Annotated in this window: 55 protein-coding genes (2 of these 55 cut by a window edge); 38 read left to right on the forward strand and 17 right to left on the reverse strand. The window is 70.4% G+C overall.

Going from position 1 to position 56,584, the window contains the following annotated elements; all coding sequences use genetic code 11:
- The 5 genes from B1729_RS08205 to B1729_RS08225 form a co-directional block, all read left to right on the forward strand.
- A protein-coding gene (locus B1729_RS08205) for a YchJ family metal-binding protein (protein WP_345770806.1) crosses the window boundary here: on the forward strand, window positions 1-140 show its end. The gene continues 250 nt to the left of window position 1, outside the view; only the last 140 of its 390 coding nucleotides appear in the window; its start codon lies beyond the left edge, outside the window; its stop codon occupies window positions 138-140.
- 39 nt (window positions 141-179) lie between these two features.
- On the forward strand, window positions 180-956 hold the full coding sequence (locus tag B1729_RS08210) for an isocitrate lyase/phosphoenolpyruvate mutase family protein (RefSeq protein ID WP_163631921.1): 777 nt from the start codon (window positions 180-182) through the stop codon (window positions 954-956).
- A 69-nt stretch (window positions 957-1,025) separates the two neighbouring features.
- Entirely contained in the window at window positions 1,026-2,120 is a 1,095-nt protein-coding gene (locus tag B1729_RS08215) for an NAD(P)-binding domain-containing protein (RefSeq protein ID WP_163631924.1), read from the forward strand.
- A gap of 177 nt (window positions 2,121-2,297) precedes the next feature.
- Window positions 2,298-3,737, forward strand: a complete 1,440-nt coding sequence (locus B1729_RS08220) for an amino acid permease (protein WP_345770805.1) — start codon at window positions 2,298-2,300, stop codon at window positions 3,735-3,737.
- A 48-nt stretch (window positions 3,738-3,785) separates the two neighbouring features.
- Window positions 3,786-4,430, forward strand: coding sequence for an SDR family oxidoreductase (locus B1729_RS08225; protein WP_163619403.1), 645 nt, complete (start codon window positions 3,786-3,788; stop codon window positions 4,428-4,430).
- Window positions 4,431-4,432: 2 nt separating this feature from the next.
- On the opposite strand, the gene B1729_RS08230 is transcribed toward B1729_RS08225, so the two are convergent.
- Window positions 4,433-4,726 (reverse strand): DUF503 domain-containing protein, encoded by a 294-nt coding sequence (locus tag B1729_RS08230; protein ID WP_163619405.1) that lies wholly within the window; start codon window positions 4,724-4,726, stop codon window positions 4,433-4,435.
- A gap of 51 nt (window positions 4,727-4,777) precedes the next feature.
- On the opposite strand from B1729_RS08230, the gene B1729_RS08235 reads away from it, so the two are divergent.
- From B1729_RS08235 to B1729_RS08265, 8 genes are all read left to right on the forward strand, one after another.
- Window positions 4,778-5,827, forward strand: a complete 1,050-nt coding sequence (locus B1729_RS08235) for a zinc-dependent alcohol dehydrogenase family protein (protein WP_163631929.1) — start codon at window positions 4,778-4,780, stop codon at window positions 5,825-5,827.
- 114 nt (window positions 5,828-5,941) lie between these two features.
- A complete protein-coding gene (locus tag B1729_RS20590; RefSeq protein WP_204260153.1) occupies window positions 5,942-6,109 on the forward strand; it encodes a hypothetical protein in 168 nt (55 codons plus the stop codon).
- Between the two features lie 2 nt (window positions 6,110-6,111).
- Complete coding sequence (locus B1729_RS08240; protein ID WP_204318886.1) at window positions 6,112-6,885, forward strand: PH domain-containing protein; 774 nt, start codon at window positions 6,112-6,114, stop codon at window positions 6,883-6,885.
- Between the two features lie 347 nt (window positions 6,886-7,232).
- A complete protein-coding gene (gene rpsA / locus B1729_RS08245) occupies window positions 7,233-8,681 on the forward strand; it encodes a 30S ribosomal protein S1 (protein ID WP_163619409.1) in 1,449 nt (482 codons plus the stop codon).
- A 131-nt stretch (window positions 8,682-8,812) separates the two neighbouring features.
- Window positions 8,813-9,382 carry a GIY-YIG nuclease family protein gene (locus tag B1729_RS08250; RefSeq protein WP_163631932.1) on the forward strand — a complete coding sequence of 190 codons (570 nt, stop codon included), beginning with the start codon at window positions 8,813-8,815 and terminating at the stop codon, window positions 9,380-9,382.
- A 102-nt stretch (window positions 9,383-9,484) separates the two neighbouring features.
- On the forward strand, window positions 9,485-10,162 hold the full coding sequence (locus B1729_RS08255) for a hypothetical protein (protein ID WP_163631935.1): 678 nt from the start codon (window positions 9,485-9,487) through the stop codon (window positions 10,160-10,162).
- Window positions 10,163-10,258: 96 nt separating this feature from the next.
- Window positions 10,259-11,932 (forward strand): PAS domain-containing sensor histidine kinase, encoded by a 1,674-nt coding sequence (locus B1729_RS08260; protein ID WP_163631938.1) that lies wholly within the window; start codon window positions 10,259-10,261, stop codon window positions 11,930-11,932.
- Window positions 11,929-13,095 (forward strand): hypothetical protein, encoded by a 1,167-nt coding sequence (locus B1729_RS08265; RefSeq protein ID WP_163631941.1) that lies wholly within the window; start codon window positions 11,929-11,931, stop codon window positions 13,093-13,095. Before B1729_RS08260 ends, B1729_RS08265 begins: the two co-directional genes overlap by 4 nt.
- Window positions 13,096-13,200: 105 nt before the next feature.
- On the opposite strand, the gene B1729_RS08270 is transcribed toward B1729_RS08265, so the two are convergent.
- Window positions 13,201-13,995, reverse strand: coding sequence for a response regulator transcription factor (locus B1729_RS08270; RefSeq protein WP_163631944.1), 795 nt, complete (start codon window positions 13,993-13,995; stop codon window positions 13,201-13,203).
- A 472-nt stretch (window positions 13,996-14,467) separates the two neighbouring features.
- Here B1729_RS08270 and coaE point away from each other — a divergent pair, with 472 nt between their 5' ends.
- The 3 genes from coaE (at window position 14,468) to uvrB (ending at window position 17,997) form a co-directional block, all read left to right on the forward strand.
- On the forward strand, window positions 14,468-15,091 hold the full coding sequence (coaE, locus tag B1729_RS08275; protein ID WP_163619421.1) for a dephospho-CoA kinase: 624 nt from the start codon (window positions 14,468-14,470) through the stop codon (window positions 15,089-15,091).
- A 71-nt stretch (window positions 15,092-15,162) separates the two neighbouring features.
- Window positions 15,163-15,834, forward strand: a complete 672-nt coding sequence (locus B1729_RS08280; protein WP_163619422.1) for a hypothetical protein — start codon at window positions 15,163-15,165, stop codon at window positions 15,832-15,834.
- A gap of 81 nt (window positions 15,835-15,915) precedes the next feature.
- The gene (uvrB, locus tag B1729_RS08285; RefSeq protein WP_163619424.1) at window positions 15,916-17,997 is read left to right on the forward strand and encodes an excinuclease ABC subunit UvrB; all 2,082 of its coding nucleotides are present in this window, start codon (window positions 15,916-15,918) and stop codon (window positions 17,995-17,997) included.
- A gap of 71 nt (window positions 17,998-18,068) precedes the next feature.
- Here uvrB and B1729_RS08290 read toward each other — a convergent pair whose 3' ends face one another.
- Complete coding sequence (locus tag B1729_RS08290) at window positions 18,069-18,323, reverse strand: hypothetical protein (protein WP_163631947.1); 255 nt, start codon at window positions 18,321-18,323, stop codon at window positions 18,069-18,071.
- A 130-nt stretch (window positions 18,324-18,453) separates the two neighbouring features.
- On the opposite strand from B1729_RS08290, the gene B1729_RS08295 reads away from it, so the two are divergent.
- The 11 genes from B1729_RS08295 to B1729_RS08345 all read left to right on the forward strand — a co-directional run bounded on the left by B1729_RS08295 (window position 18,454) and on the right by B1729_RS08345 (window position 30,465).
- The gene (locus tag B1729_RS08295; protein ID WP_163632076.1) at window positions 18,454-18,867 is read left to right on the forward strand and encodes a MarR family transcriptional regulator; all 414 of its coding nucleotides are present in this window, start codon (window positions 18,454-18,456) and stop codon (window positions 18,865-18,867) included.
- A 177-nt stretch (window positions 18,868-19,044) separates the two neighbouring features.
- Window positions 19,045-21,951, forward strand: coding sequence for an excinuclease ABC subunit UvrA (gene uvrA / locus B1729_RS08300; RefSeq protein WP_163632079.1), 2,907 nt, complete (start codon window positions 19,045-19,047; stop codon window positions 21,949-21,951).
- A 5-nt stretch (window positions 21,952-21,956) separates the two neighbouring features.
- Window positions 21,957-23,885, forward strand: a complete 1,929-nt coding sequence (uvrC, locus tag B1729_RS08305) for an excinuclease ABC subunit UvrC (RefSeq protein ID WP_163619428.1) — start codon at window positions 21,957-21,959, stop codon at window positions 23,883-23,885.
- Between the two features lie 21 nt (window positions 23,886-23,906).
- Complete coding sequence (rapZ, locus tag B1729_RS08310) at window positions 23,907-24,788, forward strand: RNase adapter RapZ (protein WP_163619430.1); 882 nt, start codon at window positions 23,907-23,909, stop codon at window positions 24,786-24,788.
- A gap of 67 nt (window positions 24,789-24,855) precedes the next feature.
- Window positions 24,856-25,833: a DNA-binding protein WhiA gene (gene whiA, locus B1729_RS08315; RefSeq protein WP_163631950.1), complete on the forward strand. Its 978-nt coding sequence runs from the start codon at window positions 24,856-24,858 to the stop codon at window positions 25,831-25,833.
- A gap of 142 nt (window positions 25,834-25,975) precedes the next feature.
- A complete protein-coding gene (locus B1729_RS08320) occupies window positions 25,976-26,602 on the forward strand; it encodes a Fe-Mn family superoxide dismutase (RefSeq protein WP_163619433.1) in 627 nt (208 codons plus the stop codon).
- Between the two features lie 103 nt (window positions 26,603-26,705).
- The gene (gene gap, locus B1729_RS08325) at window positions 26,706-27,716 is read left to right on the forward strand and encodes a type I glyceraldehyde-3-phosphate dehydrogenase (RefSeq protein ID WP_163619434.1); all 1,011 of its coding nucleotides are present in this window, start codon (window positions 26,706-26,708) and stop codon (window positions 27,714-27,716) included.
- 10 nt (window positions 27,717-27,726) lie between these two features.
- Window positions 27,727-28,941, forward strand: coding sequence for a phosphoglycerate kinase (locus B1729_RS08330; RefSeq protein ID WP_163619436.1), 1,215 nt, complete (start codon window positions 27,727-27,729; stop codon window positions 28,939-28,941).
- The gene (gene tpiA, locus B1729_RS08335) at window positions 28,932-29,753 is read left to right on the forward strand and encodes a triose-phosphate isomerase (RefSeq protein ID WP_163631954.1); all 822 of its coding nucleotides are present in this window, start codon (window positions 28,932-28,934) and stop codon (window positions 29,751-29,753) included. The genes B1729_RS08330 and tpiA overlap by 10 nt, the downstream gene beginning before the upstream one ends.
- Before the next feature lie 107 nt (window positions 29,754-29,860).
- The gene (gene secG, locus B1729_RS08340; RefSeq protein ID WP_163619440.1) at window positions 29,861-30,109 is read left to right on the forward strand and encodes a preprotein translocase subunit SecG; all 249 of its coding nucleotides are present in this window, start codon (window positions 29,861-29,863) and stop codon (window positions 30,107-30,109) included.
- Window positions 30,109-30,465 carry an RNA polymerase-binding protein RbpA gene (locus B1729_RS08345; RefSeq protein WP_163619442.1) on the forward strand — a complete coding sequence of 119 codons (357 nt, stop codon included), beginning with the start codon at window positions 30,109-30,111 and terminating at the stop codon, window positions 30,463-30,465. Before secG ends, B1729_RS08345 begins: the two co-directional genes overlap by 1 nt.
- A gap of 91 nt (window positions 30,466-30,556) precedes the next feature.
- Here B1729_RS08345 and pgl read toward each other — a convergent pair whose 3' ends face one another.
- From pgl to tkt, 6 genes are read right to left on the reverse strand one after another with little or no spacing between them, the layout of a single operon-like run.
- Entirely contained in the window at window positions 30,557-31,336 is a 780-nt protein-coding gene (gene pgl / locus B1729_RS08350) for a 6-phosphogluconolactonase (RefSeq protein ID WP_163631957.1), read from the reverse strand.
- 36 nt (window positions 31,337-31,372) lie between these two features.
- Window positions 31,373-32,329 (reverse strand): glucose-6-phosphate dehydrogenase assembly protein OpcA, encoded by a 957-nt coding sequence (locus B1729_RS08355; protein ID WP_163619446.1) that lies wholly within the window; start codon window positions 32,327-32,329, stop codon window positions 31,373-31,375.
- Window positions 32,326-33,876: a glucose-6-phosphate dehydrogenase gene (gene zwf / locus B1729_RS08360; RefSeq protein ID WP_163631960.1), complete on the reverse strand. Its 1,551-nt coding sequence runs from the start codon at window positions 33,874-33,876 to the stop codon at window positions 32,326-32,328. The genes B1729_RS08355 and zwf overlap by 4 nt, the downstream gene beginning before the upstream one ends.
- Window positions 33,877-33,891: 15 nt before the next feature.
- Complete coding sequence (locus B1729_RS08365) at window positions 33,892-35,514, reverse strand: glucose-6-phosphate isomerase (protein ID WP_163631963.1); 1,623 nt, start codon at window positions 35,512-35,514, stop codon at window positions 33,892-33,894.
- Window positions 35,511-36,632: a transaldolase gene (gene tal, locus B1729_RS08370; RefSeq protein ID WP_163631966.1), complete on the reverse strand. Its 1,122-nt coding sequence runs from the start codon at window positions 36,630-36,632 to the stop codon at window positions 35,511-35,513. Before tal ends, B1729_RS08365 begins: the two co-directional genes overlap by 4 nt.
- A gap of 18 nt (window positions 36,633-36,650) precedes the next feature.
- Window positions 36,651-38,756, reverse strand: a complete 2,106-nt coding sequence (gene tkt, locus B1729_RS08375) for a transketolase (protein ID WP_163631969.1) — start codon at window positions 38,754-38,756, stop codon at window positions 36,651-36,653.
- Between the two features lie 335 nt (window positions 38,757-39,091).
- Here tkt and B1729_RS08380 point away from each other — a divergent pair, with 335 nt between their 5' ends.
- The 3 genes from B1729_RS08380 to B1729_RS08390 all read left to right on the forward strand — a co-directional run bounded on the left by B1729_RS08380 (window position 39,092) and on the right by B1729_RS08390 (window position 41,790).
- Window positions 39,092-40,051 carry a heme o synthase gene (locus B1729_RS08380; protein ID WP_163619456.1) on the forward strand — a complete coding sequence of 320 codons (960 nt, stop codon included), beginning with the start codon at window positions 39,092-39,094 and terminating at the stop codon, window positions 40,049-40,051.
- A gap of 68 nt (window positions 40,052-40,119) precedes the next feature.
- Window positions 40,120-40,491 carry a YciI family protein gene (locus tag B1729_RS08385; RefSeq protein ID WP_239539553.1) on the forward strand — a complete coding sequence of 124 codons (372 nt, stop codon included), beginning with the start codon at window positions 40,120-40,122 and terminating at the stop codon, window positions 40,489-40,491.
- Between the two features lie 93 nt (window positions 40,492-40,584).
- A complete protein-coding gene (locus B1729_RS08390; RefSeq protein WP_239539555.1) occupies window positions 40,585-41,790 on the forward strand; it encodes a DUF6596 domain-containing protein in 1,206 nt (401 codons plus the stop codon).
- A 71-nt stretch (window positions 41,791-41,861) separates the two neighbouring features.
- Here B1729_RS08390 and B1729_RS08395 read toward each other — a convergent pair whose 3' ends face one another.
- Window positions 41,862-42,296: a dinucleotide-utilizing enzyme gene (locus B1729_RS08395; protein WP_163619461.1), complete on the reverse strand. Its 435-nt coding sequence runs from the start codon at window positions 42,294-42,296 to the stop codon at window positions 41,862-41,864.
- A gap of 94 nt (window positions 42,297-42,390) precedes the next feature.
- Window positions 42,391-43,347: a COX15/CtaA family protein gene (locus B1729_RS08400; RefSeq protein WP_163631975.1), complete on the reverse strand. Its 957-nt coding sequence runs from the start codon at window positions 43,345-43,347 to the stop codon at window positions 42,391-42,393.
- 258 nt (window positions 43,348-43,605) lie between these two features.
- On the opposite strand from B1729_RS08400, the gene sufB reads away from it, so the two are divergent.
- The 5 genes from sufB to B1729_RS08425 are packed head-to-tail and all read left to right on the forward strand — an operon-like array spanning window position 43,606 to window position 47,687.
- Window positions 43,606-45,024, forward strand: coding sequence for a Fe-S cluster assembly protein SufB (gene sufB, locus B1729_RS08405; RefSeq protein ID WP_163619536.1), 1,419 nt, complete (start codon window positions 43,606-43,608; stop codon window positions 45,022-45,024).
- Window positions 45,025-46,212 carry a Fe-S cluster assembly protein SufD gene (sufD, locus tag B1729_RS08410; RefSeq protein WP_163619465.1) on the forward strand — a complete coding sequence of 396 codons (1,188 nt, stop codon included), beginning with the start codon at window positions 45,025-45,027 and terminating at the stop codon, window positions 46,210-46,212.
- Window positions 46,209-46,538: a non-heme iron oxygenase ferredoxin subunit gene (locus B1729_RS08415; protein ID WP_163619466.1), complete on the forward strand. Its 330-nt coding sequence runs from the start codon at window positions 46,209-46,211 to the stop codon at window positions 46,536-46,538. Before sufD ends, B1729_RS08415 begins: the two co-directional genes overlap by 4 nt.
- A 15-nt stretch (window positions 46,539-46,553) precedes the next feature.
- Window positions 46,554-47,348 (forward strand): Fe-S cluster assembly ATPase SufC, encoded by a 795-nt coding sequence (sufC, locus tag B1729_RS08420; RefSeq protein WP_163619468.1) that lies wholly within the window; start codon window positions 46,554-46,556, stop codon window positions 47,346-47,348.
- Window positions 47,349-47,357: 9 nt separating this feature from the next.
- Window positions 47,358-47,687 carry a metal-sulfur cluster assembly factor gene (locus B1729_RS08425; RefSeq protein ID WP_163619470.1) on the forward strand — a complete coding sequence of 110 codons (330 nt, stop codon included), beginning with the start codon at window positions 47,358-47,360 and terminating at the stop codon, window positions 47,685-47,687.
- A 13-nt stretch (window positions 47,688-47,700) separates the two neighbouring features.
- Here B1729_RS08425 and B1729_RS08430 read toward each other — a convergent pair whose 3' ends face one another.
- Entirely contained in the window at window positions 47,701-48,651 is a 951-nt protein-coding gene (locus B1729_RS08430) for an SDR family NAD(P)-dependent oxidoreductase (protein WP_163631978.1), read from the reverse strand.
- 66 nt (window positions 48,652-48,717) lie between these two features.
- Between B1729_RS08430 and B1729_RS08435 the strand changes: the two genes are divergently transcribed.
- The 3 genes from B1729_RS08435 (at window position 48,718) to B1729_RS08445 (ending at window position 51,685) form a co-directional block, all read left to right on the forward strand.
- A complete protein-coding gene (locus B1729_RS08435; RefSeq protein ID WP_163619474.1) occupies window positions 48,718-49,062 on the forward strand; it encodes a MerR family transcriptional regulator in 345 nt (114 codons plus the stop codon).
- Between the two features lie 95 nt (window positions 49,063-49,157).
- Entirely contained in the window at window positions 49,158-50,318 is a 1,161-nt protein-coding gene (locus B1729_RS08440) for an aminotransferase class I/II-fold pyridoxal phosphate-dependent enzyme (protein ID WP_163631981.1), read from the forward strand.
- Window positions 50,315-51,685: an MFS transporter gene (locus B1729_RS08445; protein WP_163631983.1), complete on the forward strand. Its 1,371-nt coding sequence runs from the start codon at window positions 50,315-50,317 to the stop codon at window positions 51,683-51,685. The genes B1729_RS08440 and B1729_RS08445 overlap by 4 nt, the downstream gene beginning before the upstream one ends.
- Before the next feature lie 15 nt (window positions 51,686-51,700).
- Here B1729_RS08445 and B1729_RS08450 read toward each other — a convergent pair whose 3' ends face one another.
- The 5 genes in view from B1729_RS08450 to B1729_RS08470 are tightly spaced (at most 50 nt apart) and all read right to left on the reverse strand, a layout consistent with a single transcriptional unit that may run on beyond the window.
- Complete coding sequence (locus B1729_RS08450) at window positions 51,701-52,612, reverse strand: siderophore-interacting protein (protein ID WP_163619480.1); 912 nt, start codon at window positions 52,610-52,612, stop codon at window positions 51,701-51,703.
- Window positions 52,613-52,624: 12 nt separating this feature from the next.
- On the reverse strand, window positions 52,625-53,467 hold the full coding sequence (locus B1729_RS08455; protein WP_163619482.1) for an ABC transporter ATP-binding protein: 843 nt from the start codon (window positions 53,465-53,467) through the stop codon (window positions 52,625-52,627).
- Window positions 53,464-54,489, reverse strand: a complete 1,026-nt coding sequence (locus B1729_RS08460) for an iron chelate uptake ABC transporter family permease subunit (protein ID WP_239526111.1) — start codon at window positions 54,487-54,489, stop codon at window positions 53,464-53,466. The genes B1729_RS08455 and B1729_RS08460 overlap by 4 nt, the downstream gene beginning before the upstream one ends.
- A 50-nt stretch (window positions 54,490-54,539) precedes the next feature.
- Entirely contained in the window at window positions 54,540-55,586 is a 1,047-nt protein-coding gene (locus B1729_RS08465) for an iron ABC transporter permease (RefSeq protein WP_163631986.1), read from the reverse strand.
- A gap of 20 nt (window positions 55,587-55,606) precedes the next feature.
- On the reverse strand, window positions 55,607-56,584 hold the 3' portion of the coding sequence (locus tag B1729_RS08470; RefSeq protein ID WP_163631989.1) for an iron-siderophore ABC transporter substrate-binding protein. 51 nt of this gene lie beyond the right edge of the window; 978 of the gene's 1,029 nt are visible here — the last part of the coding sequence; its start codon lies beyond the right edge, outside the window; the stop codon is at window positions 55,607-55,609.

A 56,584-nucleotide genomic window follows, 5' to 3' on the forward strand; every position in this document is an offset into this window, starting at 1 on the left:
AGGACGACGCGCGCGGGGTCGTGGAGTTCCACGCGGCCTGGCGCCACGGACGCGACCAAGGCGTGCTGCACGAGCGAAGCCGGTTCCTCCGCCGCAGCGGGCGCTGGTGGTACGTGGATGGCGAGATCCGGCCGTCTTGACCGGCCCCGAAGGGTCCTGGCGCCGATAGCGTGACAGGCATGACCACTCAGGCTGAGAAAGCACAGACCCTCGCGCGGCTGCACGCCGCGCCCGAGATCCTGCGCGTCGTGAACGTGTGGGACGCCGTGTCCGCCCGCACCGTCGCCGCCCTTCCCGAGACGCGCGCCGTCGCGACCGCCGGCCACGCGATCGCCGCGACGTTCGGCTACCCCGACGGCGAGATCCCGCTCGACATCACCCTCGACATGGTCGGCCGCATCGTCGAGGCCGTGGGCGACCTGCCGGTCACGACCGACCTCGACGACGGCTACGGCGATGCGGGCGAGACCACGCGCCGTGTGATCGGCACGGGCGTCGTGGGCGCCAACGTCGAAGACCGCCTGCGCCCGCTCGAGGAGTCCGTCGCGAACGTCGAGGCGATCGTCGCGGCCGGCGCCGCCGAGGGCGTGCCGTTCGTGCTCAACGCGCGCACCGACGCGTTCGTGCGGGCGGGCAAGCGCCCGCTCGAGGAGTCGATCGCGGACGCGATCGAGCGTGGCCGCGCGTACCTCGCGGCAGGAGCCGACCTCGTGTTCGTGCCGGGCATCCTGAACGCCGACATCACGCGGCGCCTGGTGGAGGGCATCGGCGAGCGCAAGGTCAGCGTCATCGGCCTGCCGGGCACGCTGACGGCGGGGGAGTACGAGGCGCTGGGCGTCGCCCGCATCTCGTATGGACCGATGCCGCAGCGGGTCGCGCTGACCGCGCTGCAGGATGTCGCCACCGACCTCTACCGCGACGGCGTGATCCCCGCCTCCACGCGCGCCCTCAACTGAGGTCGCTCCGCCCCATCGATCCGTCCGGCCCGCGGGAATCCCCGCGGGCCGGATGCTGTTGAGCCCGGCATGGAGCCCGCAGCCGTCGACGTCGTCGTGATCGGCGCGGGACAGGCCGGGCTCTCCGCGGCCTATCATCTGCAGCGCCGCGGCTTCGCACCGGCGCAGCGCTCGACCGGGGCAGCGCCGACGTTCCTCGTGCTCGACGCCAACCCCGGCCCCGGAGGCGCGTGGCAGCACCGCTGGCCGTCGCTGCGGATGGCGACGGTCAACGGCATCCACGAGCTGCCGGGGTTCGCGGTCCCGCCGGCCGACCCCGTCGCCGCGAGCCGCGACATCCTTCCGGCGTACTTCGCCGACTACGAGGAGCGGTTCGCCCTCGAAGTCCTGCGGCCCGTGAACGTGAAGGGAGTGCGCCGCGTCGACGACGACCCGCGCGGGCGACTCCTGGTCGAGACCGACGGCGGAGCCTGGACGGCACAGTACGTCATCAACGCGACCGGCACGTGGACCCGACCGTTCCGGCCGCACTACCCCGGGCAGGAGCGCTTCCGCGGCCGCCAGCTGCACGTCGCGGACTACGTCTCGGCGGAGGAGTTCCGCGCACAGCGCGTCGTCGTCGTCGGCGCCGGCGTCTCGGCGGTGCAGCTGCTGGACGAGATCTCGCACGTGGCCGACACGTTCTGGGTGACGCGCCGCGAGCCCGACTGGGTCGAGGCCGACTTCGACATCCCGGCGCGTGTCGCCGCGATCGCGGGCGTCGAGGACCGCGTGCGCCGGGGCCTCCCGCCCGGGAGCGTGATCTCGGTCACCGGCATGCACTGGACCCCGTGGGCGCGGGCGGCCGAGGCACGCGGCGTGCTGGTGCGGCATCCGATGTTCGCCTCGATCGAGGAGGACGGCGTGCGGATGCCGGACGGCTCGTTCGAGCCGGCCGACGTGATCCTCTGGGCCACGGGTTTCCGCCCCGCGCTCGACCACCTGTCTCCGCTGCGCCTGCGCACCCCGGAGGGCGGCTTCCGCGTCGAGAACGGGCGCTCGATCGACGAGCCGCGGCTCTTCCTCATCGGGTACGGGCCGTCGCAGTCGACCGTCGGAGCCAACCGCGCCGGCCGCGACGCCGTCCGCGCGATCATGGCCGACCGCGTCGCCCTCGCGGCCTGAGACCGCCAGCCGGTCGCCAGACTCACCGACTCACAGGCCCCCGCGGGATCGCCCTGGAACCGCCGCGGCGCAAGGGAGCACGCTCGCCCCCTCCGGTTCTAGACTCGCGTGCAATCCCGGTCGCCGACGAGAGCGGACGAAATGAGCCTGGCCCGAGAACTGTTCCGGCGGAAACCCGTGGCGCCGCCCGCGCCGTCGCCCGGCGGGCTGACCCGCGGCATCGGCACCTTCCAGCTCGCGATGCTCGGCGTCGGAGCCACGGTCGGCACCGGCGTCTTCTTCGTGATGCACGAGGCCGTGCCGCTCGCCGGACCCGCAGTGATCCTGGCGTTCCTCGTCGCGGCGATCGCCGCCGGGCTGTCGGCCGTCTGCTACGCCGAGATGGCCTCCGCGGTGCCGGTGTCGGGCTCGACCTACTCGTACGCCTACGTGACGCTCGGCGAGATCGTCGCCATGGGCGTCGCCGCGTGCCTCATGCTCGAGTACGGCGTCTCGACCGCCGCGGTCGCATCCGGGTGGAGCGGCTACCTCGACCGCCTCCTCGGCGACCTGTTCGGCTGGGACATCCCCGCCGCGCTGTCGGCCGGCCCGCTCGAGGGTGGCGTCGTGAACCTGCCGGCCGTGATCCTCGTCGGCCTGTGCGCGCTCCTCCTCATCCGCGGGACACGTGAGTCGGCGGCGGTGAACACCGTCATGGTGATCATCAAGCTCGGCGTACTCCTCATGTTCGCCGCGATCGCCGTCACCGCGTTCCAGACAGACAACTTCGCCGACTTCGCTCCCCACGGCGCGGCGGGGGTCACGGCGGCCGCAGGCACGATCTTCTTCACGTTCATCGGCCTCGACGCCGTCTCGACCGCGGGCGACGAGGTGCGTGACCCGCAGCGCTCGCTGCCCCGGGCGATCCTCATCGCGCTCGCGACGGTCGTCGCCGTCTACCTCTTCGTCGCGATCGCGGCCGTCGGCGCGCAGCCATGGACCGACTTCGAGGACCCCGGCCAGCAGAGCGCCGGTCTCGCCGTCATCCTCGGCGACGTGCTCGGCGCCGGATGGCCCGCCACCGTGCTCGCGGCGGGCGCGGTGATCTCGATCTTCTCGGTCACGCTCGTGACGCTCTTCGGCCAGACCCGCATCCTGTACTCGATCGGCCGGGACGGGCTCATCCCGCAGGCGTTCGCCCGCGTCGACCCGCGCACCCATACGCCGGTGTTCTCGACGGTCGTCGTCGCGGTCGCCGTCGCGCTCCTGGCGGGCTTCATCCCGCTGTCGAGCCTCTGGGACCTCGTGTCGATGGGAACGCTCGTCGCCTTCATCGTGGTCTCCATCGGCGTCATGGTGCTGCGACGCACGCGCCCCGACCTGCCCCGCGCGTTCCGCGTGCCGGGCTATCCGGTGACCCCGGTGCTGTCGATCCTCGCCTGCCTGTACCTCATCACCGGCCTCGGCTGGTCGACCTACGCGTGGTTCGCGGTGTGGGTCGCGGTCGTGCTCGCCTTCTACCTGCTGTGGGGCCGCCGGCACAGTCTGCTCGCGCGGGCGGAGCACGAGACGGATGCCGCCGCCGGTGGACCGCCACCCGCCGGCGTCGACCCGGGCACAGGCGGCTCCGCCACCTAGCCCCGAAGCGGCGCGGGCGTATCGTGGCAGACGACAGAGGGAGACCCCATGGCACGCGTCCTGATCTTCGGCGGACACGGCAAGGTCGCCCTGCTGCTCGAGCCGATGCTCGTGGCGCAGGGGCACACCGTGACCGCCGTCATCCGTGACTCCGCCCAGGAGGCGGAGGTGGCCGCGACCGGCGCGCAGCCGGTCGTCGCCGATGTCGAGATCCTCGATCTCGATCAGCTGACGAACCTCGTCGCCGGCAACGACGTCGTCGTGTGGTCGGCGGGTGCGGGCGGCGGCAGCCCGACGCGCACGTACGCGGTGGACCGCGACGCGGCGGTGCGCTCGATGGACGCCGCGGCGGCGGCCGGTGTGCTCCGCTACGTCATGGTGTCGTGGATCGGGTCTCGCGCCGACCACGGAGTCGCCCGGGAATCTTCGTTCTTCGCCTACGCCGACGCCAAGTGGGCCGCGGACGCCCACCTCGCGCAGAGCGCGCTGGACTGGACGATCCTGGCGCCGGGTACGCTCACGCTCGATCCGCCCACCGGGCGCATCGCCCTCGACCCGGAGGGCGCAGGTGCGGTGCCGCGGGCGGACGTCGCCGCGGCGATCGCCGCGACGATCGCAGACGACCGCACCATCGGACGCACCATCCGGTTCGGCGGCGGCGGCGAGCCCATCGGGCACGCGATCGCCGGCTGACCTCAGTCCTCGCTCGAGTGCAGCCCGCGCCGCACCGACAGCAGGGTGAGCTCGGGGCGGTCGGCGACCAGCCGTTCGGCGCGGTCGAGCACGTCCCGCACGTGCGACGAGTCCGCCGCGACGACCGACACGCCGATGCCGGCCCGCCGGTGGAGGTCGTGCTCGCCGACCTCGGCGGCCGCTGCCTCGGTGCGGCGGCTGAGCTCCGCGATGAGCGGCCGCAGCACGCTGCGCTTCTCCTTCAGCGAGCGGATGTCGCCGAGGAGCAGGTCGAACTCGATCCAGCCGATCCACATGCGTCCATGGTGCCAGCAGCCGCGCGCGGGGCGCGGCCGTAGGCTCGATCCATGCTCGCCACCGTCATCCACGCCGCCCGCGACATCCGCGTCGAGAACGTGCCCGACCCCGTGCTGTCCACCGGCGCCGACGCGATCGTCCGCGTCGTCGCGGCCTGCGTGTGCGGCTCCGACCTCTGGCCGTACCGCGGCGTGACACCCACGAACGAACCGCACCGCATCGGGCACGAGTTCGTCGGCATCGTCGAGGAGGTCGGCGCGGACGTCCGTGTCGTCCGGCCCGGCGACTTCGTGATCGCCCCGTTCTACGTCTGCGACGGCACGTGCGCGAACTGCCGGAACGGGGTCAGCACATCGTGCCTGCACGGCGGCTGGTGGGGGAGCGACGACCGTTTCGGCGGATTCGCCGACGGTGGCCAGGGGGAGCGGGTGCGCGTCCCGCTCGCCGACGGCACTCTCGCCGTCGTGCCGGGACCGGTGGGCGGCGACGAGGTCCCCGGCCTGCTGACGCTCAGCGACGTCATGGGCACCGGCCACCACGCCGCGGTATCGGCGGGTGTCGGCCCCGGTGATGCTGTGGCCGTCGTGGGCGACGGCGCGGTGGGTCTGTGCGCCGTCATCGCCGCCAAACGGCTCGGCGCAACGACGATCATCGCGATGTCGCGGCATCCGCAGCGCCAGGCGCTCGCCCGCGAGTTCGGCGCCACCCACATCGTCGAGGAGCGAGGGGATGCCGGCATCGAGGCGGTGCGCGCACTCACCGGCGGCATCGGCGCAGACCGGGTGCTCGAGTGCGTCGGCACGAAGGAGTCCATGGACCAGGCCCTGCGGTCCACGCGCCCCGGCGGCATGGTCGGCTACGTCGGCGTGCCCAACGGCGGCCCCGAGCTGCCGGTGCGGCAGATGTTCAACCGCAACGTCGGTGTCAACGGCGGCGTCGCGCCCGTCCGGGGCTACATCGAGGAGCTGCTGCCCGACGTCCGCTCCGGCGCGATCCGGCCCGGGCTGGTGTTCGACCTCGAGCTGCCGCTCGCGGAGGCCGCCGAGGCCTACGCCGCGATGGACGAGCGCCGCGCCACGAAGGTGCTGCTGCGGCCCTGACGCCCGGGCGCGCGGGCAAATCCATCCCCGCGCGATCCGCGACGCGCCCGCGCGCCTGCGCACGCAACGCCTGCCGTACGGTAGAACAGCAGAAGTCGAAGGGAACCCCGGACCGTGAAGCTCGTCAAGCGCATCGTCGTGGTGCTCGTCATCGCGTTCGCGGCGTTCTACCTCATCACCCGCCCGCAGGATGCGGCGAACGCGGTGCAGGGCGCGATCGGCGCCGTCTGGGGCGCCGGTGCCGCCGTGGTCGACTTCTTCATGGCTCTCGCTGCGGGCTGACCGTGTTCGATCCGCGGATCGAGAAGCACCTGATCACAGATCAGGGCGAACGCATCGTCGACGAGGTCCGCAAGCACTGGGCGGCCACCGTCTCGGCTGTCCTCGAGCTGTTCGGCGGGATCGTCGTGCTCCTCCTCACGTTCTTCGTGCCGGCTCAGGCCTGGTGGGTGCCCGCGCTCCTGGGCGCCGCGGTGACCGGTCACGCGGTCTGGCGGTACTTCGAGCAGCACACCGACCGCTTCGTCATCACCAACATGCGCGTGTTCCGCGTGCACGGCATCCTGTCGCGGCGGATCGCCACGATGCCGCTCGCGCGCATCCTCGACATCTCGGTCTACAAGCCGGTCGTCGGAAGAGTCTTCGGCTACGGACACTTCGTCTTCGAGTCGGCGGCGCAGGAGCAGGGACTCCGCGAGATCCGCTTCGTCGGCGACCCCGACGAACGCGGCCTGACGATCCAGCGGGTCATCCAGCAGGCGGGCCTTCGCGGTGCCGCCGGACGCGGTGATCAGTTCGGCGGCGCGCACATCGCGCCGCCGATGCCGGTCGAGCCCGCGGCATCCGTCACGACGACCGAGGCGCGCCGCGACGACAACCCCACCGCCCCGGTGCCCGAGGTGCGTCCCGCCGCGAACCCGTCGGGATGGGACTGGCTCGCCGACGCGCAGCGGCGCGAGGATGAGCGGCTCGCGCAGCTGCGAGGGGATCCCTCGTCGGCGCCGACCCCGTTCGATCCCGACCGCACCAACACCGCCCCGATCCAGCTCCCGCGCTGATCGGGCGCCGCAGAAGACGGTCCCCGCGCCCCCTCGCCGCTCCGTCGGCGGCTCGCGCGGAGCCTCCGGGCCACGGCCTTCCCGCGGCCCGCGGCGGACCCGATTTCGGCCCGCAAGGGAACATCGCGGTCGACCCGGCCGTTCTGTTACCCTGGAGTGTCACTCGTGTGGCTGTTTCGCCACGCTCGGGTAACCGGTTTGCACCGGCTTTCCGCATCCCGCAAGGGTCCGGGTGACATCGCTGGAAAATCCGCTTCGCCTCGGCTCGAGGCATCCGTTCGCCCTTGCGCGACGATGTCACTGAAAGCCGGAGCCCGACACCAAACCCAACAAGGACAACCCACTACATGACTACCGCAACGACCGCCCCGGCCACCAAGCAGGTCGCGATCAACGACATCGGATCTGCCGAGGACTTCCTGGCCGCGGTCGAGAAGACCCTGAAGTTCTTCAACGACGGCGACCTCATCGAGGGCACCGTCGTGAAGATCGACCGCGACGAGGTGCTCCTCGACGTCGGTTACAAGACCGAGGGCGTCATCCCCTCGCGCGAACTCTCCATCAAGCACGACGTCGACCCCAACGAGGTCGTCAAGGTCGGCGACGAGGTCGAAGCCCTCGTTCTCCAGAAGGAGGACAAGGAAGGCCGCCTCATCCTGTCCAAGAAGCGCGCGCAGTACGAGCGTGCCTGGGGCGACGTCGAGAAGATCAAGGAGAACGACGGTGTGGTCACCGGCTCCGTGATCGAGGTCGTCAAGGGTGGTCTGATCGTCGACATCGGCCTGCGCGGCTTCCTGCCCGCTTCGCTGATCGAGCTCCGCCGCGTCCGCGACCTCACGCCGTACCTCGGCCAGGAGATCGAGGCGAAGATCCTCGAGCTCGACAAGAACCGCAACAACGTCGTGCTCTCGCGCCGCGCCCTGCTCGAGCAGACGCAGTCCGAGTCGCGCACCACGTTCCTCAACAACCTGCACAAGGGCCAGGTCCGCAAGGGCACGGTCTCGTCGATCGTCAACTTCGGTGCGTTCGTCGACCTGGGCGGCGTGGACGGCCTCGTGCACGTCTCCGAGCTGTCGTGGAAGCACATCGAGCACGCGTCCGAGGTCGTCGAGGTGGGCCAGGAGGTCACCGTCGAGATCCTCGAGGTCGACCTGGACCGCGAGCGCGTGTCGCTCTCGCTCAAGGCGACGCAGGAGGACCCGTGGCAGGTCTTCGCCCGCACGCACGCGATCGGCCAGGTCGCGCCGGGCAAGGTCACCAAGCTCGTTCCGTTCGGTGCTTTCGTGCGCGTCGCGGACGGCATCGAGGGCCTCGTGCACATCTCGGAGCTGTCGGGCAAGCACGTCGAGCTCGCCGAGCAGGTCGTGTCGGTCGGCGAAGAGGTCTTCGTCAAGATCATCGACATCGACCTCGAGCGTCGCCGCATCTCGCTCTCGCTGAAGCAGGCGAACGAGTCGGTCGACCCCAACGGCACCGAGTTCGACCCGGCCCTCTACGGCATGGTCACGGAGTACGACGAGAACGGGGAGTACAAGTACCCCGAGGGCTTCGACCCCGAGACCAACGCGTGGCTCGAAGGCTTCGACGAGCAGCGCGAGAAGTGGGAGCAGGAGTACGCCGCTGCCCACGCTCGCTGGGAGGCCCACAAGGCCGCCGTCACGAAGGCTCTCGAGGCCGAGGCTGCCGCCCCGGTCGAGACCGGCTCGTCCTCGTACTCGTCCGACACCGGCTCCGGTGGGACGCTCGCGGACGACGAGGCCCTCGCCGCTCTGCGCGAGAAGCTCTCGGGTCGCTGATCCTGAGTTGACCCGCCTGGTTCACTGAACCCGGCTGCAGAAGGGCCGTCACCAACGACCGCGAGGTCGGGGGTGGCGGCCCTTTCGCGTCCCCCGACCACGGCGTCGGTGGTCGCGGGTACTGTCGCCGTGTGTCCTCGAAGCTCCCGTCCGCGCGCTGCCTGGTGGACGATGACGGATGCCGCGGCCCGGTTCCCGTGGACAGCCCCGTCGCCCTCTGCGAGCGACACCTCGCCGCGGCGACCGAGTGGGGCGACTCCCAGTACGGCGTCACGGACGCACTGCCGTCGCCGTGCGGCGTCTGCGGCTCGCGGCTCGGCGTGCGCTATCCGTCGGCGTGGCTGTGCGCGGTGTGCGAATGGCGCCACGGCGAGATCCCCGACGCCGAGTTCGCGCCGCCGCGCGTCGACGTCGTGTACTACCTGGGTTACGCCGACCGCGTGAAGATCGGCACGAGCTCGAACCCGCGGCAGCGCCTCGCCGCCCTCTGGCACGATGAACTGCTGGCGTTCGAGCGCGGCGGTCGTGCCCTCGAGCAGCGGCGGCATATGCAGTTCGCCGACGACCGCTACCCGCGTACCGAGTGGTTCCGCCGCTCCGAGGCCCTCATGGCGCACATCGGCGTGCTGGCCGCGGGGATCGAAGATCCGTGGGCTCTCCACACCAGGTGGCTCAGCGAGGCGCTGGCAGCCCGAGGATGACGGCCATACGCTCTCGGAGAACGCCTGCGATCCTCCAGGAGGCTCGGAGGATCGGTCCCTAGCCTCGGAGTCCACCGGCACCCACCCACGATGGAGCAGACCATGGGAATCTTCGATCGACTCTTCGGAGGCTCGGACGACAGGCGCCAGACGCCGCCTGTGCCGCAGAACACCTACGGCGCACGGCCGGGACCACAGGCGCCGGGGATGCAGCCGCCGGGGATGCAGCCGCCGCGCAGCGAGGACGAGATCGCCATCGAGCGCTACCGGTACCTGCTTCGGACCGCGCCGCCCGAGACGATCGAGCAGGTGCACGCCGAGGCGTTCGGCAGGCTCACCGAGCCGCAGCGTCAGCAGGTGCTCGCGGAGCTTTCCGCAGGGCTTCCTTCCGCCGAGCAGCCCCGCTCGAGCGACCCGCAGACGATGGCCCGTGCCGCGACGCGCGCCGAGTACCTCAACCCCGGTTTCATGGAGCGCACGCTCGGGCCGCAGCGCCAGGGGCCGTCGTTCGGCTCGATGCTGGGTTCGTCGATCCTCGGCACCGTGGTCGGCTACGTCATCGGCTCGGCGCTGGTGAGCTCGTTCCTTGCTCCGACCTTCGCCGACGACCCGGGCAACCAGGACGGGTCGTCCGGGGAGGGCGCGGATGCCGGTGGCGAGACCGGCGGTGACACCGGGGCGGCCGACGCCGGCTGGGGCGACAGCGGGTCCGGCTGGGGCGGCGACGCGGCCGGCTCCGACGCCGGTGGTTTCGGCGACTTCGGCGACTTCGGGTTCTGACACCCCGGTCGCGGAGGCCGGCGATCCGGCGCCCGGAACGGGAAGCTGAGCGCGCCCCTCCCAGCGGCGGGGCGCGGCATCCGTTACCGTCGCGGTATGACCGCCGCGATGCCGGGCGACCCGGGCGCGCCCGCGGTGCGCTCCCGCCCCGGTGTGACCGCACCTGAGGCCGCCGATCGCACCCGGGGCCGCCACGCGATGCTCAACCAGCTGCTCCTCGCGGCCGTGGTGTTCGTGCTGGGCGTCCTGGTGGCCGTCGGACCGTTCGGCGGGGAGCCGGTGCTCTTCTTCAGCGGCGTCGTCGTGGTGGTCGTCGTCACGGCGGCGACGCTGGTGGTGCCCTGGAGTCGTCTGCCGTACGGATGGGTCGCGGTCGTGCCGGCGGTCGACATCCTGGCCATCACGCTCATGCAGATCGCGGCGCCGGACACCGTCCTCGGCCTGTTGTGGATCTTCCCGACGACGTGGCTCGCCGGCGGGTTCGGACTGCTGGGGCTCTTCGGCGTGATCGTGGCGATCGCGGGAATCGTGAGCGTGCTGACCGCCCTCAGCGCCACCGAGGTCACCTACCGCACGCTGCTGCTGCCGCTGGTGCTGTTCGCCGTGGCCGCAACCAGTCACCTCAATTCCCGCCGCTCCGATGCCCAGCGCATGCTGCTGGCCAAGCAGTCGCAGCTCCTGCAGAGCATCCTGGCGCGTACCCGACGCCAGGAGCAGGTCGTGACCGAGGTGCTCGACGCTGTCGATTTCGGTGTCGTCCGCATCAGCCCCGCCGGACGCGTCGCCGTCACCAACGAGGCGCACGGGCGACTTCAGCAGGGCTTCGAGGCGGACGACGACCGCGCCGAAATTCCGGCGTTCCGCGACGATGGCACCTCACCGCTGCCCGCGGACGAGCTTCCGCTCGAGCGCGCGCGCCGCGGCGAGGCGTTCGACGATCAGGTGGTGTGGTTCGGCGTCGAGCCGGGTCCGCGCCGCGCGCTCACGATCACCGCGCGCCGGCTCACCGATCCCGACGGCGCGGACGCCGGCGCCGTGGTCGTCTCGCGGGATGTGACGGCCGAGCTCACCGCGCTGCGCGCACGCGACGACCTGGTCGCGTCCGTGTCGCACGAGCTGCGCACCCCGCTCACCTCGATCCTCGGCTACCTCGACCTCGCGATGGAAGACCCCGACACGCCCGATGCCGTGCGCGCCAGCCTCGACGTCGCCGAGCGCAACGCCGAGCGGCTGCTGCGCATCGTCGCCGACATCCTCGCCGCGTCGAGCTCGTCGCCGTCCTCGGTCGAGGCATCCCTCGCCCCGCAGCCCGTCGACGCGCGCGAACTCGTGGCAGCCGCCACCACCGATGCCCTGCCGCGCGCGGCAGGGCGCGCGATCACGATCGACGTCAGCGGGCTGGAACCAGCCACGGCCTGGGCCGATCCCCTCCGGCTGCGCCAGGTCGTCGACAACCTGGTCTCCAACGCCATCGCCTACAACAAGGACGGCGGCACCGTCTTCGTCGGCACGACGACCGACGGCGCCTCGAGCTGGATCCTGGTGCGCGACACCGGCGTCGGCATCTCCGACGCCGACCGCTCCAGGCTCTTCCAGCGCTACTACAAGGCGGGCACCGATCGGCGGGCCGGCACCGGTCTCGGCCTCGCCATCACCCGCGACATCGTGCGCGCGCACGGGGGAGAACTGGCCCTGCACAGCGCGCCGGGAGTGGGGTCCACCTTCATCGTGAAGCTGCCCGCGATCGCCCCGGAAGGAGACGCACCATGACTCTGGATCTGGCGAGCGTGCACATCATGACCGCGCTGGTCGTCAACGTCAGCGGCGTGCTGTTCATCATGGAGACGCTGCTGCGCCGTGACGAGGGAGCGGGGCGCATCTGGTCGATCGGGTTCCTCTCGGCCATGCTCACGACACTCGCGTACACCGTGTGGGTGCAGTCCGACGACGCCGGGTGGGCCATCGCCGTCGGCAACGCCGCTTTCGTGGCCGGCACCGGATGCATGTGGCTGGGATGCCGCCGCTTCAACGGGCGCCGCATGCGATGGTCGTCGATCCTCGTGGCGGTCGCCGTGGTCGCGGCCGCGCTCGGCGTGGCGTTCGAGGGTCCGGACGGCGGCGACTGGGCGGGCGCGCTCTGGATGTTCGTGCCGCTGCTCGGATTCGCCGGCGCCGGAGCGGTCGAGTGCCTCCGGGGCGAGATGCGGGAATCCCGGACGGCCTGGGTGCTCGGCGCGGTGCTGGGGTTCCAGTCGCTGTACTACGTGTCGCGCACGACAGCCTTCGTGACGTCAGGCCCCGACAGCGCCCTGTTCCAGGCGGCGTTCGGCACCGTGAGCACGAGCTTCCTCACGGTGACGCTCACCATTGTGGCCGTCGTCGTGACCTCCGTGCTGCGGGCGAGCCGCGCGCCGATGCGCGGCTACCTGCGCGACGCGCGGGCGGTCGACCAGGAGCAGGGGATCATGAGCGACGAGTCCTTCGCCGTTCTCCTCGAAGGCATCTGCCGGCGCGCAGCACGGCGACATGAACCGGTCGCGGTGACCGCCGTCCGCCTCGATGACCTGGATCCCATCTCGACTGCTTTCGGCAGCGACGTGGCAGGATCGGTCGCGGCCACCTGGCGTGCCGGGGTGCGGCGCCACGCGCCGACCAACGCCGTCGTCGGACAGGACGGCCCGACCGGGCTCGTCGTCGGGCTCGCCGTCGCGTCCGCGCAGGAGGCGCGACGTCAGGCCGGCATCATCTACCGCGGCCTGTTCGACGACCTCGGCAAGGTCGGCGGGGGAGTGATCCCCGTCGTCGGCGTCGGCGTCGCTCTGAGCGAGACGGCCGGGTATGACGCGGTCGAGCTCATCCGTGCGGCGCGAGAGGCCGCCAGCCGCGCGGCCGTGGAAATCGAGACGTCCGTGCTGATCGACGACGGGGAGTAGCGGCTCCGCGCGCGCCTTCGGACCGGGTGTGTGGGCGGCGGTGGCTGCGGGCCGACGACTCGCCCGCGCGTGGCGCAGGCTGCGGCGACGATCCGCCGCCTTCGTTCACGCCGTCAGTCGGTAGCCGACGCCGCGGACCGTCTCGATCCAGCGCGGCTGCGCCGGCGACTCGCCGAGCTTCCGGCGCAGATTCGCCATGTGGACCTCGATGGCGCGCGCATCGCTGTCGGACACGAAGTCGCTGACCGCGTACTGGTCGCCGCGCAGCATGAGGGCGAGGTCCGACTTCGCGCGCACGCGCCGGCCCGCCACCAGCAGGTCGGCGAGGATGTCGAACTCGCTGCGCGTCAGCTCGACGTCGTGGTCGTCGACCTTGACCACGTGGATAGCGGCGTTCAGACGCAGTCCGTGGTGCTCGAGCCAGAAGTCCTCGGATGCTCCCGGCGCCGCTGCGGTCTCGCCGTCCGGCGGCGCGACGTGCCGTGGGCGCCGCAGCATGGCGTCGATGCGCGCCCGCAGCTCGCGAGGGCGGAACGGCTTCGCGACGTAGTCGTCGGCGCCTGCTTCGAGTCCCTGCAGTGCGTCGATCTCCTCGCTGCGGGCGCTCAGCATCACGATGTAGGTCGAGCTGATGGCGCGGATGCGCTTGGCGGTCTCGAAGCCGTCGATGCCGGGCATGTTGACGTCGAGCGTCGTGACGAGCGGCCGGTGCGCGCGGACCAACTCGACGCCGTCTGTGCCGTTGGCGGCGCCGTGCACCTCGAACCCGGCCTGGGCGAGGACCGTCGACAGGAGCGAACGGATGTCCGCTTCGTCTTCGATCACGACGGCGACGCGCGCTTCTTCCACCGCTCCACCCTCCGGATCCGGGTGTGCCGACGGATCCTGGACGTCGGTCATGATATCCCAGAACGCGCGGCGGAACGGGTGGGACGGGGCCACGGTCACGCAGCGTGTCCGGACGGATGCGGCTCGCGGTGCCCGCCGTGCGCTCGCCTGCGCGACGCTCCCGTGGCAGCACGGGCCGCGCGGAGGGCGGGAGATCTCCCCACATCCCGCCCTGCGCGCGTCCTCGGTGCACGGACCTCGGTCGCCATCGTCCCCACGCGGGCGACCGGTCCGCACCTCAAGACGATCCACTCGCCCCCGTCGTCGCGAAGACGGCAGGTGCGGTGCGCGCAGCAGGACGCGGAGCTGTCGTACGCCACACCGTCGTCTTGCACAGCGTCGCGTCCGACGTTCACTTGCGCCCTTCCCCAGCTGCACGTGTGGACTGTCTCTCGGGTGTCCCGAGGCTATCGCCACCTCCTCAGCGCACGCTCAGCCCCGCCTCAAGAACCGGTCAAGGAGTCCGGCGTGGCATGCTCGATGCATGCCCCTCGTCGCCCTCACCGGAGGCATCGCCTCGGGAAAGTCCACCATCGCCGGTCGCCTGGCGGAGCGCGGCGCCGTGGTCGTGGACGCGGATCAGCTGGTGCGCGAAGTCCAGGCGCCGGGCTCTCCGGTCCTGGCGGCGATCGCAGAGACCTTCGGCGAGCGGATGCTGCGGCCCGACGGCTCGCTGGATCGCGCGGCGCTCGGCACCCGCGTGTTCGGAGACGCGGCGGCGATCGCCCAGCTCAACGCGATCGTGCATCCGGCTGTGCGCGCCGAATCCGCGCGCCGTTTCGCGGCGGCGTTCGCGGACGACCCCGATGCCGTCGTCGTCTACGACGTGCCGCTGCTCGTCGAGGCGCGCGTGGACGACCCGTGGCAGCTCGTCGTCGTGGCGCACGCTCCGGCCGAGGTGCGCATCGAGCGGCTGATCGGACTGCGCGGGCTGAGCCCGGCCGATGCGGCAGCACGCATCGCGTCGCAGGTGCCGGACGAGGCGCGACTGCGGATCGCCGACGTGGTGATCGACACGGCGGGCACCCTCGACGACACGATCCGCCAGGTGGACGCGCTGTGGGAGAGCCTCGACGACCACGTGGCGCGACGCGGGGATCGCTCGTAGAGAGCGGTTCCGCACCATTCCGCCGTCGGGTGGCGCGGGCTACCCTGGAGTGAGACCGAAGGAGGTGTCGCATGGGTGTGCTCTCGAGGTTCCGGCGGCGTCGCGGCCCCTACCGTGCGGCCACGGAGGAAGAGCGCATCTCGCGCTACGTCTACCTGCTCGGCACGCTTCCGGCATCGGTGATCGAGAGCGCTCACGCCTCGGCGTTCAAGGACCTGCCGCCGGAGCGCCGCCGCGAGCTGTTCGAGCAGCTCCGGCCGTTCCTCGCGGAGTCTGAGCGCGATGTCGCCGCCGAAGACCCGTCCGTGATCGCGAAACTCGTCCGTCGTGCCGAAGAGCACCGTGCGGCGCGCGCGGCCGACGCCGGGACGGATGCCGCGGCCCGAGCCGCCGCGGATCCCGCGCGCACGGCGGTCGCGGTCGACGACGGCGATCCCCGCGACGGCGTGGACGTGCAGCGGATGCTCCTGAACGTCGGCGTCATGACGATCGTGGCGCAGCAGTTCCTGCTGTCGAGCTCGGTCGCGGCGTACTACACGGTCGGCGCCGGTTCGATCGGCATCGGCTCCGAGCCGGCGTGGGTCGGCGAGACCTATGACCCGGGCGCCGCCGGCTTCGACGGCGGCGGTGGTGCGGGCGGTTACGACGCCGGTGGCGGCGGATACGACGGCGGTGCCTTCGGCGGATTCGACGCGGGCGGCTTCGGCGGCGGGTTCGACGGCGGCGGCGGCTTCGGAGGCTGAACCCCACGCGTCGGCCGGGTGGCGGCATCCGCTCGTCGCGAACGCCGCCCCGATGTCGGGGGCGCCGCCTACGCTGGAACGGTGCAGACCACTCGATCCGTGCGGCCGTTCGAGGTCGTGAGCGAATTCGCCCCGTCGGGCGACCAGCCGCAGGCGATCGCCCAGCTGGCGGCGCGCATCAACGCCGGCGAGACCGACGTCGTGCTGCTCGGTGCGACGGGCACCGGCAAATCCGCGACGACGGCCTGGCTCGTCGAGGCCGTGCAGCGGCCGACCCTGGTGCTCGCGCACAACAAGACGCTGGCCGCGCAACTGGCGAACGAGTTCCGCGAGCTCATGCCGCACAACGCGGTGGAGTACTTCGTCAGCTACTACGACTACTACCAACCCGAGGCGTACGTCCCGCAGACCGACACCTTCATCGAGAAGGACTCGTCGGTGAACGCCGAGGTCGAGCGGCTGCGCCACTCGACCACCAACTCGCTGCTCAGCCGGCGCGACGTGATCGTGGTCAGCACGGTGTCGTGCATCTACGGTCTCGGTGCGCCCGACGAGTACCTGCGGGCGATGGTCGCGCTGCAGGTGGGCGAGGTGTACGACCGCGACGCGCTGATCCGCAAGTTCATCGCGATGCAGTACAACCGCAACGACGTCGATTTCTCACGGGGCAACTTCCGTGTGCGCGGCGACACGATCGAGATCATCCCGGTGTACGAGGAGTACGCCATCCGCATCGAGATGTTCGGCGATGAGATCGAGGCGCTCTTCATGCTGCACCCGCTCACGGGCGATGTGGTGCAGCGGCTCGACAGCGTGCCCATCTTCCCGGCGTCGCACTACGTCGCCGGCACCGAGACGGTGCAGCGCGCCATCGGCACCATCGAGGACGAGCTCGCCGAGCGGCTGAAAGAGCTCGAGTCGCAGAACAAGCTTCTCGAGGCGCAGCGTCTGCGCATGCGCACCACGTTCGACCTCGAGATGCTGCAGCAGCTGGGATTCTGCTCGGGCATCGAGAACTACTCGCGTCACATGGACGGCCGAGCCCCCGGCGAGCCCCCGCACACGCTGCTGGACTTCTTCCCCGACGACTTCCTCATGGTCATCGACGAGTCGCACGTCACCGTGCCGCAGATCGGGGCGATGTACGAGGGCGATGCCTCGCGCAAGCGCACGCTGGTCGAGCACGGGTTCCGGCTGCCGAGCGCGCTCGACAACCGGCCGCTGCGGTGGGACGAGTTCAAGAACCGGGTCGGCCAGACCGTGTACCTGTCCGCGACGCCGGGCCGCTACGAGATGGGGATCGCGGACGGCGTCGTCGAGCAGATCATCCGTCCGACCGGCCTCATCGACCCCGAGATCGTCGTGAAGCCCTCGAAGGGGCAGATCGACGACCTTCTCGAAGAGATCCGGCTGCGCGCGTCCCGCGACGAGCGCGTGCTCGTCACGACGCTCACGAAGAAGATGGCCGAAGAGCTGACCGACTTCCTGGGCGAGCACGGTGTGCGGGTGCGCTACCTCCACTCCGACGTCGACACGCTGCGCCGTGTCGAGCTGCTCAGCGAGCTGCGAGCCGGCGTCTACGACGTGCTCGTCGGCATCAACCTCCTCCGCGAGGGCCTCGACCTGCCCGAGGTGTCGCTGGTGTCGATCCTCGACGCCGACAAGGAGGGGTTCCTCCGCAGTGGCACCTCGCTGATCCAGACGATCGGTCGCGCGGCGCGCAACGTCTCGGGCCAGGTGCACATGTACGCCGACACGATGACGGACTCGATGGCGAAGGCGATCGACGAGACCGACCGTCGTCGCGAGAAGCAGATCGCCTACAACAAGGCGAACGGCATCGATCCGCAGCCGCTGCGCAAGCGCATCGCCGACATCACCGAGGTGCTCGCGCGCGAGGCTTCAGACACCGATCGGATGCTGCGGGGCAAGGCGGCGGCGAAGACCAAGTCCGGCATGGGCAAGAGCCCGACGCCGCAGCTGCGACGAGAGGGCATCGCGGCCGAGGGCGCCGAGCAGCTGGAGGCCACGATCGCCGACCTCAGCCAGCAGATGCTCGCGGCGGCCGGCGAGCTGAAGTTCGAGCTCGCCGCGCGCCTGCGGGACGAGGTGCAGGACCTCAAGAAAGAGCTGCGCGCCATGGAGCGCGCGGGACACGCGTAAGGCGTCCGACGGCGCCTGCGCCGCAACACGAGGCGCCGCAACACGCGCGCCGCAGCACCGGCGCCCGCGGGTCAGGGGCAGTGCATGAGGGGCTTCGGTCCCGAGCGGTCGAAGGTGTGTCGGGTGATCGGTGCGCCGCACAGCGGGCAGGCGCGCTCGGCGCGTTCGGCGGCGCTGGGTGGAGGAGCCGTCTCGTACGGTCCGACCGCGGCCGGGCCCGCCACGCGGATCAGGTTCGCGTTGAGGAAGGCATACCAGCCGCCGGCCTCGCGCACCCGTTCGCGGAGTGGGCGGCGGGCGTCGGGGGAGGCATCCTGATCGGGCATGTTACTTAGTGTACTAACGATTAGTGCGATATAGGATGATTCCGTGACATTGCCCACCTCCTCTCCGTCGCCCGCCGAGGCGTCGAGCGCAGTCTCCGAGGACGGGGGCGCCGCTCTCAGCGCCGACGACCTGCTCGCGCTCGACAACCAGGTCTGCTTCGCACTGGTGACGGCCGCGCGCAACGTGGTGGGGCTGTACCGGCCGATCCTGGAACCGCTCGGCCTCACGCATCCGCAGTACCTCGTCATGCTCGCCCTGTGGGAGCGATCGCCCCGATCGCTGCGCGAGCTGGCCTCCGAGCTGGCGCTCGAGCCGGCCACGCTCTCACCGCTCGTCAAGCGGCTCCAGTCGCAGGGCCTCGTGACGCGTGCCCGCCGCGGCGGCGATGAGCGCGTTCTCGACGTGGGCCTGACCGATGCCGGGCGGGCGCTGCGCCAGCGAGCGCTCGACGTTCCCGGTCAGGTGATGGCGAGCGCGGGCACGGATGCCGATGCGCTCCTCGCCCTGCGTGATGCACTGCGGCCCTTCTCCGGCGCGCGCTGACGTTGCGACGGCCGCCGCTATGCGGCCGCAGAGAAGGCGCCTCGACGGAGTCGTGAAGCGTGACCGGGGAGTGGGCATGGTCGTCTTCGCCCATGGCGAACGGCTCCCAGGCCCCATGTCGGAGGCCCCGCCTACACTTGACTGGTGCCCATCGTCCCTGTCGCCCTACCCGCGAACCTGCCCGCAAAGACCGTCGGCGGCACCAGCGGAAAGCTGAGCGTCCGCGGTGCCCGCGTGCACAATCTGAAGGACGTCAACCTCGACATCCCACGCGATTCGCTCGTCGTCTTCACCGGTCTGTCCGGCTCGGGCAAGTCGAGCCTCGCGTTCGACACGATCTTCGCCGAGGGCCAGCGCCGCTACGTCGAGTCGCTCAGCGCCTATGCGCGGCAGTTCCTCGGCCAGGTCGACCGGCCCGACGTCGACTTCATCGAGGGACTGAGCCCCGCGGTGTCGATCGACCAGAAGTCGACCAACCGCAACCCGCGCTCGACGGTCGGCACGATCACCGAGATCCACGACTACATGCGCCTGCTGTGGGCGCGCATCGGCGTGCCCCACTGTCCCGAGTGCGGCGAGGTCATCCAGCGCCAGACGGTGCAGCAGATCGCCGACCAGCTCGTGGAGCTCCCCGAGCGCACGCGCTACCAGATCGTCGCGCCGGTGGTGACCCAGAAGAAGGGCGAGTTCGTCGACCTCTTCAAGGAGCTCGGCGCGAAGGGCTACGCCCGGGCGATCGTCGACGGCGAGCTGATCCAGCTGGCCGAGCCGCCGGTGCTCAAGAAGAGCTACAAGCACGACATCGCGGTCGTGGTCGACCGTCTCGTCGCGGCACCCGGCATCCTCGATCGCGTCACCGACTCCGTCGAGACCGCGCTGTCGCTCGCGGGCGGCGTGTTGCAGATCAACTTCGTGGACGAAGAGGGGGATGCCGCGTGGCAGTCCTTCTCCGAGAAGCTCGCCTGCCCCAACGGCCACCCGCTGCAGCTGACCGAGATCGAGCCCCGCACGTTCTCGTTCAACGCGCCGTTCGGCGCCTGCCCGGCCTGCTCGGGCCTCGGCACCCGCATGTCCGTCGATGTCGAGCTGATGCTCGCCGACGACGAGCTGTCGATCCGCGAGGGTGTGCTCATCCCGTGGACGACGCAGGGCAAGGGACTCTTCCAGTACTACGAGCGCCTGCTCGAGGGCCTCGCGAACGACCTGGGCTTCTCGCTCGACACGCCGTGGAAGAAGCTGCCGTCGGACGTCCGCGAGGCGGTGCTGCGCGGCGAGAACTACAAGGTCACCGTGCGGTGGAAGAACCGCTACGGCCGCGAGATGCGCTATTCGTCGGGTTTCGAGGGCGTCGTGCCTTACATCGAACGGCAGTACACGCAGGCCGAGTCCGACACACAGCGTCAGCGCTGGTCGGAGTACCTGCGCGAGGTGCCGTGCCCGGTGTGCGACGGCGCCCGGCTCAAGCCTGAGGTGCTGGCCGTGCAGGTGCACGGGCATTCGATCGCGGATGCCTCGCGCCTGAGCCTCGGCGAGGCGCGGGAGTACTTCGCACAGCTCACGCTGACCGAGCGCGAGGCCACGATCGCTGCCCAGGTGCTGCGCGAGATCCGCGTGCGACTGGACTTCCTCATCCGTGTCGGCCTCGACTACCTCAGCCTGAGCCGCGCCGCCGCGACGCTGTCCGGCGGCGAGGCCCAGCGCATCCGGCTGGCGACGCAGATCGGGTCGGGCCTGACCGGCGTGCTCTACGTGCTCGACGAGCCGTCGATCGGTCTGCACCAGCGTGACAACCGCCGGCTCATCGAGACGCTGGTTGCGCTGCGCGACCTCGGCAACACGCTCATCGTCGTCGAGCACGACGAAGAGACGATCCACGCCGCGGACTGGGTCGTCGACATCGGCCCGGGTGCCGGCGTCAACGGCGGCGAGGTGGTCCACTCCGGTCCGATCGAAGAGCTCCTCGCCGACCGCGACTCGATCACCGGCGACTACCTGTCGGGGCGGCGCGCCATTCCGACACCGAAGAAGCGCCGCAAGATCGACAAGAAGCGCCAGGTCACCGTCGTCGGCGCGCGCGAGAACAACCTCAAGAACGTCACGGTCGACTTCCCGCTCGGCGTGCTCACCGCGGTGACCGGCGTGAGCGGCTCCGGCAAGTCGTCGCTGGTCAACGGCATCCTGTATCAGGTCCTCGCGACCCGTCTCAACGGCGCGCGTCGCGTGGCGGGCAAGCACACCCGCGTCACCGGTCTCGAGAACCTCGACAAGGTGGTGCACGTCGACCAGGCGCCGATCGGCCGCACGCCGCGCTCCAATCCCGCGACGTACACCGGCGTGTTCGACCGCATCCGCACCCTCTTCAGCGAGACGCCCGAGGCGAAGGTGCGCGGCTACCAGCCGGGTCGCTTCAGCTTCAACGTCAAGGGCGGACGCTGCGAGGCCTGCTCGGGTGACGGCACGATCAAGATCGAGATGAACTTCCTGCCCGACGTGTACGTCGACTGCGAGGTCTGCCACGGCAAGCGGTACAACCGCGACACGCTCGCGGTGCACTACAAGGGCAAGAACATCGCCGAGGTGCTCGAGATGCCGATCGCCGAGGCGGCGGAGTTCTTCGAGCCGATCCAGGCGATCCACCGCTACCTCAAGACGCTCGTCGACGTCGGCCTCGGGTACGTGCGGCTCGGCCAGTCCGCCACGACGCTGTCGGGCGGTGAGGCGCAGCGTGTGAAGCTCGCCACCGAGCTGCAGCGCCGCACCAACGGCCGGTCGATCTATGTGCTCGACGAGCCGACGACGGGCCTGCACTTCGAGGATGTGCGCAAGCTCCTGGAGGTGCTGAACGGTCTCGTCGACAAGGGCAACACCGTCATCGTGATCGAGCACAACCTCGACGTGATCAAGTCCTCGGACTGGGTGATCGACCTCGGACCCGAGGGCGGCGCCGGCGGCGGCGAGGTCATCGCGACCGGGACTCCCGAGCAGGTGGCACGCGTCGAGGACAGCCACACCGGAATGTTCCTCGCCGAGGTGCTGGGAGTGAGCGCGCCTGCGGAGCTCGTCGGGGCCCGCAAGGCCGGCTGAGCGGCATGGCGCGTTCCGCTCCCACGGTCCCGTACAAGCCGAATCCGGGCGAGATCCCCACCAATCCCGGGGTCTACCGGTTCCGCGATCGCGACGGGCGCGTGCTGTACGTCGGCAAGGCGAAGAACCTCCGCGCTCGCCTGTCGAACTACTTCGCTCCGCTGCACACGCTCCACGAGCGCACCCGCCGCATGGTGACGACCGCGGCGTCGGTGGAGTGGACCGTCGTCGCGACCGACGTCGACTCGCTGCAACTCGAGTACCAGTGGATCAAGGAGTTCGATCCGCCGTTCAACGTCCGCTACAAGGACGACAAGTCCTACCCGTTCATGGCGATCACGCTCGCGGACGAGGCGCCGCGGGTGATCGTGACCCGCAACCGCCGCATTCCCGGCGCGAAGTACTTCGGTCCGTACCCGAAGGTGTGGGCGGTGCACGACACGATCGACCTGATGATCAAGGTCTTCCCGATCCGCACCTGCAGCGACGCGTCGTACAAGAAGGCCATGGCCACAGGCCGCCCGTGCTTTCCGGGCCAGATCGGGCGCTGCGGAGGGCCCTGCTCGATGAAGGTGACGATCGAGGAGCACCGCGCGATCGTCGACGACTTCATCGCCTTCATGTCGGGTGGCGATCAGCGCTTCACGAAACAGCTGACGGCGCGCATGCGCGAGGCCGCGGCGGCGATGGACTACGAGGCAGCCGCGGTGTACCGCGACCGCCTGCACTCGATCGACGCGGTGCTGAACAAGAGCGCGCTCGTGCTCGCACCTGACACCGACGCCGACCTGTTCGGCATCGCCGAGGACGAGCTCGCCGCCACGGTGCAGCATTTCGTGATCCGCGGCGGCCGCGTGCGCGGTGTGCGCGCCACGACGATCGAGAAGGAGATCGACATCTCCGACGGCGATCTCGTCGATCAGGTGATCCAGCGCACGTACGGCAACGCCGCGGGCGCCGACATCCCGAAGCAGGTGCTGGTGCCGTCGATGCCGGAGGACGCGGCTGACCTCGAGGAGTGGCTGCGGACGCGGCGAGGCAAGAGCGTGACGATCCAGGTCGCGCAGAGGGGCCGCAAGGCCGACCTCATGCGCACCGCCACCCTCAACGCCCAGCAGGCGCTGATGCTCCACAAGACGCGGCGCACCAGCGACTACGTCGCCCGCAGCCAGGCGCTCACCGACCTCCAGGAGGCGCTCGACCTCGCCGAGGCGCCCTTGCGCATCGAGTGCTTCGACGTGTCGCATCTGAGCGGCACCAACGTCGTGGCGTCGATGGTCGTCTTCGAGGACGGACTGCCCCGCAAGGACCAGTACCGCTCGTTCGGCGTGCCCGAGACCACCGACGACACCGACTCGCTCTACCAGGTGCTCACGCGCCGGCTCGCGTATCTCGACCGCCCGGAGGAGAACGAGACGGCGGCCGTGCCCGACGTGACCTCCGACGAGACCGTCGTCACCGAGCGGCGGCGTCCGCGCTTCGCCTACCGCCCGCAGTTGCTGGTGGTCGACGGCGGCAAGCCCCAGGTCGAGGCGGCAGCCCGGGCGCTCCGCGACGCCGGCCACGAGGAGATCGCCCTGTGCGGCATCGCCAAGCGGCTGGAGGAGGTCTGGCTGCCGGGCGAGGAGTACCCGGTCATCCTGCCCCGCACCTCGGAGGCCCTGTACCTGCTGCAGCGCCTGCGCGACGAGGCGCATCGCTTCGCGATCACCCACCAGCGCAAGCGGCGGCGCCGCGACATCCAGAGCGTGCTGGCCGAGATTCCGGGCCTCGGCGAAGCCCGCATCAAAGCGCTGCTGCGGCACTTCGGTTCGGTCGCGGCGCTGCGCAAGGCGACTCCCGAAGAGATCGCGGAGCTGCCGGGCGTCGGGCCGAAGCTCGCGGCGGCGATTCACGCCCACCTGACGGAGCCGGCTCCTGTCACCAGTGGGTAGGCTGGCCCGACGGGGGTGGTCATGGGCGAGGCGACGCGTCACGACGTCGGAGAAATGCTGATCGTCACGGGGATGTCGGGGGCAGGGCGATCGACCGCGGCGAACTCGCTGGAGGACCTCGACTGGTACGTGGTCGACAATCTGCCGCCGCAGATGCTCAAGCCGCTGCTCGACCTGACGGAGCTTGCCGGGGGAGTGCTGCCCCGGGTCGCCGTCGTGGTCGACGTGCGCGGGCGCGACCTGTTCTCCGATCTTCCCGCTGCGATGCGGGCGCTCCGCGACCGCCGGCAGATCCGGGTCATGTTCCTCGATGCCTCGGACGAGGTGCTCGTCCGCCGGTTCGAAGCGGTGCGGCGCCCTCACCCGCTGCAAGGCGGCGGGACCATCCTCGACGGCATCCGTCGCGAGCGTGCGCGCCTCGCCGCCGTCCGCGAGGGCGCCGACATCATCATCGACACGTCGTCGTACAACATCCACCAGCTGGCGACGAAGGTCGCCGACCTGTTCACCGAGGAAGGGTCGGCGCGGCACACGCTCACGCTGCAGAGCTTCGGCTTCAAGTACGGCCTGCCCCCGGACGCCGATCTCGTGGCCGACATGCGGTTCCTGCCGAACCCGTTCTGGGACGAGAAGCTGCGGCCGTTCACGGGCGAGGACGCGGAGGTGCGGGACTACGTGCTCGCACAGGAGGGGGCCGCCGACTTCCTCGACGCGTACAGCGCGGCACTGCGACCCGTGCTCGAGGGGTACCAGCGCGAGAACAAGAGCCACTCGGTCGTCGCCGTCGGATGCACCGGTGGCAAACATCGGTCGGTGGTGATGGTGCGCGAGCTCGCTGAGCGCCTCGCCGCGGTGCCCGGCGTGGCCGTTCGTGTCACGCATCGCGATCTCGGGCGGGAGTGATGCGGCCACCGGCCGGACCGGCCGGTAGGGTGGAGGGTCGTTCCCGAAAGACCCGCGAAGGAGTCCCGTGTCGCTGACCGCTGACGTGAAGGCCGAGCTGATCACCGTGCGAGACCCGCGCCCCACCGCGCGGGTCGCCGAGCTCACGTCGCTGCTGCGATTCTCGGGAGGCCTGCACTCGATCGCGAACCGCGTCGCGGTCGAGGCCGAACTGGACTCCGACGTCCTGGCCCGGCGCACCGCCCGCGACCTCGTCGAGCTGTACGGCGTGCGGCCCGAGCTCGTGCACGTCCAGGGCTCGGGTGCCCGCACCGGCAGCCACTACGCCGTGCGCGTCATCGAAGGCGGCGAGACGCTCGCCCGCCAGACCGGCCTGCTCGACCAGCGGCGGCGACCCGTCCGCGGGCTTCCCAACAAGCTCACCACCGGCTCGCGCGGGGATCTCGCCGCGATCTGGCGGGGCGCATTCCTCGCGGCCGGCACGCTCACCGACCCCGGCCGCTCCGCCGCCCTGGAGATCACCTGCCCGTCGTCCGAGGCCGCGATGGCGCTCGTGGGCGCGGCCCACCGCCTCGGCATCGCAGGCAAGGCCCGCGAGGTGCGCGGCATCCCGCGGGTCGTCGTGCGCGAGGGAGAGGCGATCCGTGCCGCCCTCGCCGCGATGGGCGCCATGCGCGCCGCGGCCGACTGGGACCAGATGCGTCAGCGCCGCGAGGTGCGGGCGGGCGTCAACCGGCTCGTGAACTTCGACGACGCCAACCTTCGTCGCTCGGCGCAGGCCGCCGTGGCCGCCTGCGCGCGCGTCGAGCGCGCCCTCGCCATCCTCGGCGACGAGGTGCCCGAGCACCTCCGCCAGGCCGGCGATCTGCGCCTCGCGCACCGCGACGCGAGCCTGGACGAGCTGGGACACCACGCTGATCCGCCGCTGACGAAGGATGCCGTGGCCGGCCGCATCCGCCGGCTCCTCGCGATGGCCGACAAGAAGGCCGAGATCGAGGGCCTGCCCGGCACGGAGTCGGCCGTGCCCGCCGGCATCGAGGACTGATACCGCGCGATCCGCGGGGACCGTGTTCCACACGTCACAGTGGGAAGCAACCCCGTCGCCCAGGCGTTGCCGCTCAGTAGGATGATTCCGTCACCCTCGCAGCGCCGGGGACTTCGGCGCGCGCCGACAGGAAGAAGAGAACATGGCGAAGTACACCTTGCCCGACCTCCCTTACGACTACGCCGCCCTCGACCCGCACATCAGCGGCAAGATCATGGAGCTGCACCACAGCAAGCACCACCAGGCGTACGTCACCGGCGCGAACACCGCGCTGGAGCAGCTGGCCGAGGCGCGTGAGTCCGGCAACCTGGCGAACGTGAACAAGCTCGAGAAGGACCTCGCGTTCAACCTCGGCGGGCACGTCAACCACTCGATCTTCTGGACCAACCTGTCGCCCGAGGGCGGCGGAGAGCCCGAGGGCGAGCTGCGCGCCGCGATCGACGAGTTCTTCGGCGGCTTCGACAAGTTCCAGGCGCACTTCACCGCCGCCGCGACCGGCATCCAGGGCTCCGGCTGGGCCGTCCTCAGCTGGGACCCGATCGGCGAGCAGCTCATCATCCAGCAGCTGTTCGACCAGCAGAGCAACACCGCGCAGGGCACGATCCCGGTGTTCCAGCTCGACATGTGGGAGCACGCCTTCTACCTGGACTACCTCAACGTCAAGGCTGACTACGTCAAGGCTGTCTGGAACATCGCGAACTGGCAGAACGTGGCCCAGCGTCTCGACGCCGCCCGTCAGAAGACCTCGGGCCTGCTGGTACTGTCCTAATAGGCGCGGCCGTCCCGGCGGGACTGCCCGCCGGGACGCCGTTGTCCTCGTTCGCATCGCACCAACCGCGCACTCGCGCACGACACATCTCAGGAGAAACTCCGTGACTGTCAAGATCGGCATCAACGGCTTCGGCCGCATCGGACGCAACTACCTCCGCGCGGCTCTCGCGCAGGGTGCGGACCTCGAAATCGTGGCGGTGAACGACCTCACCGACAACAAGACGCTCGCCCACCTGCTGAAGTACGACTCGGTCGGCGGCCCGCTGAGCGAGTCCGTCTCGTACGACGGCGACTCGATCACCGTCGGCGGCAAGGCCATCAAGGTCTTCGAAGAGCGCGACCCCGCGAACCTGCCCTGGGGCGAGCTCGGCGTCGACATCGTCATCGAGTCGACGGGACGCTTCACCAAGGCCGACGACGCCAAGAAGCACATCGCCGGCGGCGCCAAGAAGGTCCTCATCTCCGCTCCTGCGACCGGCGACGACGTCACCATCGTCATGGGCGTCAACGAGGGCGAGTACGACCCCGAGAACCACGTGATCATCTCGAACGCGTCGTGCACCACGAACTGCCTCGCGCCCCTGGCGAAGGTCTTCAACGACGCGTTCGGCATCGAGCGCGGCTTCATGATGACCGCTCACGCGTACACGGCCGACCAGAACCTGCAGGACGGACCCCACAGCGATCTGCGCCGTGCCCGCGCCGCCGCGATCAACATCGTGCCCGCGTCGACCGGTGCGGCCAAGGCCATCGGCCACGTGCTGCCCGAGCTGAACGGCAAGCTGAGCGGCTCCTCCTACCGCGTGCCGGTGCCGACGGGCTCGATCGTCGACCTGACGATCGTCACGCCGACCGAGGGTCTCACGGTCGAGCAGGTCAACGAGGCGTACAAGGCGGCTGCCGCCGAGGGCCGCCTCGCCGGGTACCTCGAGTACACCGAGGACCCGATCGTCTCCAGCGACATCCAGCTGAACCCGCACTCGTCGATCTTCGACTCGGAGCTGACGAACGTCAGCGGCAACCTGGTCAAGGTGTCGGCCTGGTACGACAACGAGTGGGGCTACTCCAACCGTCTCGTCGACCTCACCGAGTACGTGGCCGAGCGCCTCTAAGCGATCTCCCATGGCTCTGCGCACCCTCGATTCGCTGGGTTCGCTCGCAGGCAAGCGCGTCATCGTCCGCTGTGACCTCAACGTTCCCCTCAAGGACGCGGTCATTGCGGACGATGGCCGTGTGCGGGCATCCCTTCCCACGCTCAACGCCCTGATCAATCAGGGCGCACGGCTCGTCGTCTGCTCGCACCTCGGCCGCCCCGAGGGCGCGCCGGACGCGAAGTACAGCCTCGCCCCGGTCGCACAGCGGCTGGCGGAGCTGCTCGGCAAGCCCGTCGCGTTCGCCCGCGACACCGTCGGCGAGTCCGCCCACGAGGCCGTCGCGGCGCTCGAGGACGGCGACGTCGCGGTCATCGAGAACCTCCGGTTCAACCCGGGTGAGACCGCGAAGGACGAGGGGGAGCGCCGCGCCTTCGCCGAACAGCTCGCCGGCCTCGGTGACGCACTCGTCTCGGACGGCTTCGGCGTGGTCCACCGCAAGCAGGCCTCGGTGTACGACCTCGCCGAGATCCTGCCGTCCGCGGCCGGTCTGCTGATCGCCACCGAGCTCGACGTCCTCGATCGCCTCACCGAGAATCCCGAGCGGCCCTACACGGTCGTCCTCGGCGGCTCGAAGGTCAGCGACAAGCTGGGCGTCATCTCGCATCTGCTTCCCCGCGTGGACCGGCTGCTCATCGGCGGCGGAATGCTCTTCACGTTCCTCGCCGCCCAGGGGCACAAGGTCGGCTCGAGCCTGCTCGAGGCAGACCAGCTCGACACCGTGCGCGAGTACATGCGGCGCGCCGAGGAGTCGGGCGTGGAGCTCGTGCTGCCGACCGACGTCGTGGTGGCCTCGAAGTTCGGCGCCGACGCGGAGCACGTGGTGACGCGCGCCGATCAGATCGAAGAGACGCCGTTCGGGGCATCCGGTCTGGGACTCGACATCGGCCCCGACACCGCGGCGCGCTTCGCGGACCTCGTCCGCGGGTCGAAGACGGTCTTCTGGAACGGCCCGATGGGCGTCTTCGAGCTCGCGCCGTTCGCGGCAGGCACCAAGGCTGTCGCGCAGGCGCTCACCGAGGTCGACGGCCTTTCGGTCGTCGGCGGGGGAGACTCCGCCGCGGCGGTCCGCCAGCTCGGGTTCACCGACGACGCCTTCGGTCACATCTCGACCGGCGGCGGCGCCAGCCTCGAGTTCCTCGAGGGCAAGAAGCTCCCCGGACTGGAGGTCCTCGGATGGCAGTAGACAGCGCTGGTTCAACGGCTGCTGCGCAGACCAGGCGCACCCCGCTCATCGCCGGCAACTGGAAGATGAACCTCGACCATCTGCAGGCGGTCGCGTTCGTCCAGAAGCTGCATTGGACACTCAAGGATGCGAAGCACGAGGACGGCTCGGTCGAGGTGGCGGTCTTCCCGCCGTTCACCGACATCCGCACCGTGCAGACCCTCCTCGACGCCGACAAGATCCCGTTCGCCCTGGGCGCGCAGGACATCTCGTCGCACGACTCCGGCGCCTACACGGGCGAGGTCTCCGGCGCCTTCCTCGCGAAGCTCGACAACCGCTACGTGATCATCGGCCACTCCGAGCGCCGCGAGTACCACCACGAGGGCGACGACCTCGTCGCCGCGAAGGTGCAGGCAGCACTGAAGCACGGACTGGTCCCCGTGATCTGCGTGGGCGAGACGGCGGACGACCTCGAGAAGCACGGCGCCAGCGCCGTGCCGGTGGGCCAGCTCCAGATCGCACTCGAAGGCGTGAAGCCGGATGCCGACATCGTGGTGGCCTACGAGCCCGTGTGGGCGATCGGCTCCGGCCAGGCCGCGACGCCCGAGCAGGCGCAGGAGGTCTGTGCGAAGCTCCGCGAGGTCATCGCCGAGAAGCTCGGACCGGATGCAGCGGCCCGCACCCGCGTGCTCTACGGCGGGTCGGTGAAGGCCGCGAACATCGCGAGCTTCATGCGCGAGCCCGATGTGGACGGTGCGCTGGTGGGCGGCGCGAGCCTCGTCGTCGACGAGTTCGCGGCGATCATCCGCTACCAGAAGCACGTCGGCGTCTGACGCCGTTGCCGGCCGGCGGCGGGGGATTCCTCACCGCCGGCCGGCGTACACGTATACTTGACCCTTGTGCGACCGGCGCCCGATCGCAGCGAAAGGCTTCAACGACTGTGCAGATCCTCGAGTTCGTCCTGCAGGTGCTCCTCGGCATCACGAGTCTCCTGCTGACCCTCCTCATCCTGCTCCACAAGGGCCGCGGTGGCGGCCTCTCCGACATGTTCGGCGGCGGCATGACGTCCGCTCTCGGCTCGTCGGGCCTGGCAGAGCGCAACCTCAACCGCTTCACCGTGGTGCTCTCGCTGGTGTGGTTCGCGTCCATCGTGGCGCTCGGCCTGATCACGAAGTTCCAGGCCATCTGATGGCTACCGGAGGCAACGCGATCCGCGGCACCCGTGTCGGTGCCGGTCCGATGGGCGAGCAGGATCATGGCTACCACGCCGAGCGCGTGGCGATCTCGTACTGGGACGCCCTGGGCAACGAGACGGTCCGCTACTTCGCGGCGGGCATCCCCGAAGAGGAGATCCCCGAGACGATCGACTCGCCGCACTCCGGCCTGCCGGCCGGCCGCGACAAGGAGAATCCTCCCGCTGTCGCCAAGACCGAGCCGTACAAGACCCACCTCGCGTACGTGAAGGAGCGCCGCACCGAAGAGGAAGCCGAGACGCTCCTCGACGACGCGCTGCAGCAGCTGCGCGACAGGCGCGGTCAGGGCTGACGAGCAGGGCTGACGAGCAGGGCTGACGAGCCCAGACAGACAGATGAGAAGAGCGGATGCCGAGGCATCCGCTCTTCTTCGTCTGCGGGTATCAGTACTCGCGGTCGATGAGCTCCGGCGGCACCTGGGAGGCGGCGGCCTGGTCGACGAAGAACGTCGTGCGCTTGCGGCCCTTCGCGCCGGCGGCGGGGACGCTCGCGTAGCTGGCACCGGCCAGGGCGAGTCCGAGCGCAGCCGCCTTGTCGGTGCCTGACAGCACGAGCCACACCCGCTTGGAGCTGTTGATGACGGGACGGGTCATCGTGATCCGCTCCGGCGGAGGCTTGGGGGAGTCGCGCACCGCGACCACCGAGCGATCCGTGATCTGGATCTCGGCGCGGTCGGGGAACAGCGACGCGATGTGCCCATCCGGACCGACTCCGAGAAAGCAGACGTCGAACGAGGGCCACGCGCCTTCGGCGCCGGGGAAGCGGGCGAGCTCCTCGGCGTATGCGGTGGCGGCGGCATCCAGATCCACGCCGTCATCGGTGCTGAGCATGGCGTGGATGTTCTCCGCCGGGATGTCCAGACCGTCCAGGAACGCTTCACGCGCCTGGCGGTCGTTGCGCTCGGCGTCGGCGCGGGGGACGAAACGCTCGTCGCTCCACCAGAAGTGGACGCGCGACCAGTCGATGCGGGCCGCACGCGGGTTGCGTCCTGCTGCGGCGAGCACGGCCGCACCCATCACCCCGCCCGTCAGGGAGATGTGGGCGAGCTTGCCCTCGTCGACGCGCTTGGCGACCCGGCTCAGGAAGCGCGGAACGACGGAATCGACGAGCGCAGCGGGATCGGAACTGATGATGACACGTTTCTCGGCCCAGCCCTCAGGCATCCGTCTTCGTCCTGTCCGTCACCCGCGCACCGTCCATCAGGCCTGCGTCCCCTTCGTCGCCGGAGGGTTGAGCAGCTGCCAGCCCTCGGTGATCACTCGACCATACAGGACGTCCGGATCGAGCCGACGGAGCTCCTCGGCGAGGCACTCGCGCAGTGTCCGGCGCGGGAACGCCAGGTCGTGCGTGGGCTGCCCCGGCTGAGTGAGGATCGCCACACCGGGCGTCGGGCGCTCCAGGAGCACCTCGCCGCTCGGGCGCACCAGCGCGACGGACTTGATGCCGTGCGGCCACTCCTCGGCGTCGAGATACGCCCAGTCGACAGGAACGTCGAGGGTGAGGCGCAGCCAGGCCGCGAGGAGCGCGGTCGAGGGCGAGTCTGCCGCGCCACGCACCCGCACGCCGACGACCGGCTCGTACGGCGGCTGGTCCAGGATCGCGGCCAGCTGCTCGCGCCAGCGCGTCAACCGCGTCCACGCGAGGTCGGTGTCGCCGGGGGCGTACTGCTCGCCGAGGTCCGCGACCCAGGCCGACGGGTCGGACTTGGTCGCAGCATCCGTGATCCGGCGCTGCGCGATCCGTCCGATGGAGGTCTTCGAGATGTTGTCGGGTGTGCGGTTCGGCCACCAGACCACGACGGGTGCGTCGGGGAGCAGGAGCCCCGTCACCAGGCTCTCGAGGTTCGAGTGACCGGCGTCGCCATAGGCCCGCAGCATCACGACCTCGCTGGCGCCGGCGTCGCCGCCGACGCGGATCTGCGCGTCCAGGCGCGGCTCCGCGTCGTAGCCGTCGGGGATCAGCAGCACGATGACCCGCATCGGGTGCTCGCGCGACGCGTCGTTCGCCGCCTCGATGACCTCTTCGACAGCGCCCTCACGGGTGAGGATGACGAGGGTCAGCACGCGGCCGAGCGCGACCGCGCCGCCCTCCTCGCGCACGTTGACGAGCGCACGCGAGATCTTGCTGACAGTGGTGTCGGGAAGATCGACGATCACGGCCGCCTCCAGGTTCGTCCGTCGCGGGCGAGCATCTCGTCCGCGGATTCCGGGCCCCACGACCCGGGTGAGTACTGTTCGAGCGGGCCGCCCTGGGCGTCCCAGAACTGTTCGATCGGATCGAGGATCTTCCAGGACAGCTCGACCTCTTCGTGCCGCGGGAACAGCGGCGGGTCGCCGAGCAGCACGTCGAGGATGAGGCGCTCGTAGGCTTCGGGGCTCGCCTCGGTGAACGCGTGCCCGTAGCCGAAGTCCATCGTGACGTCGCGCACCTGGGCACCGGCACCGGGCACCTTCGAGCCGAAGCGGATCGTGACGCCCTCGTCGGGCTGCACACGGATCACCAGGGCGTTCTGACCCTGACCCGACGTCTGGCTGCGCGAGAACAGCAGCTCGGGCGCGCGCTTGAAGACCACAGCGATCTCGGTGACGCGGCGGCCGAGGCGCTTGCCGGTACGGAGGTAGAACGGCACACCCGCCCAGCGGCGGGTGTTCACCTCGAGGGTGACGGCGGCGTACGTCTCGGTCGTCGAGCGAGGGTTCATGCCGTCCTCCTCGAGGAAGCCGAGCACCTTCTCGCCGCCCTGCCAGCCGCCCGCGTACTGACCGCGCGCGGTCGAGCGCGCGAGGTCCTCCGGCAGAGTGACGGCGGCGAGCACCTTCTCCTTCTCGGCGCGGAGGTCCTTCGCGTCGAACGAGATGGGCTCCTCCATCGCCGTCAGCGCCATCAGCTGCAGCAGGTGGTTCTGGATCACGTCGCGCGCAGCGCCGACGCCGTCGTAGTAGCCGGCACGGCCGCCCACGCCGATGTCTTCGGCCATCGTGATCTGCACGTGGTCGACGTAGTTGCGGTTCCAGATCGGCTCGTACAGCTCGTTGGCGAAGCGCAGGGCCAGGATGTTCTGGACCGTCTCCTTGCCGAGGTAGTGGTCGATGCGGAAGATCGAATCCGTCGGGAACGCCGAGCGGAGCACGTCGTTCAGCGCCCGTGCCGACTCCTGGTCGTGCCCGAACGGCTTCTCGATCACGACACGCCGCCAGCGGTCCGGCTGGTCGGCGGTGTCGTCGACGAGGCCCGACGACTTCAGCTGCTCGGCCACCAGCGGGAACGCCTTGGGCGGGATCGAGAGGTAGAACGCGTGGTTGCCCATCGTGCCGCGCTCGGTGTCGAGCCGGTTGACGGTCTCTTTCAGGCGTCGGAACGCGTCAGGGTCGTCGAACTCGCCCGACACGAAGCGGATGCCCTGGAGCAGCTGCTGCCATGTCTCGTCGCGGAACTCGGTGCGCGCATGCTGGCGCACCGCGTCGTAGACGACCTGGGCGAAGTCCTGATCCGCCCAATCGCGGCGCGCGAAGCCGACGAGCGCGAACCCGGGAGGCAGCAGACCGCGGTTGGCGAGGTCGTAGACGGCGGGCATGAGCTTCTTGCGGGAGAGGTCTCCCGTGACGCCGAAGATGACGAGCGCGCTCGGACCGGCGATGCGGTTGAGGCGACGGTCTTCGGGGTCGCGCAACGGGTTGTGCCCGCGCGAGATCTCGACGGTCATGTGGGGCTCGAACTCCTACTGGGCCGCTTCGAAGAGCGAGAGCACTTCGATCTGGGGATCGGTGAGGGTCAGGGTCACGACGGGTCGGCCGTGGCCATCGGCGAGAACGGCCGCATCTCCTGCGGCCTGCGCCTGGATGAGCTGGCCGAACGTGAACGGCCGGCCAGGGATCTCGAGGTCGACGTCCGACTGCTCGAGGATCTGCAGGAAGACGCCGTTCGCGGGGCCGCCCTTGTGGTACTGCCCGGTCGAGTGCAGGAACCGCGGTCCCCAGCCGAACGTCGTGGGACGACCGGAGTCGGCGGCGACCAGTTCGCGCAGGCCTGCGAGCTGCGACAGCTCGAGCCGGTTGACGTAGGCGTGGATCGCGACGTAGCCGTCCTCGGGCAGTCGTGCCCACAGCGCGTCGAGCACGCCGGCGACGGTTCCGGATGCCGCGAGTGCCGGTTCCGACACGCGCACCTCGACGCCTTCCACGGCGAACGCGGGGGCGGTGGGTGCGGGGCGCGCGTCGAGGAGGCCGCGCGCAGCGACCTTGGCGGACTCGACATCGGGCTGATCGAAGGGATTGATGCCCAGCATCCGTCCCGCGATCGCCGTGGCGTACTCCCAGACCACCAGCTGCGCGCCGAGCGAGCCGCTGACGAGCAGCTCGCCCTCGTGGTGCTCGAACAGGTGGAACTGCTTCGCCTCGTCGACGAACCGGACGATCTGCAGGTCGGCGGGCTTCGTGTCGACCTCGGGTGAGACCGGCAGCAGGACGACGGGCAGGATGCCGGTGCCCTCCTTGCCGGTCGACTCGGCGACGAGCTGCTCGATCCAGTCCGGCAGACCCACGATGTGCGTGCCGTCGGTGACGAGACCCAGCTTGTCCCTGCGGGGCTGGCCGCCGGCGATCGCGGCCGCGAGCACGAGCGCGGGGTTGTCGGGGCTGTCGATGGACACCTCGAGCAGCGTCGCCTCCGCCTCGTCGAGGAGCTCGGAGATGTCGGCGCCCGCGAGACCCGACGGCACCAGCCCGAAGGCGGTCAGGGCCGAGTAGCGGCCGCCGACCGTCGGGTCGGCGTTGAAGACGGTGTAGCCGTCCGCGCGGGCCTCCTGGTCCAGCGGCGAGCCCGGGTCGGTCACGACGATGATCCGCTCGGCGGGGTCGATGCCGAGGTCGCGGAAGGCGGCCTCGAAGGCGCGCTTGGCGGAATCGGTCTCGACCGTCGATCCCGACTTCGACGAGACGACCAGCGCGGTGCGGGTGAGGTCGCCGGCCTGGGAGTCGCCGTCGATCGCGGCCAGCACTTGGCCGGGAGCCGTGGAGTCCAGGATCACCAGCGGCACACCGGAGGTCTGCGCGATGACCTCGGGAGCGAGCGACGAACCGCCCATGCCCGCGAGCACGATCCGCGTGACGTTCCGCGCGCGCAGCCGCTCGCGGAGAGCCAGGATCTCCGGCACGAGCGGGCGGGCGACGCTGACGGCCTCGACCCAGCCGAGGCGACGCGACGCCTCGTCCTCGGCCGCGGAACCCCACAGCGACGCGTCGCCGCCGGTGATGCCCGACGCCACGAGGCTCGCGACGAGCTCGGGCAGCGTGGCCTCGACGACGGACTTGACGTGTCCGCTCAGATGGATGTCGAAGCTCATCGGGTGGCCTGGAGCGCGTCCTCGAGCGCCGTCTTCACGGTGCCCTGCAGGTCGTGCCAGGAGGCGATGAACTTGTCGACCCCTTCGTCTTCGAGCACCTGGGTCACGTCCGCGAAGTCCACGCCGACCGCGGCGAGGCGGTCGAAGACCTCGTGCGCGGCCGCGTAGGTGCCGGTGACCGCGTCCCCGGCGATCTGGCCGTGGTCGAAGGTCGCCTCGAGCGTCTTCTCGGGCATGGTGTTGACGGTGCCGCGGGCGACGAGCTCGGTCACGTAGAGGGTGTCGGGCAGCGAGGGGTCCTTGACGCCGGTCGAGGCCCAGAGCGGCCGCTGGACGTGGGCGCCGGCATCCGTCAGCGCCTTCGCGCGGTCGGTGGCGAACTCCTGCTCGAACAGCTCGTACGCGAGGCGGGCGTTCGCCACGCCGGCGAGCGACTTGAGCGCCGTGGCCTCCTCGGTGCCGACGGCGACGAGCCGCTTGTCGACCTCGGTGTCCACGCGCGAGACGAAGAACGACGCCACCGAGTGGATCTTCGAGATGTCGTGGCCGTTCGCCTGGGCCTGCTCGAGCCCCGACAGGTAGGCGTCGATGACCTCGGAGTAGCGCTCCAGGCTGAAGATCAGCGTGACATTGACCGAGATGCCCTCGGCCAGCACCGCGGTGATGGCCGGCAGTCCGGCCTTCGTCGCGGGGATCTTGATGTGCACGTTGGGGCGGTCGACCTTCGCCCACAGCTCCTTGGCCTGCGCGATCGTCGCGTCGGTGTCGTGGGCCAGGTCGGGGGAGACCTCGATCGACACGCGACCGTCGATGCCGTCGGTCGCGTCGTAGACCGGGCGGAAGATGTCCGCCGCGTCGCGCACGTCGTCGGTGGTCGCGGCGAAGATCGCATCGTCGACCGACGCGCCGGCCGCGGCGAGCACCGAGATCTGCACGGCGTACGCGTGGCCGCCGCCGCCGATGGCGCCCTGGAAGATCGTCGGGTTCGTCGTGACGCCGCTGACGTTGCGCGTCGAGATGAGCTCGGTCAGATTGCCCGACGTGATGCGCTCGCGCGACAGGTCGTCGAGCCAGATGCTCACGCCCTCGGCGACCAGCTTCTCAGTGGGGGTGCTCATGCTGCCTTCTCCTCGTGCTTACTCTGCCGACGAAGCGGCCGCGATGGTGGCGCGGGCGGCTTCGACGACGGCGTCGGCGGTGATGCCGAACTTCTGGAACAGGGTCTTGTAATCGGCCGACGCACCGAAGTGGTCGATCGCGACGGAGCGGCCGGCGTCGCCGACGATGCCGCGCCAGGCGAGCGCCGAGCCGGCCTCGACCGACACGCGCGCCTTCACCGCGGTGGGGAGGACCTTCTCGCGGTAGGCGGCATCCTGCTCGTCGAACCACTCCAGCGACGGCGCCGACACCACGCGGGCGTTCACGCCCTCGGCGGCCAGCGTCTCGCGGGCGGAGACGGCGAGCTGCACCTCGGAGCCCGTCGCGATGAGGATCACGTCGGGCGTGCCGCCCGGCGCCTCGGCGAGGACGTACGCGCCCTTCGCGACGCCGTCCGTCGACGCGAAGACGTCACCGTCAGCCTCGGCCGTGCCCCGCTCGAACACCGGGATGTTCTGACGGGTGAGCGCGATGCCCACAGGTCCCCCCTGCCGACGCACGATCTCGAGCCATGCGGCCGAGGTCTCGTTCGCATCGGCCGGGCGCACGACGGTGAAGTTCGGGATGGCGCGCAGCGTGGCGAGCTGCTCGACCGGCTGGTGGGTGGGCCCGTCCTCGCCGAGCGCGACCGAGTCGTGCGTCCACACGAAGATCGACGGGATGTCCATCAGCGCGGCGAGTCGCACCGAGGGGCGCATGTAGTCGCTGAAGATCAGGAACGTGCCGCCGAACGGGCGGGTCGGGCCGTGCAGCTTGATGCCGTTGACGATCGCGCCCATCGCGTGCTCGCGGATGCCGAAGTGCAGCACGCGGCCGTAAGGGTCGCCCGACCACTCGTGGGTCGACCACTCGGCCGGAATGAACGACTTCGCGTCCTTGATCGTCGTGAGGTTCGACTCGGCGAGGTCGGCGGAGCCGCCCCACAGCTCCGGCAGCTCGGCGGCGAGGGCGTTGATCACGATGCCCGACGCGGCGCGCGTGGAGACGTCCTTGCCGGCCTCGAACGAGGGGAGAGCGGATGCCACATCATCGGGCAGGTCGCCGGCCTCGAGGCGGTCGAACAGCGCCTTGCGCTCGGGGTTCGCGGCCGCCCAGGCGTCGAACGACTCCTGCCAGACCGCGCGCTCCTCGGCGGCGCGGTCCTTCAGCGAGCGGGTGTGAGCCAGGATGTCGTCGGCGACGACGAAGGACTGCTCGGGGTCGAAGCCGAGCACCTTCTTCGTCGCGGCGAGCTCGTCGCCGCCCAGCGCAGAGCCGTGGATCTTGCCGGTGTTCTGCTTGCCGGGCGACGGCCAGCCGATGATGGTGCGGAGGATGATGAGCGACGGCTTGGCCGTCTCGCCCTGCGCCGCCTCGAGCGCGGCGAACAGCTCGGCGACATCCTCGACGTACTCGCCCGACTTCTTCCAGTCGACGACCTGCACCTGCCAGCCGTAGGCCTCGTAGCGCTTCGCGACGTCCTCGGTGAAGGCGACGTTGGTGTCGTCCTCGATCGAGATCTGGTTCGAGTCGTAGATCGCGATGAGGTTGCCGAGAGCCTGGTGACCGGCGAGCGACGAGGCCTCGGAGGTGATGCCCTCCTGCAGGTCGCCGTCGCCGGCGATCACGTAGATGTGGTGGTCGAAGGGCGACGTGCCGGCGGCGGCGTCCGGATCGAACAGGCCGCGCTCGTAGCGGGCGGCGTACGCGAAGCCGACGGCCGACGCCAGGCCCTGGCCGAGCGGGCCGGTCGTGATCTCGACGCCCTTGGTGTGCCCGTACTCCGGGTGGCCGGGCGTGAGCGAGCCCCAGGTGCGCAGCGCCTTCAGGTCGTCGAGCTCGAGCCCGAACCCGCCCAGGTAGAGCTGCACGTACTGGGTGAGCGAGGAGTGCCCGGCCGACAGGATGAACCGGTCGCGACCGACCCAGTGGGTGTCGGCGGGATCGTGCCGCAGCACGCGCTGGTAGAGCAGGTACGCCGCCGGCGCCAGGCTCATCGCGGTGCCGGGGTGGCCGTTGCCGACCTTCTCCACGGCGTCCGCAGCCAGGACGCGGGCAGTGTCCACCGCGCGCCGATCGATCTCATCCCAACGCAGTTCCGACACCGGGCCGCCTTTCTCGAGGAGGTGCGCCCAGAATGTGGCCGGATCGCGGCCCTTGTCCGGATGGAGAAGGGGGAATCGGCGACGGGCGCGCGTGTTTCTCAGCATAGCGAAGGGGTGGGCCACCGAGGCCATGCGAGATCTGTATGTGACGCAGTCTTGCGAAGGCCCCGACGCCGTCGATGACATCCCGGTGTCGCGGGGGTCACGTTCTGCTCACCACGGGCGGCGTGGCGATGTGATGCACCGGGGGAGCGGCGGAGGCGGCCCCGGCGCAGGGCGCGACACGCCGATGCCCTAGACTTGGGGCGAATCTGCAGGCGGCGATTGCGGGGGTCATGGACAGCACGAAGACGGCCGGGGCTGCGGCCGTCCCCACCTCTGTGGGGACCGTCGACACACCCCGCCGGCCCCGGCAGGGCTTCGGTCGCACCGTCCGCGCCTATGTCGCGCTGATGAAGCCGCGCGTGCTCGAGCTGCTGCTCGTCACGACTGTGCCGGTGATGATCCTGGCGCAGGGCGGCTTCCCGGACGTCTGGCTCGTCGTGGCGACCGTCATCGGCGGCACGGCCAGCGCCGGCTCAGCCGCCGCGTTCAACATGTACCTCGACCGCGACATCGACGCGCATATGCAGCGCACGGTGAACCGGCCCCTCGTGACCGGTGAGGTGTCGCCCCGGGGCGCGCTGATCTTCGCGTGGTCGCTCGCGGTGTTCTCGACGGTGTGGCTCTGGCTCACCACGAACTGGCTGGCAGCGACGCTGTCGGCCGTCGCGATCTTCTTCTACGTCGTGATCTACACGATGATCCTCAAGCGCCGTACCGAGCAGAACATCGTGTGGGGCGGCATCGCCGGCTGCTTCCCCGTGGTCATCGGCTGGACGGCCGTGACGGGTTCGCTGGCGTGGCCCCCCGTCATCCTGTTCGCTCTCGTGTTCCTCTGGACGCCGCCGCACTACTGGCCGCTGTCGATGAAGTACAAGGACCAGTACGAAGGCGTCCAGGTGCCGATGCTCGGCGCGACCCGCGGGGGTTCGCAGGTCGGCCTGCAGGTCATTCTGTACGCGTGGGCCACCGTGGTGTGCTCGCTGCTGCTGATCCCCGTCGCCGGCATGGGGCTGGTGTACACGGTGTCGGCCGTGGTCTTCGGCGGCTGGTTCATCTACGAGTCGCACGTGCTCTACAACCGGGCGGTGCGAGGGACCGAGCCGCGACCGATGCGCGTGTTCCACGCCTCGATCACGTATCTGACGCTGCTCTTCGTCGCGATCGCGGTCGACCCTCTGCTGCCGTTCTGATCCGGAGCCCTCTGTCGATTGCGGCGGGGGCTCGTTCGTCGGATGGATGAGGGGCACAATGCCTCTCGATGACGAAGGAGGACGACATGGCGCAGTATCTGATCCTGATCTACGGCGACGAGGCGCAGTGGGATGCCCGCAGCGACGACGAGAAGCGGGCTGTGGATGCCGCGCACGGCGCGTTCCGCGAACGCGGAGGCTCGGCGATCGTCGCCTCGGGTGAACTCGAGTCGAGCCGCATGGCGACCACCCTGCGGGCCGGGGGAGAGCGGCCGCTCATGACGGACGGCCCGTTCCTGGAGACGAAGGAGGTCCTGGGCGGGTTCTATGTCGTCGACGTGCCCGACCTGGATGCGGCGCTGGGCCTCGCGGGACTGCTGCACGAGACCACTGAGGGCCACGGCGGCGTGCAGGTGCATCCGCTGGTCGATCACTCCTGAACGATGGTGCCAACGTCTCCTCCATCCAGCGCCGGCGCGCCCGGGGGAGCCCCCGGCCGCGCGGGCCAGGGTGCGTCCCCGATCGTTCCCACCGTGCAGGTCCGTGCCGCCCTCGCCGAAGCGCACCGCGCCGAGTGGGCGGCGGTCGTCGCGGCCACGGCGCGGCTGACCGGCGACCTGGACCTCGCCGAGGAGTGCGCGCAGGAGGCGTTCGCCAGGGCCGTCGAGGTGTGGCCGGGGCGCGGCATCCCGGATCGTCCCGGCGCCTGGCTGACGACGGTCGCCGCCAACCGCGCGAGAGACGTGCTGCGGCGGGATGCGGCGCTGCGGCGCCGGCTCCCGCTGCTCGTCCGCGAGGCTCCGACGGACGACGGCGCGTCATGGCATTCAGATGATCGGCTGCGGCTGATCTTCACCTGCTGTCACCCCGCCCTGGCGCGGGAGGCGCAGGTCGCCCTCACGCTGCGGCTCGTGTGCGGCGTGTCGACCGGCGACATCGCGGCGGCCTTCCTCGTGGGGGAATCCGCGATGGCGGCACGCGTGACGCGCGCGAAGCGCAAGATCGCCACGGCGCGCATCCCGTTCCGGGTACCCGACGCGTGGGAGCTGCCGGAGCGGGTGGCAAGGGTGTGCGACGTCCTCTACCTGGTCTTCACGGTCGGGCACGCGCCACCGTCCGGAGACGCCGTCGTGCGCGCGGACCTGGTGGAGGAGGCCATCGTGCTCACCCGCCTGCTGCACGGACTGCTGCCCGCTGATCGCTCGGTGGCGGGCCTGCTCGCCCTCATGCTCCTGATCGACGCCCGGCGCGACACACGCGACGAGCTGCTCGCCGACCAGGATCGCTCGAGGTGGGATCGGGCGCTCATCGACGAGGGGATCGCCCTGCTCTCGACGGCCTCGGCGGGAGCGGTGGACCGCTATGCGATCTCGGCGGCGATCGCCGCCGAGCATGCACAGGCGCCGACGTGGGGCGACACCGACTGGGCGAGGATCGCCGACCTCTACCGGCTGCTCGCGCAGGCCTGGCAGAGCCCCGTCGTCGCGCTCAACAGCGCGGTCGCCGTGGGCATGCGCGACGGGCCGGCGGCCGGGCTCGCCGCGGTCGAGGCCGTGGCTGACGACCCCGCGCTCGCGCACTATCCGTATCTCCCTGCGGCGCGAGCCGCGTTTCTCATGGACCTCGGCCGCTGGGGCGAGGCGGCCGACGCCTACGCCGATGCCGCCCTGCTCGTGGGGAGCGAGGCGGAGCGGCAGCGCCTGCGGGAGCAGGCGGCGAGGGCACGCTCGTCCGTCTGAGGGTGCTGCGGCGGGACCGGACACGTCGAAGCCGCAGGGAGTACGAGACTCCCTGCGGCTTCGAGGTGGTGTCAGCGCGAGGCGACGGGTGCGTCGACCTCTGCGGCGGGCTCCGCCGCGACGGCGGGCTCGGCGTCGGCTGCAGCCGGCTTGGCGCTCTGGGGTGCGGCGTCGGTGGTGACGCCCGCGGTGGTGTCGGCCTCGGCGTCCCAGTCGATGGGCTCGACGACCTCGACCGGCGCGTGCGGGCGCAGCGTCGAGAGGGCGGCGATACCGAGCGAGAGGAGGATGCCGACGATGCCGGCACCGATGAGGATGCCGCCGAGCTGGGCCATCGACTGGCCGACGTACACGTCGACACCGGTCGCGGTGCCGTCGGTCAGCGTCGACGTCATCGACGCGATCTTGTCGGTCGTGATGAACCAGCCGCCGGCGACGGTCGCCAGGGAGACGACGACGAGGCCCCAGAACGGGATGCTGCGGATGAGAGGGGGGCGGGTGGACATGTGTCGATCACTCCTCGGGATACGCGACCCGTGGTGGCCGCGGCATCCCACCCTGGCAAATGAGTCCGTGCGGCGCCAATCGGGTTGCTATGGATCAGCTGTGGACGGCCGCGGCTGCCGGCGCCTTCAGATGCATGACCACGGCGGTCATCGCCGCGACGAGTCCGACGGCGAGCACCATGTGGATGTTCACCAGCACGATCGGCAGACCCGTGCGCGCCTGCCAGAGCCCGACGACGATCTGCACGAGCTCGATCGCGAGGAGGAGCAGCGTCCACAGGCGCAGGCGCAGCGCCGGGGGAGTGCGCCACGAGCCGGCCACGAGCACCAGCGTGAGCGCGAAGGTGATGTACCCCGGCCACGCGTGGATGTGCTGCATCAGCTCGGGGTTGAGCCCGTTGCGCGCGGCGCCGCCGTCGCCCGCGTGCGGGCCGGAGCCTGTCACGAGGATGCCGACCATGACCGTGAGGAGCACGAGGGCCGTCGTGATGTGCGTCACCACCGCGTACCAGCGGGGCACGGCGAGGACGCGCGGACCGGGCTCGGCGTACACGCGCACGACGAGCACGGTCGCCAGCGCAACAAGCAGCACCGAGGCGAAATAGTGCAGGCCCACCACGTAGGGGTTGAGGTTCGTCAGCACCGTGATGCCGCCGATGACCGCCTGCAGCGGCACGTAGAGGCCGATCAGCAGCGAGAGCCAGAAGAGGTCGCGGCGCTCACGTCGCATCCGCACGACGAACAGGAACATGATGATCGCGACCGCGACCAGCACGAAGGTCAGCAGGCGGTTGCCGAACTCGATGAAGCCGTGCACCCCCGAGACTTCGGGGACGGGGACGAAAGAGTCCTCGGTGCAGCGGGGCCAGGTCTCGCAGCCCAGTCCCGAGCCGGTGAGGCGGACGAGCCCGCCGGTGCCGACGATGCCGATCTGCACCACGAGCGTGGCCCATGCGGCCGCGATCACGCGCCGGTCGACCCGATCCGGCAGCCAGCGCCAGATGCGCTGCCCGATTCCGGGGGCGGTCGTCGTGGACTGATGCGCGGACATGCGGGTGGTCGCCTCCTGGCAGAGGCTCCGGATGCCGTGCGAGACGCACGGGGCGCGTCCGCGTCGGGGTGGAACCTGTAGAATCGAGGGGTCGGTGGCGGTGCAGTTCAAGGCGCCGCGCACCACTGACAGTCTAGGCGCGATGATCGGCGCCGCTTGAGAGGGCCCGAGAAGCGGCATCCCCCCTCCGGTATCTCCACCGGAGAACACGGATGCCGGGGCGGATCACACCGCTAGGACCCGGAGGAGAACGTGACGATGTCTGATGTGCTGATCGACCGCCCGGAGCTGGACAGCCTGGGTGTCTACGAGTTCGGGTGGCATGATGCCGACGCCGCGGGTGCCGTGGCGAAGCGCGGCATCGACGAGAGCGTGGTGCGTGGCATCTCGGCGCTCAAGAACGAGCCCGAATGGATGCTGAAGACCCGGCTGAAGGGCTACCAGCTGTTCGGCCGCAAGCCGATGCCGACGTGGGGTGCAGACCTCAGCGACATCGACTTCGACAACATCAAGTACTTCGTGCGCTCCACCGAGAAGCAGGCGCAGTCGTGGGAGGACCTCCCCGAGGACATCCGCAACACGTACGAGAAGCTCGGCATCCCGGAGGCCGAGCGTCAGCGCCTGGTGGCCGGCGTCGCCGCCCAGTACGAGTCCGAGGTCGTGTACCACCAGATCCGCGAGGATCTCGAGGCGCAGGGCGTCATCTTCATGGACACCGACACCGCGCTGCGCGAGCACCCCGAGTTCTTCGAGGAGTACTTCGGCACCGTCATCCCGGCCGGTGACAACAAGTTCGCCGCTCTCAACACCGCGGTGTGGTCGGGCGGCTCGTTCGTGTACGTGCCGCCGGGCGTGCACGTCGAGATCCCGCTGCAGGCGTACTTCCGCATCAACACCGAGAACATGGGCCAGTTCGAGCGGACGCTCATCATCGCCGACGAGGGCTCGTACGTGCACTACATCGAGGGCTGCACCGCCCCGATCTACAAGAGCGACTCCCTGCACTCGGCCGTCGTCGAGATCATCGTGAAGAAGAACGCCCGCGTTCGGTACACGACGATCCAGAACTGGTCGAACAACGTCTACAACCTCGTCACCAAGCGCGCCATCGCCCACGAGGGCGCGACGATGGAGTGGATCGACGGCAACATCGGGTCCAAGGTCACGATGAAGTACCCGTCGATCTTCCTGGTCGGCGAGCACGCCAAGGGCGAGACCCTCTCGGTCGCCTTCGCAGGCCCGGGACAGCACCAGGACGCCGGCGCGAAGATGATCCACATGGCGCCCTACACGCAGTCATCGATCGTCTCGAAGTCGATCGCCCGCGGTGGTGGCCGCGCCGGCTACCGCGGCGAGGTCCGTGTGGACGCCAACGCGCACCACTCCGCCAACACGGTCCGCTGCGACGCCCTGCTGGTCGACACCATCTCGCGCTCCGACACGTACCCCGCGATCGACATCCGGGTGGACGACGTGCAGCTCGGCCACGAGGCCACGGTCTCGAAGGTCAGCGAGGAGCAGCTCTTCTACCTGATGAGCCGCGGCATGCCCGAGGACGAAGCCATGGCCATGATCGTGCGCGGCTTCATCGAGCCGATCGCGCGTGAGCTGCCCATGGAGTACGCGCTCGAACTCAACAAGCTCATCGAGATGGGCATGGAAGGATCCGTCGGCTAGATGAGCCCCACCACTGAGGCCCCCACCATTCCCGGCGCGAAGGGCCACACCGACGGTGCCGGCGCGTTCGTGCCGGTTCAGACCCGCTCCGAGCGTCCCTGGTCGTTCGACCCCGCGGACTTCGAGGTGCCCACCGGCCGCGAGGTCAACTGGAAGCACACGCCGATCGCCAAGGTCCAGCCGCTGTTCGCGGACGAGGCCGGGCCCCACGGCATCATCCAGGTCGAGGTGGACGCCCCGGCCGGTCTGGTGCAGGAGCGCCTGACGGTCGGCACCGCGCCCCGCGGCGAGGTCTTCCGTCCCGAGGACCTGCCGAGCGCGATCGCCTGGAGGCAGGAGACCGAGGCGCCGCTGCTGCGCATCCCCGCCGGCGCCGAGTACACCGAGCCGATCGTGGTGTCGCTGACCGGCACCGGTGGCCTGGCGCACGCGCACGTCGTCGTCGAGGCGCAGGCGAACTCGCACGCCACCGTGGTCTTCCGCCACAGCGGCACCGCCCACCACGCGCAGAACGTCGAGATCATCGTGCGCGAGGGCGCACACCTCGAGCTCGTGACCGTGCAGCGGTGGGACGACGACGCCGTGCACGTGGCGTCGCACCAGGCCCGCGTCGAGCGCGACGCGACCCTTCGTCATGTCGTCGTCAGCTTCGGCGGCGGTGTCGTGCGCGTCAACCCGACGGTGGAGCTCGCCGGCACCGGCTCGCGCGCCGAGCTCTACGGCCTCAGCTACGCCGACTCGGGTCAGCACCTCGAGAGCCAGGTGTACCTGCACCACAAGGGCGCCGAGACCTCCGGCGACGTGCTCTACAAGAGCGCGCTGCAGGGCGCGGCGGCGCGCACCGTGTGGATCGGCGACGTCCTCATCGGATCGGATGCCGTGGGCACCGACTCGTACGAGGCCAACCGCAACCTCGTCCTGACCGAAGGCGCGCGTGCCGAGTCGATCCCGAACCTCGAGATCGAGACCGGCGACATCCGCGGCGCAGGCCACGCGAGCGCCACCGGGCGCTTCGACGACGAGCAGCTGTTCTACCTGCAGGCGCGCGGCATCGCCGAGGACGAGGCACGACGCCTCGTCGTGCTCGGCTTCCTCGCCGAGATCGTGCAGAAGATCGGTGTCGCAGACCTCGAGGCGGAGCTGTTCGCCGCGATCGAGGAAGAACTCGCCAAGGAGGCCGGCCGATGACCGCGCAGCGCGTGTGCGCCCTCAGCGACCTCGTCCAGGACGAGGCCCGCCGGGTCGAGGTGGACGGCGTCGCGATCGCCCTCGTGCTGGACTCCAGCGGCGAGGTGCACGCCATCGGCGACGTCTGCACCCACGGCGACATCTCGCTGTCGGAGGGCTTCGTCGACGGCGAGTCGCTCGAATGCTGGGCCCACGGCTCGGCGTTCTCGCTGCGCACCGGCAAGCCCCTCAATCTCCCCGCGTACGAGCCGGTCCCCGTGTTCGCGGTCACCGTCGACGGCGATGACGTGCTCGTCGACGCGACCGTCACGCTCGAAGTGAACTGAAGAAGGTACTGAAGAATGTCTGTTCTCGAGATCCGCGACCTCCATGTGACGGTCGAGACGGATGCCGGCACCACGCCGATCCTCAACGGTCTGTCGCTCACGATCCGCACGGGTGAGACCCACGCGATCATGGGCCCCAACGGCTCCGGCAAGTCGACGCTCGCCTACACGATCGCCGGTCACCCCAAGTACACCGTCACGAGCGGCACGATCACGCTCGACGGCGAGGACGTCCTGGCGATGTCCGTGGACGAGCGTGCGCGTGCCGGCCTGTTCCTGGCGATGCAGTACCCGGTCGAGATCCCGGGCGTCACCGTCACGAACTTCCTTCGCACCGCGAAGACCGCGATCGACGGCGAGGCGCCCTCGATCCGCACGTGGACCAAGGACGTCAAGGCGTCCATGAAGAACCTGCGCATGGACCCCAAGTTCGCTCAGCGCAACGTCAACGAGGGCTTCTCGGGCGGCGAGAAGAAGCGCCACGAGATCCTCCAGCTCGAGCTGCTGCGTCCGCAGATCGCCGTGCTCGACGAGACCGACTCGGGTCTCGACGTCGACGCGCTGAAGATCGTGTCGGAGGGCGTGAACCGCGCCAAGGCCGACAACGACCTCGGGGTGCTGCTCATCACGCACTACACCCGCATCCTGCGCTACATCCACCCCGACTTCGTGCACGTCATGGTGCAGGGGCGCATCGTCGAGGAGGGCGGCCCCGAGCTGGCCGACCGCCTCGAGGACGAGGGCTACGACCGCTTCCTGCCCGCGGGCGAAGAAGAGCCGGCCGGGGCCCCCGTCGCCGGCGAAGCGTAGGATCGACCTATGACGGCGACCCTCACTTCCGAGAAGTACGACGAGGTGACCGAGGCTCTCAAGGACGTCATGGACCCGGAGCTCGGGATCAACGTCGTCGACCTCGGCCTCATCTACGACCTCGCCTGGGACGACGAGAACGACGCGCTGGTCATCCACATGACCCTCACGTCGGCCGGCTGCCCGCTCACCGACGTGCTCGAGGAGCAGACCGCGCAGGCGCTGGACGACGTCGTCGAACGGTTCCGCATCAACTGGGTGTGGATGCCGCCGTGGGGCCCGGAGCGCATCACCGACGACGGGCGCGACATGATGCGCGCGCTCGGCTTCGCGATCTGACGCACAGCGACATCTACTCCTCGAGGTAGCGCCGCCCGGTCAGCGCCATGGACGCGTTCCACAGCGCGACGGCTGCACGCGCGTCGGTGGCCACCGGGGCGAACGGCACGCCCGCGACGTCAGGCCGGGTCCTCGAACCGACCGGGCCCCAGAACAGGTCAGGCGTCACGTTCGCGGCCGTGGCGGCGGCGAGGATGGCTGCATCGGCAGGTTCCGGCTCACGGCCGATTGCACGGGCCAGCAGCGCGGTGACGGCGCGGGTCGTCGCTGACGGGTACGTCCCGTGCAGCGGCGTCCTCGCCATGCCGGGGTGGGCGGCGAAGCTGCGGATGCTGCTCTCCGCCCGGCGGAGCCGGCGCTCGAACTCCGCCGCGAACATCGTGTTCGCGAGCTTCGCGCGGATGTATCCGCGCCCGGGCGAGTATCCCGCGGCGTCCCCCAGCCGGTCGAGGTCGAGCGCACCTCGCGTGTAGAGCGCCGAGGAGACCGTCACGACGCGCGGATCCTGGCCCGCTTCGAGCTGATCGAGCAGCTGACCGGTGAGGGCGAAGTGACCGAGGTGGTTGGTGGCGAACTGGCTCTCGACGCCTTCGCGGCTGGTGCGGAAAGGCACGCTGCTGCTCGCGGCGTTCAGCACGAGCAGATCCACCGCTGCGGCGCCGGCGACGCGTCCGAACCCATCGACGGAATCGAGGTCGAACAGATCCAGGCGTGCGATCGTCACCCGGTCATCGGAGAGCCCGAGGTCGTTGAGGAGACGCCGGCGCACCTCAGCGGCGCGCTCGACATCGCGCGCTCCGACGACCACCGTGGCACCCCAGGCGGCGAAGGCGCGCGTCGTGACGAGGCCGAGGCCGCTCGTGCCGCCGGTGACGACGGCTCGACGGCCGCTCAGATCCGGCTGGCTGAGCGGGGCGGTGAGGCGGGTGCGCGAGGGCGATGCGGGGCGTGATGTCGTCGTCATGTCGGCAGGCTAGAGTCTGACATCAGCGTCAGGGTCAAGCCGGGCATCAGGATACGAGGAGGGGTCGTGCAGATCGGAGAGCTGAGCAGTCGGACCGGAGCGAGCGTCCGGTCGCTGCGTTACTACGAACAGCAAGGGCTGCTGACGTCGGACCGATTGCCCAACGGCTACCGCGTGTACCCCGAGAACTCGGTCGCGATGGTGGACACCATTCGCTCCCTCCTCGACATCGGTCTTCCGACCGCGCTGATCGCGGGTGTGCTGCCCTGTACCGTCGGAGAACGCTCGGAAGCGGCATGCCCGGCACTGCTCGAGCAGATCGAGGCGCTGCGCGCCGATGTCCGCACGCGCGCCGAGCGGCTCACGACGATCGAGAAGTCGCTCACCTCGTATCTCCTCGCCAACGCCTGACGACGGCCCCGCTCGTACCGGGACCATCGGCACCGTCGTTTCGCACGGTGACACGCGGGCGGCGCCACGTCACCACGGCTCGATAGGGTCGGATGGTGAGCGTCACCCCCCTGCAAGCACTGCCCCTCGATGAACTGCGCCAGCGCACGAGCACGAAGTGGCGGAAGTACGGGGAGGACGTGCTGCCGTTCTTCGTGGCCGAGACGGACTACGCGCTGGCTCCCGAGATCACACGGGTACTGACGCGAGCGGTGCAGCTCGGCGACACCGGCTACACGCCGCCCGACCCCGGCGTCCGCGAGGCCTTCGCCGGGTTCGCCGAGCGTCGCTGGGGGTGGACGGTCGATCCGTCCCACGTGTTCTGGACCGGCGACGTCATGATGGGCGTCGTCGAGATCCTCCGCAAGGTCATCGAGCCCGGTGACCGGGTCGTGGTCATGCCTCCCGTGTACCCGCCGTTCTACGACACCGTGGAAGAGGCCGGCGGCGTCGTCGAGCGCGTGCCGCTCGCGGCGAGCGACGTCGGCTGGGAGATCGACCTCCTCGGTGTCGAGGCGGCCCTCGCGGGTGGCGCGCGCGCCGTGCTGCTGTGCAACCCGCACAACCCGACGGGCACCGTGCACACGCCCGAGAGCCTGGCGGCGCTCGCGGATATCGCCGAGGGGTTCGGTGCGACGGTGATCAGCGACGAGATCCACGGACCGCTGACCCATGCGCCGACGGCCTTCACGCCGTTCCTCAACGCCTCGGAGGCGGCGCGGCGGGTCGGCTACGCGGTGACCAGCGCGAGCAAGACGTTCAATCTCGCCGGGCTGAAGTGCGCGGTGATGGTCGCCGGCGGCGACCCCCAGCGCGCGGCGCTGCGCTCCCTGCCGTGGGAGGTGGAGTGGCGCACCGGCCTGTTCGGCGCGCTCTCGAACGTCGCGGCCTACTCGCCCGAAAGCGACGAATGGCTGGAGAGCCTGCTGGCCGCCCTCGATCACAACCGCCTGCTCCTCGCCGAGCTCCTCGCCGAGCACCTGCCGCTCGCACGGTACCTGCCACCCGACGCCGGCTTCCTGGCGTGGGTCGACCTGTCGGCGTACGGCTGGAGCGACAACCCGGCGGTGAAGGTGCTGCGCGACGCCAAGGTGGCGCTGCACCACGGGCCTCTCTTCGGCACCGAGGGCACGGGGCACGTCCGCATCAACTTCGGCTGCGCGCCCGAGCTGCTCCGCGAGGCGGTGGAGCGCATCGGCGCCCTGGCGCGATCGTGACCACCGCGTCCCAGCCCGCAACCGGCATCTGGCTGGGCCGGTTCGTCTGGGTGACGGTCGGCGCCGTCGCCCTCATCTTCCTCGCGGCCATCCAGTCGCTCGCGGTGACCACCGTGATGCCGGTGGTGAGCGCCGACCTCGATGGAGAGCGCCTCTACGCCGTGGCCTTCGCGGGAACGCTCGCCACGAGCGTCATCGGCATGGTCGCCGTCGGCGCGTGGTGCGATCGCGGCGGCGTGCTGGCACCGCTGAGCACCGCGGTGGCGCTGTTCGTGGCCGGGCTGCTCATCTCGGGTCTCGCCCTCTCGATGCCGACGCTCGTCGTGGGGCGCCTGGTGCAGGGGCTCGGCACCGGAGGACAGACGGTGGCGCTGTACGTGGTGGTCGCCCGCGTGTACCCGAGCGCCTTGCACGGCCGCGTCTTCGCCGCTTTCTCGGCCGCCTGGGTGGTGCCTTCGCTCATCGGCCCGTTCCTGGCGGGAGCCGTCGCGGAGTTTCTGCATTGGAGGTGGGTCTTCCTCGGTGTCGCCGCGCTGACCGTCGTCGCGTTCGCGATGGTGGTGGCGCGCCTTCACGGTCTCCCGCTCCATACCGATGAGCCCGCGACCTCGCGCGTGGCGCCGCGGCTGGCGTGCGCGGTGGCGGTCGCCGTCGGAGCCTTGGGTCTCAGCCTCGCGGGCGAACTGGGAGCGTGGGCCTGGGCGGCGGTGGCGGCATCCGTCGTCGTCATCGGGCTGGCTTCGCGGCCGTTGCTGCCCCGCGGCACGCTCATCGCCGCGCGCGGCCTGCCGAGTGTCGTGCTGATGCGTGGGCTGATCGCCGGCGCGCTGTTCGGCGCCGAGATCTACGTGCCGTACCTGCTCATCGACGAGTACGCGTTCTCACCGACGTGGGCCGGGCTCGGCCTCACCGCCGCGGCGTTGGCCTGGGCCGCCGCCGCAGACGTGCAGGGCAGGTTCGGCGACCGCATCGGCAACACCCGCATCACGCTGATCGGCATCGCGCTGCTCGTGGCCTCGCTGGTGGTCGCCGCGACCACGGCGCTGCTGGGGCTGCATCCGGCCGTGCTGATCGCGGGATGGGGGCTCGCCGGCGGCGGCATGGGTCTGATGTACCCGCGGCTGACCGTGCTGACCCTCGCCTACTCCACGCCGAAGAACCAGGGCTTCAACTCGTCGGCGCTGTCGATCTCGGACGCCGTCGGCTCCGCGTCGTCGATCGCGGTCATGGGGCTCGTCTTCACCGCACTGGTGGGGACGGATGCCGGATTCCCGGCCGTCTTCGCCATCGCCGTGGTGCTCGCGCTCGCGGCGCTCGTGCCGGGGCTCCGCCTCGGCCACGCCCACGAGGCGGCGCCGCGGGTCTGAGCATCCGTGCCGCGCTCAGGTGTTCTCGGCGCGGCCGAGGCGCCAGTAGCCCATGAAGGCGACGGCGCGACGGTCCACGCCGCGCTCGGACACGAGGTGGCGACGCAGAGCCTTGATCGCCCCCGCCTCGCCCGCCAGCCACGCGTACACCCGCGCGCTCTTGAGGGCGGCTCCGCCCTTGGCCGTGCGCGGCACCTCCCACAGGATGTCGGTGTCGATGTCGACCTCTTCGACCTCGGAGCCCGTGCCGGCGGGTGCCAGCCGGGCTGCGGCATCCGTCACCGACTCGACCAGGTGGGCGTGACGATCGCCGTCCCCGCGCGCCCCGATCCGATAGTCGAAGCCGGGGTGCTGCGGCAGGTACGCGGCGTCGTCGGCGTGCGGAAGCTCGACGGCGACCACCCCGCGCGCGTCGGCCGGGAGCTGCTCGAGGATCGCGGCGATGGCGGGTGCGGCCGTCTCGTCGCCGGCGAGCAGGATGGCGTCGACGCGCGCCGGCGGGACGAAGTCGATGCCGAAGCTCACGCCGCTGTGTGCGGCCGTCGGTGCGAAGATCAGCACCTCGTCGTCGACACGGGCGCGGGCGATCCAGTCGGATGCCGGGCCGATCACGTCGTGAGAGACCATGTCGACATCGACCTCGTTGAGGTGGTTGCGGACGTAGCGGGTCGTGTAGGTGCGGAACGGCAGGCGCCGGTCGTCGGGGAGGTCGCGCCACTGCGCGTACCAGTCGTCGCCCGTCGGCATCGCGTCGAGGCCGAGAGTGCGCGTGGGGAAGACGATCTTGACGCGCTGATCGAGCCCGGGGTCGCCGTAGTCGCCGAGGTCGTCGCCGCCGAAGGTGAAGCGGCGGAAGCTCGGCGTCACATCGGCGATCGCCGTCACGCGGGCGCGGAAGAAGCGGTAGGGCACATCGGCTTCAGGCAATGGGGACTCCAGTCAGGATGAGGCGGTGACGCCGAAGGATGCCGCGGGCTGTGCGGCAGAGACGTGGTGGCGGCCGCGGGGAAGGACGATCGGCGAGCCGGATACCGGATCGGGCACGACGAGGGCGTCGAGGTCGAACACCTCGCGGATGAGCTCGCTCGTCATGACGTCACCGGGCGCGCCGTTCGCGACGATCCGCCCGGCGCGCAGCGCGAACAGGTGGTCGGAATAGCGCGCGGCGAGATTCATGTCGTGCAGCACCATCACGATCGTGGTGCCCCGTTCGCGGTTGAGGTCGGTGAGCAGGTCGAGCACCTCCACCTGGTGCGCGACGTCGAGGAACGTGGTCGGCTCGTCGAGCAGCAGGATGTCGGTCTCCTGCGCGAGCGCCATCGCGATCCAGGCGCGCTGACGCTGGCCGCCCGACAGCTCGTCGACCGAGCGGTCGGCGAGATCCTCGATGCCGGTGGCGGCGAGGGCCCCCGCGACCACTTCGTAGTCGTGGGCGCTCCACCGTGCGAGCAGCTTCTGATGAGGATGGCGTCCGCGACCGACGAGATCGGCGACCGCGATGCCCTCGGGCGCCACCGGGCTCTGCGGCAGCAGGCCGAGCGTCCGCGCGATCTCCTTCGTGGGGCGGCCGTGCAGCGCCTTGCCGTCGAGGACGACCTGACCCGCGCGCGGCGAGATCAGACGGGCGAGCGCGCGCAGCAGCGTGGACTTGCCGCATCCGTTCGCTCCGACGATCGCGGTGATGCTCCCGGGCGGGATCGCGAGGTCGAGGTCCTCGACGATGGTGCGGTCGCCGTAGGACAGCGTCAGGGCTTCGGCAGACAGGCTGTGTGAAGCGGTCATAGCGAGCCTCCCGCTCGATTCGTCTTGATGAGGAGGTAGATGAGGAAGGGCGCGCCGAGCACGCCGGTGACCACGCCGACCGGGTAGCGACTGTCGAACGCGAACTGGCCCAGAAGATCGGCCAGCTGCACCAGCAGGGCCCCGACGAGGGCGGACGGCAGCAGCAGCGACCCGCCGGGCCCGACGATGCGCGCCGCGATCGGACCCGCCATGAAGGCGACGAACGCGATCGGCCCGGTGGCGGCGGTCGCGAAGGCCAGCAGAGCGACGGCCGCGACGATCGTGATCACCCGTGTGCTCTGCAGGCGTACCCCGAGGCTGGCGGCCGCGTCGTCGCCGAGGCGCATCACGTTCAGGTCGCGTCCCCTCGACAGCAGCGCCGGCACGAGGAAGAGGCTCGCCAGCGCGAGCGGCAGGACCGCCGACCACGTGGCCCCGTTGAGGCTGCCGGTGAGCCACCGCATGGCGGCCTGCAGGTCGTAGGACGCGGCCTTCGAGAGGACGTACGTCACGACGGCGTCGAGCATGGCGGCCACGCCGATGCCGATGAGGATCAGCCGGGTGCCGGCGAAGCCGCCCTTGTTGGAGAGCAGATAGATCGCCAGGGCTGTGAGCAGGCCGCCTGCGACCGCGAGGATCGAGACGGCGGTGTCGTTCAGCGACAGGATGACGATGCCGAACACGGCGGCCGCACTCGCGCCGGCGGTGATGCCGATGATGTCGGGCGACGCGAGCGGGTTGCGCAGCATCGTCTGGAAGGTGACGCCGGCGATGCCGAAGGCGGCTCCCGCGAGGATCGCCAGCACCGCCCGGGGCAGGCGCAGTTCGCCGACCGTGAAGGAGGCGCCGGGAACCGTCTCTCCGAGGATGACGCGCACGACGTCGTCGAGGCCGTAGAACGTCTTCCCGATCATCAGCGATGCCGCGAAGACGAGCACCATGCCCACGGCGAGCGCGACCGTCACCGCCGTGCGTCGCCGCGCACGGCGCCGACGGCCGGTGATGACGGCCTGCGTCGCCACGGGGGAGAGGGTGTGTGTGCTCGCAGGCCTGGTGCTCGCTGTCTGAGCGCTCACAGCTCCCTCACCTTCTGCCGACGCACGATCCAGATGAAGAACGGAGCGCCGATGAGCGCCGTCAGGATGCCGACCTCGATCTCGTCGGGCCGGGCGATGACGCGGCCGACGACGTCGGCGGCGGCCAGCAGCGCGGCTCCCGCCACGGCCGAGAAGGGCAGCAGCCAGCGATGGTCGGTGCCGACGAGCAGGCGGCAGAGGTGCGGGATGATCAGCCCGACGAACGCGATGGGGCCGGCGATGGCGGTCGCGGCGCCGCAGAGGATGACCGCGCCGGCCGCCGCGATCAGGCGCGTGCGCATCACGTGCTCGCCGAGGCCCGTCGCGACATCGTCGCCGAGCGCGAGGGAGTTCATGCCGCGGCCGCATGCGATGGTGATGACGGCGCCGATGACGAGTACTGGGAGGATGGTGGCGATGCGATCCCAGGTGGCGCCGCCGACGCCCCCGATCTGCCAGAACCGGAAGGTCTCGAGCAGATCGACGCGGGGGAGCAGCACGGCGCTTACGAGCGACATGAAAGCGGCCGACGTCGCCGCGCCGGCCAGCGCCAGCTTGAGCGGCGTCGCGCCGCCCCGGCCCAGGGAGCCGACCGTGTACACGAAGACCGCGGCGCCGCCCGCGCCGATGATGGATGCGGCGATGAACGCGTACGGGTCGGACATGCCGAAGAAGGCGATGCCGATGACCACGGCCAGCGCCGCCCCGCCCGAGATGCCCAGGATGCCGGGATCGGCGAGCGGATTGCGGGTGACGGCCTGCATGGCGGCGCCAGACATCGCGAGTGCCGCGCCCACGGCGATGGCGAGCACCGTACGCGGCAGCCGTGCCACCACCGCGGCCTGGGCGACGCCGCTCGTGTCGCCGGCGAGACCGGCGATGATGTCGCCCAGTCCGACATCGCGGACGCCGAATGCCACCGAGGCGACGCACAGCGCCGCGAGCACCACCAGGCACACCGCGAGCCACGCCAGCCGCACCGCCGCCGGACGCCGCAGGGCTGCGGCATCCGGCGCCGGCGCGGAGGTCTCGATGACGGCCACCGATCAGACTCCGGGGTGGATCAGCCGAGCGCGCCGGCGAGCAGCGCGAAGTACTCGTCGACGCCCCAGCCGATCGAGAGCGGCGACGGGTTGGCCGAGGCCGCGAGCGGGGTCGACTCCTCGAGGATCGCGATGCGGCCCTCGGCGATGGCGGGGATCTGCGAGAGCAGCGGGTCGGCCTGGAGCTGCGGGATGATCGATCCGCTTGCATCGCCGTAGGTGACGAAGACGTCGACGTCGGCGAAGCGGTCGGCCTGCTCGGCACTCACCGTCGTGTAGAAGGCCACGCCGTCCGATTCCTCGCCCACCACGGTCGGCACCGGGAACCCGAGGCTCTCGAGGAAGCCGGGGCGCGTGTCGGTGCTCGTGTAGAAGCCGACCTGGCTGAAGTCCGACGGGTCGATGTACGAGAAGAGCACGCGCGACTCCGCCAGCTCCGGGTAGTTCGCCAGCGCGGCGTCGACCTCGCCGTGCAGTTCCTCGATGAGGGCGTCGCCTTCCTCCGCCAGGCCCAGCGCCTGCGAGTTCAGGCGGATCATGTCCTCATACGACGTGCCCCACGCGGCGCCGGGGTAGGCCACGACCGGCGCGATCTTCGAGAGGGTGTCGTACTCCTCCTGCGTGAGGCCGGAGTTGGAGGCGAGGATGACGTCGGGCTGCGTGTCGGCGACGGCCTCGAAGTCGATGCCGTCGGTCTCGTCGAAGAGCACCGGCGTCTCGGCGTCGAGCTCCTCGAGCTTGTCCTCGACCCACGGCAGCACGCCGTCGGCATCGTCGTCGCCCCACGTCACCTCTGCCATGCCGACGGGGACGATGCCGAGCGCGAGGGGCACCTCCTGGTTCGACCACGCCACCGTCGCGACGCGCTCGGGCTTCGCCTCGATCACGGTCTCGCCGAGGGCGTGCTCGATCGTGACGGGGAAGCCATCGCCCGACGAGGATCCCGTCGTGGTGGCGTCGTCGTCGGCGGCCGCACCGGCGCACCCGACAAGGGTGAG

Source organism: Microbacterium sp. B35-04, from assembly GCF_010634885.1.
In the GTDB taxonomy this organism is placed as follows: domain Bacteria; phylum Actinomycetota; class Actinomycetes; order Actinomycetales; family Microbacteriaceae; genus Microbacterium.

What these genes read in the sequence shown, in the direction of transcription:
- rpsA (WP_163619409.1), top strand. Translation starts at nt 7,233, where the DNA reads ATGACTACCGCAACGACCGCCCCGGCCACCAAGCAGGTCGCGATCAAC.
- sufB (WP_163619536.1), top strand. Translation starts at nt 43,606, where the DNA reads ATGTCTGATGTGCTGATCGACCGCCCGGAGCTGGACAGCCTGGGTGTC.
- B1729_RS08260 (WP_163631938.1), top strand. Translation starts at nt 10,259, where the DNA reads ATGACCGCCGCGATGCCGGGCGACCCGGGCGCGCCCGCGGTGCGCTCC.
- B1729_RS08425 (WP_163619470.1), top strand. Translation starts at nt 47,358, where the DNA reads ATGACGGCGACCCTCACTTCCGAGAAGTACGACGAGGTGACCGAGGCT.
- uvrC (WP_163619428.1), top strand. Translation starts at nt 21,957, where the DNA reads ATGGCGCGTTCCGCTCCCACGGTCCCGTACAAGCCGAATCCGGGCGAG.
- B1729_RS08280 (WP_163619422.1), top strand. Translation starts at nt 15,163, where the DNA reads ATGGGTGTGCTCTCGAGGTTCCGGCGGCGTCGCGGCCCCTACCGTGCG.
- zwf (WP_163631960.1), bottom strand. Translation starts at nt 33,876, where the DNA reads ATGACCGTCGAGATCTCGCGCGGGCACAACCCGTTGCGCGACCCCGAA.
- tal (WP_163631966.1), bottom strand. Translation starts at nt 36,632, where the DNA reads ATGAGCACCCCCACTGAGAAGCTGGTCGCCGAGGGCGTGAGCATCTGG.
- B1729_RS08400 (WP_163631975.1), bottom strand. Translation starts at nt 43,347, where the DNA reads ATGTCCGCGCATCAGTCCACGACGACCGCCCCCGGAATCGGGCAGCGC.
- B1729_RS08380 (WP_163619456.1), top strand. Translation starts at nt 39,092, where the DNA reads ATGGACAGCACGAAGACGGCCGGGGCTGCGGCCGTCCCCACCTCTGTG.
- coaE (WP_163619421.1), top strand. Translation starts at nt 14,468, where the DNA reads ATGCCCCTCGTCGCCCTCACCGGAGGCATCGCCTCGGGAAAGTCCACC.
- B1729_RS08225 (WP_163619403.1), top strand. Translation starts at nt 3,786, where the DNA reads ATGGCACGCGTCCTGATCTTCGGCGGACACGGCAAGGTCGCCCTGCTG.
- B1729_RS08210 (WP_163631921.1), top strand. Translation starts at nt 180, where the DNA reads ATGACCACTCAGGCTGAGAAAGCACAGACCCTCGCGCGGCTGCACGCC.
- B1729_RS08230 (WP_163619405.1), bottom strand. Translation starts at nt 4,726, where the DNA reads ATGTGGATCGGCTGGATCGAGTTCGACCTGCTCCTCGGCGACATCCGC.
- rapZ (WP_163619430.1), top strand. Translation starts at nt 23,907, where the DNA reads ATGGGCGAGGCGACGCGTCACGACGTCGGAGAAATGCTGATCGTCACG.
- sufC (WP_163619468.1), top strand. Translation starts at nt 46,554, where the DNA reads ATGTCTGTTCTCGAGATCCGCGACCTCCATGTGACGGTCGAGACGGAT.
- sufD (WP_163619465.1), top strand. Translation starts at nt 45,025, where the DNA reads ATGAGCCCCACCACTGAGGCCCCCACCATTCCCGGCGCGAAGGGCCAC.
- B1729_RS08290 (WP_163631947.1), bottom strand. Translation starts at nt 18,323, where the DNA reads ATGCCCGATCAGGATGCCTCCCCCGACGCCCGCCGCCCACTCCGCGAA.
- B1729_RS08430 (WP_163631978.1), bottom strand. Translation starts at nt 48,651, where the DNA reads ATGACGACGACATCACGCCCCGCATCGCCCTCGCGCACCCGCCTCACC.
- B1729_RS08415 (WP_163619466.1), top strand. Translation starts at nt 46,209, where the DNA reads ATGACCGCGCAGCGCGTGTGCGCCCTCAGCGACCTCGTCCAGGACGAG.
- B1729_RS08215 (WP_163631924.1), top strand. Translation starts at nt 1,026, where the DNA reads ATGGAGCCCGCAGCCGTCGACGTCGTCGTGATCGGCGCGGGACAGGCC.
- B1729_RS08265 (WP_163631941.1), top strand. Translation starts at nt 11,929, where the DNA reads ATGACTCTGGATCTGGCGAGCGTGCACATCATGACCGCGCTGGTCGTC.
- B1729_RS08270 (WP_163631944.1), bottom strand. Translation starts at nt 13,995, where the DNA reads ATGACCGACGTCCAGGATCCGTCGGCACACCCGGATCCGGAGGGTGGA.
- tpiA (WP_163631954.1), top strand. Translation starts at nt 28,932, where the DNA reads ATGGCAGTAGACAGCGCTGGTTCAACGGCTGCTGCGCAGACCAGGCGC.
- B1729_RS08255 (WP_163631935.1), top strand. Translation starts at nt 9,485, where the DNA reads ATGGGAATCTTCGATCGACTCTTCGGAGGCTCGGACGACAGGCGCCAG.
- B1729_RS08320 (WP_163619433.1), top strand. Translation starts at nt 25,976, where the DNA reads ATGGCGAAGTACACCTTGCCCGACCTCCCTTACGACTACGCCGCCCTC.
- B1729_RS08365 (WP_163631963.1), bottom strand. Translation starts at nt 35,514, where the DNA reads ATGAGCTTCGACATCCATCTGAGCGGACACGTCAAGTCCGTCGTCGAG.
- B1729_RS08385 (WP_239539553.1), top strand. Translation starts at nt 40,120, where the DNA reads ATGACGAAGGAGGACGACATGGCGCAGTATCTGATCCTGATCTACGGC.
- pgl (WP_163631957.1), bottom strand. Translation starts at nt 31,336, where the DNA reads ATGCCTGAGGGCTGGGCCGAGAAACGTGTCATCATCAGTTCCGATCCC.
- B1729_RS08345 (WP_163619442.1), top strand. Translation starts at nt 30,109, where the DNA reads ATGGCTACCGGAGGCAACGCGATCCGCGGCACCCGTGTCGGTGCCGGT.
- B1729_RS08235 (WP_163631929.1), top strand. Translation starts at nt 4,778, where the DNA reads ATGCTCGCCACCGTCATCCACGCCGCCCGCGACATCCGCGTCGAGAAC.
- B1729_RS08455 (WP_163619482.1), bottom strand. Translation starts at nt 53,467, where the DNA reads ATGACCGCTTCACACAGCCTGTCTGCCGAAGCCCTGACGCTGTCCTAC.
- B1729_RS08330 (WP_163619436.1), top strand. Translation starts at nt 27,727, where the DNA reads ATGGCTCTGCGCACCCTCGATTCGCTGGGTTCGCTCGCAGGCAAGCGC.
- B1729_RS08395 (WP_163619461.1), bottom strand. Translation starts at nt 42,296, where the DNA reads ATGTCCACCCGCCCCCCTCTCATCCGCAGCATCCCGTTCTGGGGCCTC.